Below are 55,895 nucleotides of genomic sequence, written 5' to 3' on the forward strand. Positions count from 1 at the left end.
GCGAATGACGGAGTGTGATGTTCAACTGCCCATTGCGATCCAGACATCCTGGACTTACGCTCTCTCCATCACCGCACATTCGTGCGACAATCGAACATTTTCACGGCAGTATCTGCTGCCGGAGGGAGCAAGATGCCCCGAGAAGAAGACGTCCTGACATCGCTGCCCGAGATCGTGCCGGGGCTGGAGGACCTCTACCGGGACCTGCACGCGCACCCGGAGCTGGCCTACACCGAGCACCGCACGGCCGCGATCGTCGCGGCGCGTCTGCGCGAATGCGGCTTCACGGTCACCGAGCACGTCGGCGTCACCGGCGTGGTGGGCGTGCTGCGCAACGGCGACGGCGCCACCGTGATGCTGCGCGCGGACATGGACGCCCTGCCGGTTGAGGAGAAGACCGGCCTCGACTACGCGAGCACGGCGACCACGACCAATGAGACGGGCGAGACCGTTCCGCTCATGCACGCCTGCGGCCACGACATGCACGTGACCTGCCTGCTCGGCGCGGCACATCTCATGGCCTCGTCGCAGGAGCACTGGTCCGGCACGTTGGTGGCCCTGTTCCAGCCCGCGGAGGAGGGCCGGGGCGGAGCGAAGCGGATGATCGCCGACCGGCTCTTCGAGTTCACGGGGAAGCCGGACGTGGTGCTGGGCCAGCACGTGTTCCCGTACCTGGCGGGCACGATCGGTTACCGCGCCGGCCCGATCCTGGCCGCCTCCGACGGTTACGAGGTCCGGCTGTTCGGCCGGGGGGCACACGGCTCGCGGCCGGAAACCGGGGTCGACCCGGTGGTGCTCGCGGCCTCGGTGGTGATGCGGCTCCAGACCATCGTCTCCCGCGAGGTGGCCGCGGACCAGCAAGCGGTGCTGACCGTCGGCGCGATCAATGCCGGCACCGAGGCGAACATCATCAGCGACCACGCCGACCTCAAGCTCAGTGTCCGCACCTTCGACCGGGAGGTGAGCGCGCGGGTGCTGTCCTCGGTCCGGCGCGTCATCGAGGCCGAGTGCGTCGCTTCCGGCTCCCCCAAGCCGCCGGAGTTCGCCGAGCTGTTCGGCTTCACCCCGACCGTGAACGACGAGGCCGCGACCGAGCGGGTGGTGCGCGGCCTGCGCGCGCGGCTGGGCGCGGACGCCGTACGAGAGATCGCGCCGATCATGGGCAGCGAGGACTTCGGCGAGTTCGGTGCGGCCGTCGGCGCGCCCTATGTGTTCTGGGCCCTGGGCGGCGCCGACCCGCAAGCGTACGCGGCGGCGCAGGCGGCGGGCGTGCTGGAGGAAGAGATCCCCTCCAACCACTCGCCGCTGTTCGCGCCCGTCATCCAGCCCACCCTCGGCACCGGGGTCACCGCGCTGGTGGCGGCGGCCCTGCAATGGCTGGTTGGCACGCCATGACCGGGCGAGGGTTCAGCAGCGACAACGCCGCCGGCGCGCATCCCCTGGTGCTGGCCGCGATCGCCGAGGCCAACAGGGGGCACGCACCCGCGTACGGGGGCGACGCGTGGACCGTGCGGGCGCAGGCCATGCTCGCCGAGAACTTCGGCCGGGGCAGCCAGGCATTCCTGGTGTTCAACGGCACCGGCGCCAACGTCTCCGCGCTCGCCTCGATCCTGCGGCCGCATCAGGCGGTGGTGTGCTCGTCCGACGCGCATCTCCACACCGATGAGTGCGGGGCGCCGGTCCGCTTCACCGGCAGCACCGTGCTTCCGGTTCCGGCGGAGCGCGGTCTGCTGACACCTGAGGCCGTCGAGGCCGTGATCGGGCCGGGCGGCCGTGGCGAGCACCAGGTCGTGCCCGCCGTACTGTCGCTCACCAATGCCTCCGAGCTCGGCACGGTTTACCTTCCTGACCAGGTCGCCGCGCTGGCGGAATGGGCGCACGCGCGCGGGTGGGTGGTGCACATGGACGGTGCCCGGCTGGCGAACGCGGCGGCTTCGCTGAACTGCTCACTGGCGGAGGTGAGCACTGGAGCCGGCGTCGACGTGGTCTCCTTCGGAGGCACCAAGAACGGGATGCTCTTCGGAGACGCCGTGGTGTTCGGCGCGACCCCGGCGGGAGTCGCCGCGGCCCGCGACTACCGACACGTGCGCAAGCAGTCGACGCAGCTCGCGTCCAAGATGCGGTTCCTCGGCGCACAGTTCGTAGCGCTGCTCACCGGCGATCTCTGGCGCCGTAACGCGGCGGCGGCCAACGTGGCGGCGGCGTATCTCGCCGAGCGGATCGCCCAGGTCCCGGGCGTGCGCATCGCTTATCCGGTGCAGGCCAACGCCGTGTTCGCCACGATGCCGCCGGCGATGCGCGCGCCGTTGGCCGATGAGTTCCGGTTCCACGTCTGGGACGAGCAGGCCGATCTCGTCCGGTTCGTCTGTTCGTACGACACGGAACTCACCGACATCGACTCCCTGCTGTCCCGGGCGGAACTCCTCGCGGGCGTCTAGCTCCGGCCCTCCTCGAAGGAAGTGCATCACCAATGACGGCAACCACTGTCGAACAAGACGCGCCGAAGACGTTTCTCGGCCAACCCCGCGGGCTGGCGACGCTGACCGGCGTCGGGATGTGGGAGCGGTTCTCCTTCTACGGCATGCAGGTCGTCCTGCTGTACTACCTGTACTTCTCGGTGTCCGAGGGAGGGCTCGGCCTGTCGATGGCGGCGGCCACCTCCGTCGTCGGCGCCTACGGCGGCCTGGTGTACCTGTCGACGGTCTTCGGCGGCTGGGTCGCCGACCGGCTGCTGGGCTCCGAGCGGACGCTGCTCTGCAGCGCGGTGCTGATCCTGTTCGGGCACGTGTGTCTCGCCGTCGTCCCCGGACTTACAGGGGTCTGGATCGGGCTGTGCCTGCTGGTCCTGGGCAGCGGCGGCCAGGTGGGCAACGTGACCTCGTTGGTGGGGTCGCTCTACGACGCTCAGGACCGGCGCCGTGACCGTGGTTTCATGCTCTTTTACATGGGGCTCAACGCCGGCGCCCTGGCCGGGCCGATCCTCACCGGGCTGGCCCGGACGCGGCTGGGCTTCCACTACGGGTTCGGGCTTGCCGCGATCGGAATGGCCATCGGCCTGATCATCTACGCGACCGGGCGAAAGAACCTGCACGCCCGCGGGCGCGTCGTGCCCGATCCGCTGTCGCGTGCCGGCGCGATGCGGGCTTTGGGCGTCGGCGCGCTGATCGTGGTCCTGGTCGCGGCGGGTGCGGTGTGCGGCGTGCTGTCGGCGCGCCACCTGGCGAGCGTCGTCACCGTCGTGCTGCTGGGCCTCATCGGGGGCTACTTCGTGACCATGCTGCGCAGCGGCAAGGTCACCGGCGAGGAGCGGCGGCGGGTCTACGCGCTCATCCCGATGTTCCTGGTCAACTGCGTGTTCTGGACGCTTTACCAGCAGCAGTTCACCGTCCTGCAGATCTACGCCGCGACCCGCGTCGATCTTCGGGTCTTCGGCTTCCCCATGCCTCCGGAATTTTTCAACTCCGCGGTGCCGGTCTTCGTCATTCTCTGTACGCCGCTGCTGGTGTCACTGTGGGCCAGACTCGGCCCGCGCGAACCGTCGACCCCGGTGAAATTCCTGGTCGGCATCCTCTGCATCGGCGTCTCGTTCCTGCTTTTCACGCCGATGGCCGCGAGCCACGGTGCGGTCAACCCGCCGCTCGCACTCGCCGGGATTCTGCTGGTCTTCACCCTGGCCGAGCTCTTCGTGTCGCCCGTACAGCTGTCACTGTCCACCAAGCTCGCGCCTCAGGCGTTCCGCACCCAGATGGTGGCCCTGTGGTTCTTGTCCACCGCGGCGGGCTCGGCCGCGGCCGGAGCCCTCGCCGCGCTCTATTCCCCCGCCAGTGAGACCGGATACTTCTCGATCTCCGGTATCGCCTCGATCGCGGTCGGCGCACTGTTCGCGCTGACCATTCCCTGGACCAAGAAAATGATGGCCGGCGCTCGCTGAAATCAGCGTCGGCAGGAAAAGAGGAACCGTGTTCACACGTCACGACTCGCTGTACCTCGGCGGCGATTGGGGCGCCCCCGCATCCGACGCGAGAATCGCCGTCGTCTCTCCCAATACCGGAGAGACGATCGGCGAGGTTCCCGAGGCGGTGCACGCGGATGCCGACGCCGCCGTCACGGCCGCGAGACGCGCGTTCCCCGGTTGGCGTGACCGCGACCGCGCCGCCGCGCTGCGTCGCTTCGCCGATGCGATCGAAGCCCGCAAGGACGGCTTCGCCCACCTCGTCTCGGCCCAGAACGGGATGCCGATAGCGTTCGCGTCCCAACTGGAGGCCAACTTCCCGGCCACATTGCTGCGCTACTACGCCGATCTGATCGCGGACGATCAGGAAGAGGCCAGACCTGGACTGCTCGGGGGAACCGTCCGGGTCCGCAGGGAGCCGCTCGGTGTCGTCGCGGCGATCGTGCCGTGGAACTTCCCGCAGACCCTGGGCTTCATGAAGATCGCGCCCGCGCTGGCCGCCGGGTGCACGGTGGTGGTCAAGCCATCGCCCGAGACCGTGCTGGACAGCTTCCTGCTGGCCCAGGCCGCGATCGACGCGGAACTACCCGCCGGTGTGCTCAACATCGTGCCCGGTGGACGGGACCTGGGCGCCTACCTCGTGACCCATCCGGGCATCGACAAGGTGGGGTTCACCGGTTCGACCGCGGCCGGGCGGGAGATCGCCGAAAGGTGCGGGCGGCTGCTGCGCCCGGTCACCCTCGAACTCGGCGGCAAGTCGGCCGCGATCGTCCTCGACGACGCCGACCTGGACCTCGGCGCGATCGGACAGGATCTGTTCCTGGCGACATTGGCCAACAACGGGCAGACCTGCTACCTCGGCACCCGGGTGCTCGCCCCGCGTGCCCGGTACACGGAGGTCGTCGACACTCTCACCGAGTTCGCCGCCTCGCTGAACGTCGCCGACTCGCTCGACCCCGGCGCCCAGATCGGGCCAATGGTCAGCGCCCGGCACCGCGAGCGCGTGGAGGGCTACATCGCCAAGGGGCGCGCGGAAGGCGGCCGCGTCACCACAGGCGGAGGCCGGCCGGCGGGCCGCGACCAGGGCTGGTTCGTCGAGCCCACCGTGTTCGCCGACGTGGACAACGACGCCACCATCTGCCAGGAGGAGATCTTCGGCCCGGTGCTCGCCGTGATCCCCTACCGTGACGAGGAGGAGGCCGTCCGCATCGCCAACGACTCGGATTTCGGCTTGGGCGGCACGGTCTGGTCCGCTGACCCGGAGCGCGCGCTGAGACTGGCCCGAAGGATCGAGACAGGGACGATCGGTGTCAACCGCTATCTCCCCGACCCGGCGGCGCCCTTCGGCGGCGTCAAGGCCAGCGGCATCGGCCGCGAACTCGGCCCCGAGGGGCTGGCCGCCTACCAGCAGCTCAAGTCCATCTACTGCTGAGGTCGGCTCCCCCGGGAGCAAACCGCTGACACCCACGAGACGCACCGCAAAGGATAGTTCGTCCATGACCGAGTTCAACCCCGCCGACATCCGCGTGATCGCCTGCGACATCTTCGGCACCACCTTCGACTGGCGTACCGGCGTCGCCGATCAGGTATCCCAGGTCGCCGCCGAGCAGGACGTAGCGATCGACGGTGGTGAGTTCGCCGACGCCTGGCGAGACCGATACCTCCCTGTGACTTGGATCGCTTGAGGTCGTGATTCTTGGATCGGTATTTGTCGTGGTCGGATTGGCTGCGGTGGTTGGTCCTGAGTGTTCTGAACAGGCCGCTGCCTGGCCCGGAAGCGGGGGCCAGGCAGCGGCTCAGTTCATGATCGTTGGTGGCGGATCTCTGTTGGTGGTTGGTGTGATCTCACATCGAGCCGATGACGAGGTTCTGGCGGGCGGCGTCGACGATCTCCTTGGTGATGACCGACATGTTGTTGATCTTCATGATTCGCTCGATCTGCCCGATGAGGCGCACGGTGAGCCGGAAGTTGCCGCTGGTGATGCGGGTGATGGCGGCGACGGCTTCAGTGGTGGCGTAGTCGTCGCTGTCGCCGAGGCGTAGATGGGGCCATGATCGGGCCAGGACGAAGGCCTGCTCGTTCGCGGACATGGGCTTGTAATGGTGGACGAACCCGACCCGGGAGTAGAGCTGGGGGTAGCGCGAGAGCCGCTTTTCTATGCCCGGCATCCCGATCAGGATCAGCCCGATGCCGGTCCGGTCGTGGTGGTCGCGTAGTTGCTCCAGTGCCGCGACCCGGAGCCTGTCGGCTTCGTCCACGATGAGGAGTTCGGCATGAGTACTGGCGTTGAGCATGCCGTGCTCGTCGACGCCGCGGCCGGAGTTGAGCATGATCTCTACGTTCCAGCCGAGCCGGTCGCACAGGAAGGAGATCTCTTTGTCGAGGTGGTGTGGGGTGTTGTGGACCTTGGGTGTGTACATGACGGCGCGGGCGGCCAGGAGGTGCGCGGCTGAGGTGTCGCCGTCGTCGGAACCGGCGGGGCGAGTGCCGTCAAGGTGGTGGGCGAGCCGATCCCATTGGGAGTAGTGGCGGGCCGATTGTGTCTTTCCGACGCCCGGGGCCCCGAAGCAGAGACCGACGTAGCGTTCGCGACGTACGGCGTCGGCGAATTCGACGAAGAGCCGGTGTTCTTTGGTGATCATGATGGGGGCGGCGGCCCCTGTTGTCGCGTACCCGTTGGCGTCCGGGCCGGGCCGGTGAGGCGGTGGCGGCCGGTCGCTGATGTCCAGGCGGGGAGCGTGGCCGCCGGGTGCTGGCTCACCGGGCAGTTGGCCGGGCGGAAGGTCTGCGTCTGCGGGGTCGGGCTGGTCCAGGGGATCGGGGGGTGGGTCGGGGGTTTCGCCTGGGTCGCTGTCATCTGTTAAGTCCACGCGTGGTGTGTGTCCGGGCGGGGAACGGATCACTCATTCCAGTAGCGTTTGAGTCGCGGACTGTCACGGCGGGTAGGGGTGGTGTCCGCCCCTGGCGGCGGCTCGGGGCAGGGATCGCCGCGCTGGGCGGCGGTTGCGGTGTCGGGCGCTGCGGGCTGGGTCAGGCTGTGCCAGTTGGCCGGCGCTGGCGTGGGGTAGGCGGCGGGCAGCGGTTCGGCGTGGGCGGCCAGGAGCCGGTCGACAACGGCGGCTCGGCTGGTCAGGTGGCCGCGCAGCTCCTTTCGGCGGGCGTTGCGGGCGGCGGTGATCTCTTTGAGGCTGATGGTGGTCTCAGCGAGTTCGGGGCAGATCGCCCGGCACAGGAACTCTTCGCTGCCGTCGCCGCCGCGCAGGTAGACGCGGATCTCGGTGATGTCGCGCGGGTCGTAGCGGATCGTGGTCTGCTCGCCTGTGTAGAAGGCCAATACCGGGTCGAGGTAGCGCAATGACAGGAAGTGGATCCCATCAGTGTGGATCTTGCGGGGCTTGGCGACCGTGAGCAGCAGCAGGTCCAGCTGCTCGAGTGAGTCGGGCATGCGCGGGATGAACGCGCCGGCCTCCCAGCGTGCCTGCGGCGCTGTCTTGGTCTCGGAATGGGGCCGCTGGTTGTAGACCTGATGGAAGAACCGGCCGATCGCGGTGTCCAGTTCGGGCAGGGTCAGCGTGGCTTGCCCGGCCCGGTCGCAGGTGCCGCGCGGTGCGTAGCCGGGCAGGTGGGCCAGGCACATCTGGTTGACGGTGCCGATGAGCCGCTCGATCTTGCCGTGGCCGTGCGGCTGGCCCTTCTTGGTGTAGACGGGTGTGACCTTCAGGTCGGCCATCACCTGCTGCAGGTGGGCGGAGGTGAAGTCGGCGCCGTGGTCGAGGTGCAGGACCGACGGGACGCCGCACACGTGCCAGGACGGTTCGTTCTTGCGCCAGATCGCGTGCCGCAAGGCCAGTGCGGTGCTCAGCGCCGAGGGCGCTTCCAGATTGACGGCGTATCCGGCGATCGCGCGGGAGTGGTCATCCTCGATCACGGTCAGCCACGGCCGGGCGGGGCTGTCGTTGTCGTCGATCACCCAGATGTCCAGCTCGGTGTGGTCGGCCTGCCAGATCTCGTTGGGTTTGGCGGCCTCGCGCCGGTAGACCAGCTCAAAGGTCTCGCGGTACTTCTTGGTCCCCTGCACGCCGAGGGTGACCAGCGCCGGGTCCAGCGAGCTGACGATCTTATGCACCGTCCAGTACGTGGGGATCGGCCAGTCGCGGGCGGCGGCGACGGAAGCGCTCTGCCGGTGGATCGTGGCCACGCTCGGCCGCGGCGTACGCAGCGCCATTCCCTCGATGAAGGCCACCAGCTCCTCGGGGAATCGGCGCAGCCCCTTGTCCTTTCGGCCGGCCCGGGCCAGCGCCTCCAGTCCACCCTGCCGGTAGGCCGCCAGCCAGCGCTGCAACGTCCGGTAGGTGACACCGCTCTCGCCCTGCCCCGCCGCCAGCCGGGCCAGGGGCACTCCCTCGTGCAGATGCGGGGCCAGCAGCTCGTAGCGGGCCATCGCCGACCCACGGCCCGTCCCGGCGGCCCGCCCGGATCGGGCCGGGGTGCTCGCGGCCCCGACTCCTGGCGGCTCCTCACTCGCGGTGCTCACCATGTCATCGTCGGCCCCGCGCGCCGCACAGACCACCTGCCTCGAAGCCACACTCATGCCACAGCCGGCGCAACCACGGTCAAGCCAGTCCTGATCGCGCCACCAGGCGCAGGCGGAGCCGAGCGCGTCCAGGCGGGCGTTGATGGTGCCTGCGGCGCGTCTGGGCGCGTTTCCATGGGCTTATGTTCTGCCCCCCCCGTGAGGGTGTACCTGCAGCGGGAGCGCAGGCTGGTCGATGGTCGCCCAGATGCCCGGGAGGGCGGCCAGACGGGCGGCGTGGTGGCGGCCCTTGGCCTGCAGTTTCGGGCACGGTGCGGCGCGCGTGCTCGTCGGCCGCGCTGGAGGAGACGAAGGTGATCGCGGAACGTAGTGGAGTCGAAGGCCGGGGCCTGGTCGAGGTCTTCTGCCGGAGCGACCTCGACCAGATTGGGGTGGGTCAGGCGTCGATGGCCTGGTAGAGGGTGGTCCAGAAGTCGTGGATGGCCCGCGCCGAGTCCGGGGTGGACATCCCGGACTGGGTGAGCAGGATGCCGACGAGGCCGTTCTCGGGGTCGGCGTAGGTGGTGGTGCCGGCTCCGCCGTCCCAGCCGAACTGGCCGATGGGCGCGTAGTCGCCGCGGTAGGTGCGCACCGCCATGCCGAAGCCCCAGCCGCCGTGCTGCCCCAGGCCGTACCCCGTATGGAGGACGTTGCGGGCATAGACCTCTCGGGCGGCTTGCTGCTCGGGCGTGAGGCGGTTGGTGGTCATCAGCTCGACGGCGGCCCGGGACAGGATGCGTCGGCCGTCGTGCATGCCGCCGTTGAGGAGCATGCGGAAGTAGGCGTGGTAGTCGTCGGCGGTGGAGTCGAGTCCGCCGCCGCTGGACGGGAACGCCGGAGGCTTGCTGTGGTGTCCGCCTTCGGCCGGGTCTTCCACGTTGAACTCTCCGGTCTGCCAGTCGGGGGCGTACAGGGGCGGCAGCCGGTGGATCTTGTCGGCGGGCACGTGGAAGGCGGTGTCGGTCATGCCGAGGGGGTCGAAGATGCGCTCGCGCAGGAACGTCTCGAACGGCTGGCCGGTGACCCTGGCCACCAGCACGCCGAGCAGGTCGTCGCTGAGGTTGTACTGCCAGCGCTGTCCGGGCTGGTAGGCCAGCGGGAGCGTGCCGAGGCGGCGCATCCACTCATCCGGGTCCGAGCCCGGCAGCAGCCATCCGTCCTCCTGGCCGTAGACCCCCCGCTCGAAGAGCGCGCCCATGATCGGGGCGGTCTTCGCCGTCAGATCCAATCCGAGCCCGCAGGTGGAGGTGAGCAGGTCGCGTACGGTGATCGGCCGCCGCGCCGGCACGGTGTCGTCCAGCGGGCCGTCGGGCCGCTTCAGGACCTGCCGGTCGGCGAGTTCGGGCAGCCACGGATCCACCGGGTCGTCCAGCCGCAGCCGGCACTCATCCAGCAGGACCATCGTCGCCGACACCGCGACCGGCTTGGACGTGGAGGCCATCCGGAAGATGGTGTCGCGGCTCATCGGCGCGCCCCCGTCATGGCGCATCGTCCCGATCGTTTCGACGTGTGTCTCCTCGCCCCGGCTGACCAGGGCGACGAGTCCGGGAATCTTCCCGGACTCGACATGCCCGGCCAGCACCTCGCGCAGTCTGTCCAGCCCGGTCTTGGAGAAGCCGCTGTTGCTGTGTCCCATCACAAATTTCCTTACATACAAGTGTTCGATACACAACGTTGATCTTGCGTGACCCGTCCCGTCCCGTCCCGGCGTGGCGCTCGGCCTCGGGCGCGATGTGCTGGGTCGTCGTCAGACGGTCTTGTCGTGTTTCCTTAACCGGCGGCGCGCTCGATGGCGTCGGTCAGTTGCTTCCGCGCACGGGCGGGGACGTAGCCGCCGTCGGTGTAGTTCCGGGCGAACGCCTCGGCGAATTTCACCGGGTCCTGCCCGACGATCTCGCGGATCGGCGTTCCGGCCGCCGCGGCCTGTTCGAACAGGGCGGCGAGGTCTTCGAACCTCGACGCGTCGCTGTCGGCGTCAGTCGGCACGAAGTGCATCATGTGCCGCTGAATAGCTTCGACCGCTGTGCGGTAGTTCGGCGGAAGCTGTCGTACGCGCGCCTGGTATTGCCGCCACCGCCGCTTGGGGCCGATCATCATCGCGACGAAACCGCCGAATTTGGTGTCGGACATGGTGATCCGTCTCCTTTGTGGAGCTGTTCGAGCCGTTGTGTGGGGGAAGCTCCAGATCCTCCACCAGGCCGGTTGTTCATGCATCGCTGAACGTCTGCGACAGTACATTGCATTCATAGATGAGTCAACATATTGGAAAAGCCGATAAGCCTGTTAAAGCTCAGTCTGTGGACGAATACTGCAATGAGTATGACGCTGATTGCAATAGATGATCAAGATCTGTGTTGCAATGGACTGCGAGTGATTGCATACTGTGCGGCGGGAGTGCGGGCGCCGAGGCGCGCACGCCGGCAGATGGAGACGAGCACCGATGCCCGGAGACAGACTCACCGACGAGGACCGTCGGCACATCGCTACAGGGCTGGCCGAGGGGCTCGGATACACCGAGATCGGCCGGCGTCTCGGGCGGCCCGGCTCAACCATCATGCGGGAGGTCACCCGCAACGGCGGACCCGACGATTACCGGGCGCAGCGGGCGCAGGAAGCCACCCAGCAGCGTGCGCGCCGCCACCGGCAGGCCAAACCTCCGGCGCCGCCGATCGGCGACAGCAGCCACGGGCGCGACCCCCAGGCGGTCCAGAACGTCACCGAATCCTTCGCCACGCTCCTTGAGCAGCAAGGGATGCCCCGGATGGCGGCCAGGGTGCTGGCCTGCCTGCATGTCACCGACTCCGGCAACCTCACCGCCGCCGACCTGGTCCAGCGGCTTCACGTCAGCCCCGCGTCGATCTCGCAGACCGTCGCCCTCCTGGAACAGCAGGGACTCCTCAAGCGGGAACGAACTCCCGGCGGGCGCCGCGAACGCTACGTCGTCGACGACGAGCTCTGGGTCCGCTCCACCCTCGCGGCTCTGCAGATGAACGAGACCCTGGCCGCCACCTCGCAGCGCGCGGCGGAGGTCCTCGGGGCCGCGACCCCGGCTGGCGCCCGCTTCTGCTCCTCTGCCGAGTTCCTGCTCCTCGTGAACGCGAGCCTCGGACAGGTCATGGAGCAGTGGCAGCAGAACCAGGACGAACGGAACGCCAGGCACCGGTCATGATCTCTCGCGGCTTTCGGCGGGGCCCAGGAAGGGATCCCCTATGAAGACGCACTCCCACCATCGCTCGCTCCTGCGCGGCATGCCATGTACGCGATAACGGCTTATTATCACGTACATGAGCGATCATGGCGGCGCCCCTACCAGGAGAACCCTTCACCAGAGTGGTGCGCGACTCTGGCACGTTATCCGGTACATCACCGGGACCGGTGCAGCGCTCGCCGCCAGGCGGCTGGTATGAGCGCGGCGCCGAAGGTCGCCGCCCTGCGCGGCGGGAACGTCACCCTCGCTGCGGCCGCCGACGCCTACTTGGCCACCCCGCGCACGGCCAACCCCAACACCCACCGCGCCTACGCCTCAGCCGTCGACCGCGTCATCACCCGGCTCGGCCGCGATCGGCCGCTGGCTGAGGTCGCCGACGCCGAGATCGGCACCGCGCTCGCCGAACTGTGGGGGGCGAGCGCGCCGGCGACCTGGAACCGCAACCGCGCCGCCATCACCTCCTGGCTGCTCTGGTGCCAGGCCAAGAAGCACTGGGCCGCGCCGTCGGTCCCGGCTGAGGCCGAACGCCGTAAGGAGAGCGCGGACGAGACCCGCGCCGTGGCCAAGACCGCGATCCACCGGCTGCTGTCACGGCGCGACATCCCGCTGCGTGAGCGGGCGCTGTGGAGGATGCTCTATGAAACGGCGGCCAGAGCGGCGGAAATTCTCGCGCTGAACGTCGAGGACCTCGACCTGGAGCACCGCCGCGCACCCGTCCGGTCCAAGGGCGGCGCCATCGAATGGGTGTTCTGGGAGACGGGCACCGCCCACCTCCTGCCCCGGCTCCTGCGTCTCCCGGACGGCAGCACTCGCGCCCGCGGCCCGCTGTTCCTGTCCGAACGCCGCCCCGTCCCCGCCCGCCACCCGGCCCCCGCCGACATCTGCCCGCACACCGGCCGCGCCCGCCTCGGCTACGACCGCGCCCGCGTCCTGCTGGACAAGTACGCCGGCCTCGACCTGCACCAGCTGCGCCACAGCGCCGCCACCCACCTCGGCGAAGCCGAAGTCCCGCTCCAGCTCATCATGGGCAAGACCCGCCACAAGAACCCCCGCACCGCCATGCGCTACGTCAAACCCGGCCCCGAAGCCATCGCCAAGGTCACCGAGCACCTCGCCCCACCCCGCCGCCGACACTAGGCCCCGTCACAAGGCCGGGCACCTGGACGCCATCCCACGCAGCTCAAACAGGTAGTCGCTCATACCCCGCCCCCGGCTCGAGGCGATCACTACGGGGACCCCGACGACAAATACCGATCCAAGAATCACGACCTCAAACGATCCAAGTCACAACCTCCCGTCCATCCAATGCGTCAATCGCGGCGAACGCGACTGGGCCCACCTTGACACACTGCACCGCGAATCCTTGGACGACCTGCTGGAGAACCGCGGTATGGCCGGCGCGTTCGACGAGGCCGCCCGCCAGCGCATGGTCCGCGCGTGGCACCGGCTGCCCGCCTGGCCCGACGCGGCTTCCGGGCTGGCACGGCTGCGCGGACGTTACGTCGTGGCGGCACTGTCGAACGGCGGTTTCGCGCTGCTGACCAACCTCATCAACAGTACGCACCTGCCCTTCGACTGCGTCCTGTCGGCCGAACTCGCCCGCATGTACAAGCCCGCTCCGGCCCCCTACATGACCGCCGCCGACCTGCTCGACATCGAGCAGGACCGGATCCTCATGGTCGCCGCCCACACCTGGGACCTCGACGGAGCCCGCCAGGCCGGGCTGCGCACCGCGTTCCTGGAACGGCCCCTGGAGAAAGGACCTGACCGCCCCGCCGACCGCGCCGCCAACACCACCAGCGACCTCGCCGCCACCAGCTTCGACGAGCTCGCCGACAAGCTCGGCTGCTGAAGCGTGATCAAGGCTCGACTAGGCGGGATCACACGGTGACAGGCTCTTCATGTTGGGTACGAGCCGCGCCCACTCCTGCGGCTCGGGCACGGAGGCGATGTCGCAGGCACGGCGTAGCGACGCGCCTTCGTCCAGGTCCCACCAGCGCAGCGTGCCGTGCGCTCCGATGACGGCCAGGCGGCCGGAGGCGAAACCCAGCGCCCGGACGGAGCCCTGGCGGGTGGACAGCGCGAACAGCTCGCGCCGCCCCTGGACCTGCCAGAGCCGTACCGTGCCGTCGTCGGAGCCGATCGCCAGCACGGTGCCGTCCGCGTTGTAGGCGAGCGCCGTGATCGGTGAGGTGCCGGCCGTGAGGAGCTGCCGCGACGCGGGATCGCCGAGCCGCCGCAGGTAGACGGCCCGGTCCTCGCCGGTCGTCAGCGTCCGGACCCCGGGGTCGAACGCGAGCGCGCCCACGGTCCCGGACGCCGTCCAGGTGTCCGTCCTGATGGCTGGACCTGTGGCGATGCGCCACACCAGGATCCCGTCGCCATAGCCGCCCGCCACGAGGTCGCCGGCGGGGTTGATGGCGACCCGGCTCCGGTCCGCGGCTCCGGGGTCGGGGTGGTCGAGCCGGTAGAGCTCGGTGCGGTGCCGGAGATCCCAGAGGCGGATCCGTCCTGTGTCCGCGCCGACCGCCAGCAGGTCGCCGTCCTTCCCGCCCCTGGCCAGGCCGCTGATCGGTGGGTACGGCACAGGCAACTGTCCGCACGGTCCTGTGGCGGCGGCCGGTCCGCCATAGCGGACGACGCCGTCGACGGCGCCGGTCACCAGCCCCCAGGGTCCCCATGCCGCCGCGATCGATTCCGGCTCGGGGCAGCCGCGGACCTCCCAGCCCGCGCTGTCCCAGATGGCCCCGGTCGTGTCGGCGGCGGCGCTGACCAGCAGCGTGCCCCGGCGCGGGAAGGCGACCGCGTGCACGGGGGCGCTGTGGCCGGTCAGCTCGGCGAGCCGGCGGCCCGCCGCCACGTCCCACAGCAGGATCCGCTGATCCTCCCCCGCTGTGGCGAGCAGCCGGCCGTCGCCGCGGAAGTCTAGGTCCCACACGGTGCCGCGGTGCCCGGTCAGTACGCCCGACGGGTGCCAGTCGGACGTGCGCCAGAGTCGTACGGCGCCGTCGTCACCCGCGGCGGCCAGCCGGGTGCCGTCCGGGCTGAAGGCGACGTCGCGCACCGCGTGCGCGCCCGCTTTGAGGGTCACCGGTGGCCCGCCCTTGCCGTCGGTGCGCCAGAGCCGCAGCCGCCCGTCGCGGCCCGCGGCGGCCAGCAGGGTGCCGTCGGGGCTGAACGCGGTCCCTTCGATGGGGTCGGCCCCCCACGGCGGAGGCGGCAGCGCCCGCAGGTCGCCGGCCCGCCACAACGCCACTCCGGTCCCGGCCACGGCCAGGATCGCGCCCTTCTGATCGAACGACAGCCCGCCCATCGCCGCACCGCCCGGCAGCGGGCGGGTCGCCAGCACCCGGCCCGTCCCGGCGTCCCACATCCGCAGCCGTCTGTCGTCTCCCGCCCCGGCGACCAGACGGCCGTCCGGGCTGATGGCGATGGCGGTGAGGCGTGCGGAGAGGTCCTCCAGCGTATGGATCACGGTCCGCCGGCGGGCGTCCCACAGCAGGGCGCGGCCGCCGTGGTCGACGGTTGCCAGGGTCGAGCCGTCAGCGCTGAAGGACGCTCCCCAAAGGGGAGCCTTGTGTCCGGCCAGGCGCGCCACGAACCCTCCTGCCTGGGTGCTCATGAGCGCGCCGAGCGACTGCGGTGTGCGGTCCTGCTCGACGGCCGCCGCGGCGAGCAGCGCCGACACCTCCGGCCGGGATGCGGCCAGCCTGGCCGCCTCGACGGACAGCCGCCCGGCCAGGGAACTCCGTTGCGCCTGTCCCGTCTGCTCGACCACCACGACCGCGCCGGCCACGGTCAGCGCCAGCGTGACCGCCAGGCAGCCGACCAGGCGGCGCAGCCTGCGGTTACGCCTCAGCGTCTCCAGCCGCTCGGACTCCTGCCCCTGCCAGCTGGCGGTCAGGAAGGCGCGCTCGACCGGGGTGAGGGCGCCGGCGGGCGCTATGTCGGCCCATTCGCGCAGCGTGGTCAGGTGGGGGCCGCGCAGCAGGAGGTAGTCGTCACGTTCCGCGTGCTCCCACGCCTCGGCGGCGTCGGTGAGCCGCTGCCTGATCCGGAGCCCCGCCCGGTCGGTGTCGATCCAGCCTTTCAGCCGGGGCCAGGCGTCGAGCAGCACTTCGTGGCTGATCTCGATCCACTCGGCGTCGGCCGTCAGCAGGCGGTCCCGGATAAACGTCTCGACGACGGCCTGCGCGGCCTCGTCCCCGGTCAGCGTGTGGCGGGCGAGCCGGCGGCGGCTGTCGGCCACCCCGTCGCCGATCTGGACCAGGCGCAGCAGGGTGTTCCTGGCCACCTGCTGCCGCGCCGCGTCGAGCTGCTCGTACGCCTGCTCGGCGGTGATCTCGATGGCGGCCCGGATGCCGCCGGTGCGTTCGTAGCCGGCGACCGTGAGCAGGGCGCCGGTCCGCTGCTGCCAGGTGGCGCGCAGGGCGTGGGACAGCAGCGGCAGCGCCCCGGCCTCGCAGGCGCCGCTGGTCCTGGCGCCGACGTCGCGTAGCAGCAGCTCGACCAGGCCGGGTTCGAGAGCCAGCCGTGCCACCGCGGCGGGTTCGCTGATCGCCTGCCGGAGCTGCCCGGCCGCCATCGGGCCAAGCGGCAGGCAGCGCGCCCGCAGCGCCGCCAGCAGCGGCGGGTGGGCCAGGCAGTGGCCGTAGAAGTCGGCGCGCACGCCCAGGACCACCGCGAGCCCGGCCGCCGACCGGTGGCACAACTCGGCGATGAACGCCTGCCGGGCGGCCTCGTCCTCGCAGAGCGTGAACAGCTCCTCGAACTGGTCGACGATCACCAGCGTGCGGGAGTCGACGCCGCCCAGCTCGCGCATCGGCCGGGCCGTAGGCGTCAGGTACGCCACACTCGGCTGCCCGGGCCGGCGGCCGGGAAGCGCCCCTCGCAGCACGGCCGGGGCCAGACCGGCTCGCAGCAGCGAGGACTTGCCCACTCCCGAGGGGCCGATCACGATCGCCGGATGGCCTGCCGTATCGGGATCGGCCAGCAGGTCCACCAGGTCGGCCACGGCCCGGTCGCGGCCGAAGAACCAGCGCGCGTCCTCCGTGCGGAAGGACATCAGCCCCGGATAGGGGCAGCCGGCGGCGGGATCGGCGAAACGCCGCCGCCGCTCGGCTCCGATCCCGGCCTCGCGAAAATCCGCTCCGTTCGCCACACGGGAAATCTACCGTCACCCAACGTCATCGGAGATGGACTCTTCGCACATGGGCTCGTGCGGACGGTCTCAGCCCACGGTGATGGCGAGCTTGCCGATGGCGCCCGCGCCGAAGTCGTCGAACGCCTGGGCCGCCTCCGCCAGCGGGTAGGAGCGGGTGACGGGCACCCGGATGGCGCCGCCCGCGGCGTCGGCGGCCAACCGGTCCAGGACGGCGACCGTGGGGTCGGCCATGACCGCGGTCGCGGCGAGCCGATCGCCTTCGGGCGCGAAGCCCAGGGTGGAGGCGAACCGCCCGCCGTCGGTCACCAGGTCGGCCACCAGGGCGCCGTCACCGGCGAGGTGCAGGCCCGCGGTCACCCCTCCGGGCGCGAGGGCGCGGACCTGGGCCGCCAGGTCGCCGCTGTGGTCCACCACGTCGATGCCGTCCCCGGCCAGGTCGCGGACGAAGTCGGTCTCGGCGCCCGGTCGCGCGGTGGCGATCACCTGGGCGCCGCGGGCCCGGGCGTACTGGAGCGCGAGCGCGCCGACCCCACCGGTCGCACCCACGATCAGCACGCTCTCCCCCTCCCGGAGGTCGAGGGCCTCGACGGCGGTCAGCGCCGCCGTGCCGGCCAGGCCCAGCGCGCCCGCCTCGGCGACGCCGAGCTTGCCGGGAACGCGCGTGACGCCGTAGCCGGCCGTGACGGTGACGTACTCGCCGAGCGAGCCGGTGCCCAGGAACGGCTTCATCACCACCCCGAACACCACGTCACCGGCCGTGAAACCGGTCACGTCCGAGCCGACGGCCTCGACGGTGCCGGCGAAGTCCTTGCCGAGCACCAGCGGGAAGCGGTGCTCCATCATCCCCTGCAGCATTCCGGCGGCGGTGGCCGCGTCGAAGCCGTTGACGGAGGTGGCGGCGACGCGCACCAGCAGCTCACCGGCCTCGGGGGCCGGGGCGGGCACCTCGGTCAGCGCGGGGCTGCCGGGAACGGCGGTAACGACCAGAGCGCGCATGGCGGTCCTTCCTAGAGGTAAATGAAGGGTTCCCTCCATTTGTGAGTCAGCGTAACAGCATAACTGGAGGTCTTACTCCACTTGTATGCTGGAGAGGTGACTACCCCGCCATCGCTGCGCGCGGACGCGGCCCGCAACCGTGAGCGCATCATCGCCGCCGCCCGCCGCGTCTTCGCCGAGCAGGGGCTGGACGCGCCCATCGAGGAGGTCGCCCGCCAGGCCGGGGTCGGCATCGCCACCCTCTACCGGCGCTTCCCCACCCGGGACGAGCTGATCGCGGCCGCGTTCGACAACAAGATGGCCGCCTACGCCGACGCGGTCAGCGTCGCCCTGGCCGACCCGGACGCCTGGCACGGCTTCTGCGGCTACCTGGAGACGGTGTGCGCCATGCAGGCCACCGATCGCGGCTTCGCCGACCTGCTGACGTTGAGCCTGCCGACGGCCAAGGAGTTCGAGGCCGAACGCGCCCGCGCCTATCACGGCTTCGTCGAGCTGATCGACCGGGCCAAGGCGACCGGACGGCTACGCGCCGACTTCGTGCCCGAGGATCTCGTGATGTTGCTGATGGCCTGCGCGGGCGTCATCACCGCAACGGCCGACGCGGCGCCCGGCACCTACCGGCGCCTGCTGGCGTACCTGCTCCAGGCCTTCGCCGGGCCGGGGGCGGAGCCGCTCCCCGACCCGCCGACGCCTACCGCGATGTATCGGGCGCTGCTCCGGCTGCAGGGCCGGTGACGGGACGCGCCCTAGTCCTTCAGGCCCGCGCCGAGGTCGGCGTTCATCACGTACTTCTGGAAGATCAGGTAGATCGCGACAAGGGCGATCATGGACAGGACCGACGCCACTGGAACGACATGATGGCGAGGGTCATGATGATCGGCCGGGACAGCGGGAGCATGATCCGGATGAAGTCGTAGCGGAAGTGCGAGACCATCCACATCGTCCAGCCGGTGGCCGCCGCCTCGACGCTCCCGTCGAGAGTACGGCGTTCGCCCGCGCCTTCCGCGACGGCGGTGACCCGGTGGATGGAGCCCTCCGGCGAGGGCGCGGCGATGAGCACCCCCACCTTGGCCTCCCCGTCACCGGTGACCGTCACAGGCTCGGGCGTGGTGCCGACGGGTGGGAAAGCGCTTTCGCGGATCCTATAGAGCCCTGGTTCGGCTCTGCTACCCGGTATGCCCAGATTCGTCCGGTTGACTGCTCGCATGACGCCCGCCGAGGGGTTCCCGGCGCGCGATGATCTTGCGGTAGCTCAGCCGCCACCCCTGGTCGCCGTACGAGATGACGTCGTCGTAGGTCACGCTTCCGCAGGTGCCGCCCGCCATGATGCTGATCCCCTTGGATCGGGCGCGGACCTGACCGTCGGCGATCTCGGTGAGCACGACGTTCGTGACGTGATGGCCGACGGGGTTCGCCGCACCCAGCGTGAGCGCGGCCGCCCTGATCGCCGCCACCCCTTCCAGCGATCCGGCGCCGAAGTCCGAGGCGTCGTAAACGACGTCGGCGGTGAACAGCTCGTCCAGCCGGTCCAACTCGCCGTCGTCGAACAGGTGCCCGTGCAGGGAGATCAGCTCTGTGATGGCCGCGCGATCGTCGGCGCCCAGTGTCATGCGGGACAGACTAAGTGGGGAACTCCCCATTTAGCAACCAGTCCACTCATTTGATATGTTGCAAATGCAGCATAGCTATTGCAACATGTGCAACGAAAGGCGGCCGATGAGACCAGCAGACGTGCTCGCGATCGGGGAGACCATGGTGATGGTCACCCCGGTCGACGGGCGGCTCGACGCCGACAGCACGTACATCCTGCGGCCGGGCGGCGCGGAGTCGAACGTGGCGGCACTGCTCGCCCAGCTCGGCCACAGCACGGCGTGGGCGAGCGCGGTCGGCCGCGATCCGCTGGGTGACGTCATCGTCGACTCACTGCGCGCGCACGGGGTGAACGTCGAGCTCGTACGCCGTGACGCCGAGCGGCCCACAGCCGTGTACTTCAAGGACCCGACCTCGTCGGGCACCTCGGTCTACTACTACCGGCGGGGTTCGGCGGCCTCGGCGATGAGCGCCGCCGAGGTCGCCGGCTGGGCGGCGCCGCCGCCCCGGGTGACGCACATCTCCGGCATCACCGCGGCGCTCTCCGAGCCGTGCCTGGACCTGACCCGGCACATCGTGTTCGACCGCCCGTTGCGTCCGTCCGTGGTCAGCTTCGACGTCAACCACCGTCCCGGCCTGTGGTCGGGCGACGGGCCCGACGTGCTCCTGGAGCTCGCGCGCCGAGCCGACGTGGTCTTCGTCGGGCGGGACGAGGCGGCGGCGCTGTGGGGGACGTCGGACGCGGAGAGCGTGCGCGAGCTGCTCGACGGCCTGCCGTACCTGATCGTGAAGGACGCCGCGATCGAGGCGGTCAGCTTCACCCCCACGGGCGTGCACCGCGAGCCGTCGATGCCGGTCGAGGTCCTGGACGCGGTCGGCGCGGGCGACGCCTTCGCCGCCGGCTGGCTGAGCGGGTTCCTGGACGGCCGCGACGAGGCGACCCGGCTGCGGCTGGGGCACTACGCGGCTTCCCGGGTCCTGATGACTCCGGCCGACCTGGCCGATCTTCCTCCCGCTGACGAGATCGTCACGCTGCTCACCGAAGGAGCGCACGCCTATGTCGCAGACCGTCGCCCGGGCCATTGACATCATCGGTTTCGTCTCCGTACGACACCGCACGCTCGGTCAGATCGCCGAGCACCTGGGCGTGCACAAGTCGACCGCGCTGAGGCTGCTGCAGACCCTGGAGGAGGGCGGGTTCGTCCGGCGGGTGCCCGGCGGCGCGTACGGCATGGGCTTCCAGCTCATCGCGCTCGGCCAGCTGGCTCTCGACCAGGTCGAGGCCCGTTCACTCGCGCACCCGATCCTGCATGAGCTGGGCGAGAAGTACGGCCACACGGTCCACCTCGGCGAGCTGGCCGGAGACCAGGTCGTCTACGTCGACAAGATCGACGGCCGGGGCACCGTGGCCATGGGCTCCCGTATCGGGCTGCCCGCCCAGACGCACACCGCGGCCGTCGCGAAGGTCATCTTCGCCTACCAGGACGAGAAGACCCGGGCGCGGATCCTGGAACACGCCTCCTTCACCCGCTTCACGCCCACGACCATCACCGACGCCGACGCGCTCGAAGCGGACCTCGCGCTCACCCGGGAACGAGGATGGGCCGAGGACGACGGCGAGCACGAGGACTACATCAACTGCCTGGCGCTGCCGGTGTTCGACGCCCGCGGCCAGGTCACCCACGCCATCTCCGTCACCGCTCTGCGAGCGGTCGCGCCACTGGCGGAGCTGCGCGTACACATCGACGATTTCCGCGAAGCGGCCCACCAGATCTCGAAGAACCTGGGCTGGGGAGGAGACGCATATGGACGCCGCTGAGTTCTTCGGCCGGCACCTCGACCGTAACCCGATTCTCGGCATCTTCCGCAACCTCGATCCCGAGGCGACCGTGGAGATGTGCGAGCGCGCCTGGGCGTTCGGCGTCGAGCTGATCGAGGTGCCCGTACAGACGCCCGACGCCCTGCCGTCCCTGCGCGCGGCGCTCGACGCGGCGCGGGGGCACGGCAGGAGCATCGGCGCGGGGACCGTGACCACCGCCGAACAGCTCGCGGAGGTCAGCCGTCTGGGCGCGGCGTTCACGGTCGCGCCCGGCCTGCACCCCGAGGTCGTCGCCGAGTCGCGGCGGCTCGGACTCCCCCACCTGCCCGGCGTGGCCACCTCCACGGAGATCGCGACGGCTCTGGCGCAGGGCTTCACCTGGCTCAAGGCGTTTCCCGCCGAACAGCTCGGCCCCGGCTGGATCACCGCGCAGCTCGCGCCGTTCCCCGCCGTCCGTTTCGTCGCGACCGGCGGGATCAACGCCCACAACGCGGCCGACTTCCTCGCCGCCGGGTGCCGGGGGGTCGCGGTCGGATCCGCGTTGAACGATCCGGACGCGCTGGTACGGCTGCGGGACGCGGTTTCCCGGTAACCGTTCATCCGCCATCGATGATCGATCCCGGCCCGTTGGCCGCGTGCCGGGCGATCCCCTCCCACCGTTCCATGAGCCCCGTGTACCAATCCTGCCTGCCTCTGGCCGTGAAGTGCGACTCCAGTTCGCGCAGCCGCGTCCCGATCCGCGCCACATCAGCGGCACTGAGCTCGTTGTTTCTCCACTCGAACGCGAACCGAGCCCCCTCAGGCCCTTCCACGATCTCGAACCGGTCGAAGAACGGCCTGGCCCACTGCGACAGCCCGCGCATCTGGTGCAGATCAGCCGGATCGATGAAGCAGAACTCGTGATCGATGCCCGCCATCCGGCCATCCTCGGCGACCATGAAGTTGGTCCGCCACCTGTCCGCGTTGAGCGTCAGCGCGTCACCGAGCCCGATCAACAGGACATCTCCGGGCTTGCCCAGCGCCCTCGGCAACCCGAACCCGTGGAGAAACTCGATCAGCAGCCGATCCGGCCCCATCCGGTAAACCCGTGGAACCCGCGCCCCGACCGCCTCGTAGACGAGCGACCCCAGTTCCTCGGAATCGGCGCGACGTCTCGGATGTTTCGCCTCGATGTCGACGACCCCGGGCCTCTGCAGCACCTTCTCGACCGCGCTACTGCCGTCATGGAAGTCCAGCCTTGCGACATGTCCTGCGTTGACCATCCCGCCACTGAGCAGGATGCGGTCCTTGATCCCTGACAGCAGCCCGCGCACCAGTTCGCCGGGGAAGGTCCAGTGACCGATGCGTGACGGCTCACGGAAACCCTCCTGCGCGTACCACGGTTGCCTGACCTGCGCCACAGGCGTCTCCGGTGCCCGTGCCGCCGAGGTGTCCGCCACCTGGCTGGTCTCTGTCGTCCTGCTCCGGTCCGACACGCTGCCCGCGTCCACGGCTTGCCCCGCGTCCCGCGTCCCGTTCGCGTCGGCCGTCCTGCCCGGCTCGGGCGCGCCTTCCCGCAGCCGTACGGTCGGCGCGTCCTCAATGCGGCGCGTCACCGCCTCGCCCGGTCGCGGCCCGGCCGAATCGGCGGGCTTCCCGCCGTCGCCCTGCCGCAGCCTGATCGTCGGCGTATCCTCGATCCGCCCACCAGGACCGTTCTCGCCCCGTCCCGCTCCGCTCTCCCTCAGCCGCACCGTCGGCGCGTCCTCAATCCGCCCGGTGACGGCGTCACGGGCGCGCACACCAGACGGATCACCATTGTTCTGCCGCAGCCCGGCCGTCGGTGCATCTTCCCGCCCCAACCGCAGAGTTGGGGGGTCAACGTCCGCGTGCGGATCCCGGTTGATCAACTGGTCGATGCGTCCGGTATGCGACGCCGGGTGACCCGCACCAGGCTCCTCCCGTACGCCGCTCAGGTCCGTACGCCTCCCAGCGGCCGCCGCCCCTGACTCGTCTCCGTTCTGTACGCCCCGTACCGGCCCGTCCGCCTCAGCCGGGGAGGAGACTCCACGCTCCTGCCCTCTCGGCGAAGGCATGGGCCCGCCACCATCGGACGCCCCTCGCGGCGAACGCCCGTCTGTCCCTCCGAGCACAGGCCCGGCATCCCCGGCCGACGAATGGCCCGGCACCGCGTCGCCACCATGTCCCGTGGCCCGGCCCGGCGTCCAACTGGCCCAGTGGGCGTCCACGCCGCCCACCATCCCCGAGGTGAACGCCTTGGCCATCACCGTCCAATCGAGCGGCTGCCCGCTCATCAGCGAACTCGCCACCGTCGCCCCCGCCGACGCCACCCCCGAATGCCCCATCAACATCCACAGCGACCGCGTGGGCAACGCCCACGCCAATCCCGTCAGCAGCCCGCCGGTCATCATGCCCATCCCCGCGGAGGTCGCCACCTGCTTGAGGTCGATGTGGTCGCGCCGCGTCTGGGTGGCCTGTACGTACAGGTCCATCCCGCCCATCAGCGCCCCGAAGAGTGCGACGTTCACCATCAGCCGCTGCCTGAACTGCCTGACCGTCCACCGCGCGGCCTCAGCCCGCACCTTGAACAGCCCCTGCGCCGTCAACCGCCCGGCCGGGTGCAACAGCGCCCACGTCAGCCACAGCATCTGAACCACGAACAGCAACACGGCCAGCTTGATCATCCGCTTGGTGTACTGGACCTGCACGCCAAGCTCGTTCAGCTCGATCGCGAACGACACGAGCTCCTTCACCAGCCGGGCTTTCCGCCCTCCGACGGTCTCGTCGACCCGCTTCACGAACGCCTTGAGCGCGTCCCCATCCCACTCCCCCTGCCTCCGGCCGGCCAGCCACTCCGCCAACCCGTCGACTCCGGCCACTACCTTCCGCGCGGCAGCCACGAGCGCATCGGCCAACCGGAACAAGCTCCGCTCGTCTCCCTGCGGCCAATCCGTCCCCACGACCCACCCGACCCACGGCCGCAGCCACGCGGGAACCGGAAGCCCGTCAAGCCACATGGCACTCAGCTCTCAGCGCTCTCGCCCGCCACTTCGCCTGACACCCTCTCCCACCTCACCGACACCACCAGTAACTCCTGTCCACTATGCCCACCTTTTTGGGGTTTTGGCACGTCATCGCACCCAAAGCCCCGCCACCATGCGCCTGCCGGTCTTTCGGCCGCATGGCTTCACCTGGCTCGCGCCGTTCCCCGCCGTCCGTTCCGTCGCGACCGGCGGGATCAACGCCCGCGACGCGGCCGCCTTCCTCGCCGTCGGCCGCCCGGGGGGTCGGGACGCGCTGGTAGGGCCGCGGGACGCGGTTTCCCGGTCACCCGAGATGGTAGTTCGTCCTACGAATTTGTTACTCTGTCCCAGTGAGTAGAAATGTCGACGGCCAGATCGGGACGGTGGCGGCGCTGGTGCGGTCCACGTTCCTGGTGAATGCCGTGTACGCAGAATCCGCCCGCGAATACGGCCTCACCCAGCAGCAGGGCCAGTTGCTGTGCGTCCTGATGGCGCAGCCGTACGGCATGAGCGAGCTGGGGACGGTGCTCGGCCTGGCCAAGTCGAGCCTGACCGGCCTGGTCGATCGCACCGAGCGCAACGGCCTGGTCGAGCGCAAACCCGACCCCCAGGACTCCCGCGCGGTAAGAGTGGCGCTCACCAGGAAGGGCGCCAAGCTCGTCGACGAGTTCTACGCCGAGACCTGCCGCCGCGTCGAGGAACTCACCTCAGGGTTCGCCCCGGCGGAGCGGGACACGCTCGCCGCCCTGCTCGGCCGCGTCGTGACGGACAACAAGGTTCCCACCGTCTTCGTGGAGCCAGATTTCCCGCGCTGAACCCGAGGAGGAGTTGCAGTTCGCCCTACGAACTAATATTGTTCGTGGTGCGAACTCAAGTCCTTTCTTGTGGTGGAGCGTGAATGATGAGTAGTACAGTCGTGGTCGTCGGCGGAGGTTACGGTGGCTCTGCGGTCGCCAAGGCGCTGGACTCGGAGGCCGATGTCGTCCTCATCGACCCGCGGGACGCGTTCATCAACTCGGCCGGCTCCCTGCGGGCGCTGACCCAGCCCGACTGGGCGCACAACATGTTCTTCCCCTACCACCAGTGGCTCAGGCGCGGCACGGTGGTGCGCGACCGCGCGGTCTCGGTGGACCCCGGCGGCGTCACCCTGGCCTCAGGCCGGCGGGTCGAGGCCGATTACCTGGTCCTGGCCACCGGTTCCAGCTACGCCTACCCCGCCAAGCCCACCTCTGATGCCACGGACGAGGTCCTGGACGACCTGCTCCGGACCCACAAGGAACTGGCGGGTGCCGAGCGGGTGCTGATCCTCGGTGCCGGGCCGGTCGGCCTGGAACTGGCCGGGGAGATCAAGGATGTCTGGCCGCACAAGCACGTGACCATCGTCGACCCGGCCGAACGACTGCTGGCCGCCTTCCCCGCGGAGATGCACGAGGAGCTGCGCCGCCAGCTCGACGAGCGGGGGATCCACCTGCGGCTGGACACCGGCCTGACCGCACCTCCGGCGACCGAGCCCGGCCGGGCGGCGACGTTCACCGCCACCACGACAGGCGGCGAGGAGATCACCGCCGACATCTGGTTCCGCGCGCACGGCGTGCGCGTCAACAGCGACTACCTCGCCGACGATCGGCTGACGACTCGTACGCCGCAGGGGCAGGTGCCTGTCACCGAGACCCTCAACGTGCACGGGTACGACCACGTCTACGCCATCGGCGACATCACCGACGTCGCCGAAGCCAAGATGGCGGGGTACGCGATGCAGCACGCGGAGGTGGTGGCCCAGAACATCATCGCCCAGCTGCGCGGCGAGCAGCCCACGGCCACCTACCAGCCGCTGCCCCACCCCATGATCCTGTTGCCCCTCGGCCCGCGAGGGGGTGTCGGCCAGCTGCCCACCCCCGACGGCCCGGCTGTCGTCCCGATTGAGACCGTCTCTGCGTACAAGGGGGCCGACCTGTTCACCGGCCGCTTCACCCAGCAGTTCGGCCCCGCCTGATAGCCATCTCTCTTTGCCCAGAAAGGCAGAACATTGTCCGCACATAACGTCGTCTTCGGTTTTGGCGCGCATTCCAACATCGACGACACACCCGAGCTGCTGCGCATGACCCAGCAGGCCGACCGGGACGGGCTCGACATCTTCACCTTGTCCGACCATCCCTACCTAGGCGAGCGCCTGGACGCTTACGCCGCGCTCGGCTTCATTCTCGGGCGTACGCAGCGCATCGCCGGTTTCGCCAACGTCACCAACCTGCCGACCAGGCCCGCTCCCATGCTGGCCAGGACGGTGACATCGTTGTCGGCCCTGTCGGGCGGCCGGATCGTGCTCGGCATGGGCGCGGGCGGGCTGTGGGATCGCATCGCCGACATGGGGGTGCCGCGGCTGACGCCCGGCGACGCCGTGGACGCCTTCGAGGAGGCGATCGTCCTGGTCAAGCTGCTGTCGGGCGGCGGCCCTCCGGTCACCTACCAGGGCCGCCACTACCAGGTGAAGCAGATCGAGCCCGCTCCCGTGGCCGCGCCGCCCGTGTGGACCGGGTCGGTCGGCCCGAAATCCCTGGCCGCCACCGGTCGGGTGGCCGACGGCTGGATCCCCGGCCACGCGGCCGACTGGCTCAGCGAGCGCTATCGGGCCTCGCGGCCCATCATCGACGAGGCGGCAGCGTCCGTGGGTCGCGATCCGAGCGAGATCCGCACGATCTTCAACTTCCCCGGCCGCATCACCGACCAGCCGCTGCCCGCCACCCGCGACCACGGCGGCCGCTGGCTCGGCGGCTCCGTCGACCAGTGGGTCGAGGAACTGACCGGCGCCGTGCTGGAGCACGGCGCGTCGGGCTTCACGCTCTTCTCCGCCGATCACGGCGCCCAGGACCTCACCATCCTGGCCCGCTGGGCCCAGGAGATCGTCCCGGCCGTACGTGAGGCGATCGCGAAGTAGCTTGTCCAGGAAAATCGAATCCAGTACGAAATCAGACTGATTGCATAATCGTAGTCACTATGGTTTTCTGAGTCGCGAGCCGGACTCCCCCGGCCTCCACCGACGACAGAAGGAACCTGTCATGACCTCTCCCCGTGACCTCCGCATCGCGATCGTGGGCGCCGGCGTCGGCGGTCTCGCCTGTGCCCGCGGCCTGCGGACACACGGCATCCCGGCAGCCGTGTTCGAACGGGAGGCCTCCCGCGATGCCCGCTGGCAGGGCGGCATGCTGGACCTGCACGTCCCGACCGGTCAGGCCGCGCTGCGGGCGGTCGGCCTGTTCGAGCAGTTCGCCGCCCTGGCTCGGGCGCAGGGGCAGGAGTTGCGGGGGCTGGATCCGTTCACGGCCACGCTGGTCCACCACGAGCGGCCCACCGACAGCCGTGACGAGAGTTACGCGCCGGAGATCGATCGGGGTCAGTTGCGGGGCCTGCTCCTGGACTCCCTCATCTCGGGCACCGTCCGCTGGGGGCACGGGGTGGACGGGGTCGACCCACTGGAGGGCGGCGCTCGCCTGCGCTTCGCCGATGGCACTACCGCGGACTTCGACCTCGTCGTCGGCGCCGACGGCGCCTGGTCCCGGCTCCGCCCGGCCGTCTCGGACGCCATCCCCCGCTACACGGGCTCCACGATCGTCGAGGCGTTCCTCGACGATGTCGACCTCCGCCACCCCGACCTCGCCCGCTGGGTGGGGCCGGGCACGCTGGCGGCGCGAGCCGACGGGAAAATGATCTCGGCCCAGCGCAACAGCGGCGCCCACATCCGCCTCTACGCCGCCTTCGACGCACCCGCGGACTGGCATGTCACCGCCGGCCTCGACCTCGGCGACACCGCGGCGGTGTGCGATCACCTGCGCGGCGTGTTCACCGGCTGGGACCCTCGGTTCCTCGACCTGTTCCGCGACAACGACAGTGGGTTCGTCAACCGGCCCCTGCACGTGCTGCCCGTTGGGCACACCTGGGACCACGTTCCCGGCATCACCCTGCTCGGCGACGCCGCCCACCTCATGCCGCCCTTCGGCATCGGCGCCAACCTGGCCCTGATCGACGGCAGCGACCTGGCCACGGCCATCGCCACCCATTCCGACCTCGACCGGGCCATCGCCGCCTACGAAGAGGTCATGCTGCCCCGGTCGGCGGCCGCCGCTGAGGCCTGCGCGGAGCTGATGGACAACCTGTCGGAGAACTTCACCGGTGACGTCGACAGCGTGCGACGCGACCTCAACGACCGCATGCGCCAAGCCCAGCCCGGGCTGGTCGGCAGGGTGGGCGCGCGACCGCCGAGATGACGGCACCTACCGCCGCTGATCAACGGTGGGTCGTGAGGGCGATCTTGCCGTGTCGCGGTCCTCGCGTGGCGGCCGCGTGCGCCTGCGCCGCCCGTTCGATGGGGAACACCTCCCGCAGGGGAACGTGGAAGCGCCCCTCCTCTGACAGCGTGGCCGCGAGAGCCAGGCCATGCCGTCCGTCCGGTTCACCGGCCAGTTCGCCACGTGAGAGGCGGACCCCGAGCGACGGGCCGGTGAAGTCGGCGAGGGTGAGCACCGACGCCGCCGCACCGGTGATCGCGACCAGCTCGGGCAGCGAGCCGGCGCCCGCGACGTCGAGCGCCAGGTCGATCCGCCCCAGGGCCCGGACTCGTTCGGGCAGCCCGGGCCCGTACGGGACGGGGATCGCGCCGAGCCCGGCGAGGAAATCCCGGCTCTCGAGACGGCCCGTCCCGACCACCCGGGCACCGCGCGCGACCGCCAGCTGAACCGCGACGCTCCCGACGCCGCCCGCCGCGCCGTCGATCAGCAGCGTCGCCCCCTCGTCCACGCCGAGCACGTCCAGCGCGCGGGTCGCCGTCTCGACGCCGCTGCCCGCCGCGCCGGCCTCCTCCCAGGACATCGACCCCGGCTTGGCGGCCCAGAACCGCAGCACGACGAACTCCGCGCTCGCACCGCCCAGCCGCGCCACGTCCACCGCACCGAACACCTCGTCGCCGGCCGACCAGCCGGTGACGTCCGTACCGACTTCGTCGATCACCCCGGCGGCGTCCACACCCGGGATGTGCGGCAACTGGAGCCGGTCGCGTGACGGCGAGAGGCCGGCGCGAAGCGCGAGGTCGACGGGCGCCACGCCGGCGGCGGCCGCCCTGACGCGGATCTCGCCGGGACCCGCGTGCGGCTCGGGAAACGGGCCGACGGCGAGCACCTCGGGACCACCGAAACGGTCAAACTGGACAGCGAACATCATGCCCCTCCGGGGGTTCAGGTGAGGAATGCGCATTACGGTAGCCATGGATGTGGGACCGCTGTTCCGGCTGGTGGCGAAGTGAGAGGCGCGCGAACGACAATGACTCGGAAACCCCGCTCGGACGCGGCGCACAACCGGCGGCGCATCGTGACGGCCGCGCGGGCCGCGTTCGCCGCCGACGGGCTGGACCTGCCCATGCGGGAGATCGCCGGGCGCGCGGGCCTCGGCGTCGCGACCGTCTACCGGCACTTCCCGTCGCGTACGGACCTTGTCTCCGCCGTCCTCGTCGAGCACGTCGCCGTCTGCCGCTCGGAGATGCGGGCCGCGCTCGACGACCCCGACCCTTGGCGGGCGCTGGGCGGGACCATCCGCCGCTTCGCCGAGCGGCAGGTCCGGGACCGGCGGCTGAACGAGGCGGTGCTCGGCTCCCGGCCGGTGGTGTTCGCCGAGGAGCGCGGCGCGCAGGCCGCGGGCCTGGCGCGGCTCGTCGAACGTGCCCGCGGGAGCGGCGTCGTCCGTGCCGAAGTGTCGGTCGAGGACGTACGCGTCGGCCTGTCGGCGATCGCGTCCTTCCGGGCGCTTCCCCCCGAACGGGCGGCCGTCGCGGTTGGGAGGCTGACGAACCTGCTCCTGGCCGGTATCTCAGGCCTCCCGTCGGGCGACGGAGATCCCGGCAGCGGCCTGGGCGAGCGCGAGTACGGCGGCCAATGACGCGATGACGTCCCGGGCGGGAATGGCCGCCGCCTGGGCGAGCAGCCCGATCAGCGCCGATTGCCGTCGCGCGGACCTGGTCTCGCTATCGGCTGCCGGTGTCAGGGCGGGCGGTCGGAGTGCGGTCCAGGTCGGCCCAGCCGTTGCGCAGCCGGGCGAACAGGATGCGCAGCGTGTGTGCGGGATCGGGGCTCTCCTCGGCGAGGGCGCCGACGTCCAGGGCGAAGCGGGCCAGCGCGCGAGCCTGGAGGTCATCGTCGGGCAGCCCGGCCTCCTCGGCGATGGCCTGGGCGAGAGTGGTCTCCCAGGTGCGTTGCGTGCGCATGAAGTGGTCGCGCAGCGCGGGGGTGGCGTGGACCAGGTCCAGGAACTCCTCGCGGGAAGGTTCGCCGGGCCGGCGCGGCTTGGGCGCGGCGAGATGGGCCTCCAGCGCGTCCAGGATCGTCGCTCCTGCCGCACGGTCGCGCACCACGGAGTCCAGCCGCTGTTCGTGCGCGGCCTCCTGGTCGAAGACCAGCGACTCCTTGCTGGGGAAGTAGGCGAACAGCGTGCTGACCGCGATGTCGCACGCGTCGGCGATCTCGGCCACGGTCACCGCGTCGAAGCCGCGCTCGCGGAACATCGCGAAGGCCGTGTCGGCCAGCCGCTTGCGTGTCTGGGCCTTCTTACGCTCCCGCAGTCCTCCGCGTGTCATGCCGTCACTGTAACATCGAATCAAGAGTGACTAGTTTTTCATAGTTACTTCGATTATCCGAGGACGAATGGGAGTTTCGCGGCCAGCTCGCCCAGTTCGGCCTTCTCCGTGTCGGTCGGGCTACGCCGCCCGGTGCCGACCAGCAGCGCGTCCTGGTCGGAGAACGGCACGGGGAACGCGGTCCCGGCGATCTTCTCCAGCATCTCGCGGGACCGGGCCAGCCCCTCGGCCGGCGGTTCCGCCACGTCCGGGAGGTGCGCGACCAGGTCGAGGTGGTGCAGCGTCCACTCCAGGACGTACGCGGCGAGGTAGTCGCCCGCGGTGATGACCTCGCCGCGGGTGCCGACCCGGAGGCCCGGGTCGGCGAGTTCGGCGGCGCGACCGGCGGCGGAGCCGACGTCGTCGAGGTGGAACTTGAGCAGCCGAGGCTCCTCGTACGCGGCGGCCAGCCGGACGGTCAACGCGTCGAGCGGGTCGTCGCCGGTCGGCGGCGTCGCGGCGACGTCCCAGTAGGTCACCGCGTCGCGGGTCGGCTCCGTTTCGGCAGGGGTCACGAGGGTGATCAGGACGTCCTGGGCGTCGATGACCAGATGGCACACCAGGTCCCGAACGAGCCAGCCGGCGCAGCCGGACGGCCGCGCGAAGTCCTCGTCCGGGAGTTCGGCGACCGCCGTGCGCAACGCCGTCCAGGCGCGTACGAAAAGATCCACATCGGCAAGGTAGTGCGGTGCCGCGAGGGCGGACAAGCGCCAGCTGTACGCCGACACCCCACCCTCGACCCGCGTCATAGTCCTGACCACCTTCGACATCGATTCCAACGTGTACGAAGCGCTGCGGGCGGGGGCGAGCGGCTTCCTGCTCAAGAACGCGTCTCCCGAAGACCTTGTCGACGCCATCCGCATCGTCGCCGGCGCGGGGCTGCTCGACCTGGCCGTCACTCGGCGGGTGATCGAACCTCGGCCTCCGCGACCGCGTTCAAGCCGTCGTGTGCGCCTACGAACACGGCCTCATCCGTGCCGGCGGCTGATTCGGTTCGCGCCGGAGTCACGAAACTCAAGCCATTCAATTTTGTACCTGCATATCCTGCGGAGGCTACGTTCGCGATCAGCGGGCGTCCCGTATGATCCGGATTTCCTGGACGCTGTCATGCCAAATCCGTTCTCCTCGTGAAACGCTGCGTGAGAATTTCGGTCATATTGGCAAATAATTGTGCCTTGCGGGCTTGACCTGGTGTTATGGCTGTCGTCGCGGCTTGGCAGGGGGTTGGTGCACGCGGTGGTGACGCCTGGGACATAGGGATTTGGTCGGAAGTTGGCACATCTGCCGCCAAGGGTGTATGCATAGAGCGAGTCTTACAAATTACGGGCGGTAAGGCACGCGTTCGAACTCGGCCTCGGGAACCCATCGGCCTCACGGGTGCGATAGGTCCCAGAGTCAGGCAGATCCCGATGATCTGCCGATTCATTCAACTGGCTCGGCTCTTTGATGGAATCGCCATGCGGCCTTTGATCAAGAACGGTCGCCTCGACCAATGGTTATTCTGAGCGCCCTGCCGGCAGGTGAGAAACGAGGCTCGACGCTCCAGCCCGAGGAGGCCGGCTATGGCCACGGATGTGAAGATCGTACGACTCTATGTCTCCAGCGTCGCCAACGGCACGATGGACGACACCCCCAACGAGGTCGGTGGGAACCCCCGTCCCCGGTTCCACCTGATGCTGCAGGCTGACGCGAGCGACTCGGCAGGCGACAACAAGTTCAGCTACAGGCTCATCATCAGCGCTCGTTCCACCTCCGGCAACACCACCACCTTCGCTGCCAGAGTCCTCAACGAACGGGCCGGCGTCCCAGGCGAAGGCTGGAGCTCGGTGGGCCCGCAGGCGGGCAACAACGGCTATGTCAAGCAGTCGACCTACGCGATCGACGCCGCCGACTTCCAGGCCAACGGTCTGTACGAGTTCGTCGGCGTGCTTCGCATGGGCGACGGCAGCGTATCCACCGCACGCAGCAACGAATTCTTCATCAGCTGATCCGGCACGCGGCGGCGGGCCCTCCCGGGCCCGCCGCTCGCTGCGGACAACCTCCGGCCCTTCCGGTGGCGCTGCCCCGTTTCGTGAGGTCAGCCCTGCTGGGGCCGGTCGCCTGGCGGAGTGCAGACCAATCGGCACCAAGCGCCGATTCGCAAGACGTCACTGCGGGCGCCAGCACCCATTGCCCCTTTCTTCGGTACCTGCGCCAACTCCACTCGTGTGTACTTGGTGACGGCTTCCTTAACGACAGGTCGGCTGGTACGGCAGGCTGAGGGCGATGCAGCCGGAGCTGGAGCCGAATGGCGAAGACTGCTGGGGTGGGAAAGGGGCGGGAGTAAACAACGAACACTCTCCCGATGATCAGTTTCGCGAAGACCCCTTGATTAAACTTGATTTCCGCCTCTTGGTACGTGCCGTTAATAGTCGCGAGCGTCTGCCCCGGCTTCATTGTCCAAGAATTATTGGCCGTCCAATGGCATGGCTTAATCAGCCGGAATACGGTCTGAGGCGGAGAAGCCAGCTGGAATGAGACCGGCCCACCACGCGGAAGGTGGAAAGTTTCGAAAACACTCCTGCCTTCCGCCCATTGCCATTCAAAGCGGAGCGGCCCGAAATGGAGCGGCACCCTCCTTGTCGGTCACGCTGGCACCCCACGCTCCGAGCTCTGCGAACTTATCCGCATTGAACTCGGTCTGGACGGGGTCCTGCTCCTTGGAGAGGCCAGCAGCAAGGTGATCCACACCATCGCAGAGGGTCGTCGCCATCGTCCCTGTCGGTGCGGGTGGAGGCGGCGCCGCCGACATCGTCATCGGCCAGATCCGCCCCACCCCGCCCGCGCCCCCGGGCCCAGACAGAAGGCCACCGCCCATGCCAAGGCCACTTCCCGTCCGCACGCCACCTCCACGTCCACCGTGACCGTGACCGTGAAGGTGGACATGGAGGGCCGCCACCACCAGAAGCAGATCCGCGACGACTACGCCTTCACCGTGTTCGAGGACGAACATTGGTTCGCCCTGGCGTGCTGGGTGTACCGGCGGGCGTGGAATACCAACGAACGCCCCATCGTGCTGTTCGACCTGGCCACCCACCGCCTGGTCGAGACGCGGATCCTGCTGCCCGGTGTGAGCAGGTTGGAGCGGCTGGTGTCCGACGTACGCGGCCGGGTCGCCGCCCGCCAGTACAAGATGCTCGCCGCGCTGCCCAGCCCTGCGCAGAAGCGGGTCCTGCAGGACCTGGTCGTGGTCGAGCAGGGCAAGCGGGTCTCCCGGTTGGACCAGCTCCGCAAGAGCCCCACCGACGTGTCCAGCGCCGGCGTCGGCAAGGCCCTAGACCGACACGTCGACCTGCGGGTCCTGGGCGCCAGCACGTGGGACATGTCGGACATCCCGGCCGGCAAGGTCGCCGCCCTCGCCCGGTTCGCGAACGCCGCCCGCGCCCAGGCCGTCGCCGACCTGGCCGGGGATCGCAAGCTCGCCACATTAGTCGCCTTCGCCGCCACCATGGACCCGCTCTCGGCCGATGAGGCGATCGAGATGTTCGACCTGGCCGTCGGCGACCTGGTGCGGACCTCGGGTTCAAGGCCAACAAGGAACGGCTGCGCACCATCAAGGACCTGGACACGGCCACGATCGTGCTCCGCGAAGTCTGGTTGAAGATCCGCGAAACCGCAGCCGACCCCGAAGGCGACCTGCGCGCCGCCCTGGACGAGATGGACGTGGCCGCCATCCACGCGGCCGCCGACACCATCGGGGAGATCGCCCGCGAACCGGATGAGGACTTCCAGAACAAGCTGATGGACCGCTATGTCAGCGTCCGCCGCTTCCTGACCAAGCTACTGAAGACCATCGACTTCCACGCCGGCGCGGCCGACACCTGCGGCAAGGGCAGCAAACGCGGCTTCGAACTCCTGAAAGGAATCGACTTCCTCAAGAGCCTGGAGCGCCGCAAGAGCCCGGACTTGCCCGAGGAGGTCCCCAAGGCGTTCCTCACCTCCGCCTGGCACCGCCGGGTCTTCCCGAAGAAGGGCGAGAACGCCGGCGGGTTCGACAAACTCGCCTACACCATCGCCACCGTCGAACGGCTCCGGGACTCCCTGCGCCGCCACGAGGTGTTCGTGCCCGGCCTCAACAAGTGGGGCGACCCCACCGCAGGGCTGCTGTCCGGCGAGGCGTGGGAGAAGGCCCGCACAAAGATCTGCCGAGACCTGAACCTGTCCGCCGAACCCGGGCAGCCGAGTGGGTGGCCCAGTGCGATGGCGCCGCCGTCGGGGTTGACCTGGTCGGGGTCGATGCGCAGGTCCTGGAGGCAGGCGAGGGCCTGGGCGGCGAACGCCTCGTTGATCTCGGCTGTGTCGAGGTCGTCGATCGCCCCGCCGGCCTGGGTCAACGCCTTGCGGGTGGCCGGGATCGGGCCGAGGCCCATGACGTCGGGGTGCACGCCGGCGGTCGCCCCTGCAACGTAGCGGCCCAGCGGTTCGAGGTCGAGGTCGGCGAGTGCCTGCTCGCTCACCAGCAGGAGTGCGGCGGCGCCGTCGTTCATGGGGGAGGCGTTGCCTGCGGTGACGGTACCGTCCGCGCGGAAGACGGGTTTGAGTGAGGCCAGGCGCTGGAGGCTGGTGTTCTCGCGGATGCATTCGTCGGCCGTCACCGTGACGCCGTCGGCGCGTTCGACCGGCAGGAGTTCGGCGTCGAAGGCGCCGGCACGGTGGGCGGCGGCGCGCTGGTGGCTGCGCAGGGCGAAGGTGTCCTGCTGGTCACGGGGGATGCCATGCCGCGTGGCGACATCTTCGGCGGTCTCCCCCATGGACAGGACGCCGTGCAGGTCGGCCATCCGGGGGTTGGTGAGTCGCCAGCCGAGGCGTGTGTCGTGGGTATCGAGCGTTCGCGGGAAGGGTTCGTCGGGGCGCGGCTCATGGAATCGGAACCGCCGGCGACGACGACGTCCGCCTCGTCGGCGGCGATGGTGCGAGCGGCGATGATCACTGCTTCCATTCCTGAGCCGCACAACCGGTTGAACGTGGCTCCGGGGACGGTGTCCGGGAGGCCGGCGAGCAGGACGCTCATCCGCGCGACGTTGCGGTTGTCCTCTCCGGACTGGTTGGCGGCGCCCCAGTAGACGTCGTCGATCCGGGCCGGGTCGAGTGCCTGCACGTCGGCGAGCAGGCCGCGCAGGACCGTGGCCGCCAAGTCGTCCGGACGGACGTTCGACAGCGAGCCGTGCAGTTTGCCGATGGGAGTTCGGCGGGCAGCGGCGAAGTAGACGGGACGCATCAGGAGTTCCCTTTCACTGGCTCAGGTGAAGGCGGCGACGCCCGTCAGGGCCCGGCCGATCAGTAGCTTGTGGACCTGGCTGGTGCCTTCGTAGAGGGTCATCACGCGGGCGTCTCGCAGGTACTTGGAGACCGGGTATTCGTCGATGTAGCCATAGCCGCCGAAGACCTGGAGAGCGTCGTTCGTGGCGCGCACGGCCGCCTCGCTGGCGTACAGCTTCGCCATCGACGATTCCGTGGCGAACGGCAGGCCGCGGTCGATGTGGTCGGCGACCCGCCACACCAGCAGCCGGGCCGCGTCGACGTCCAGGGCGATGCCCGCGATCAGGTCCTGCACCAGTTGGTGGGCGGCGATGGGCTTGCCGAACTGCTCACGTTCCTTGGCGTACGCGACGGCGGCGTCCAGGCAGGCCTGCGCCAGGCCCACGCATCCGGCGGCGACGGACATCCGGCCCTTGGCCAGCGCCGCCATGGCGATGGAGAAGCCCTTGCTCTCCAGGCCCAGGACGGCCTGCCCCGGTACCCGCACGGCGTCGAAGATCAGCTCGGCGGTGGGCTGTCCGCGCAGGCCGAGCTTGCCGTGCAGTTCCCGGCGTTCGAGGCCGGGGGTGTCGGTGGGGACGAGGAAGGCGGTGATGCCCCGGTGGCCGGGCTCCCCGGTGCGGGCGAAGACCAGGGCGAGGTCCGCCCAGGTGCCGTTGGTGATGAACATCTTGGAGCCGTTGATCACCCAGTCCGTGCCGTCGCGCTCGGCTCTGGTGGTGAGCGCGGCCGCGTCGGATCCGCTGCCGGGCTCGGTCAGTGCGAAGCATCCCAGTGCCTGGCCGCTGGTGAGGGCGGGCAGCCATCGGTTCTTCTGGGCCTCATCGCCGTAGGTGTTGATCGACTTGGCGACGAGGCCCAGGGAGACGGACACGATTCCGCGGACCGCGGAGTCGCCCCGGCCGAGTTCCTCCAGCACCAGGGCATAGGCCAGATGATCGCCCCCTGAGCCGCCATACTCCTCGGGGATTGTCAGGCCGAGAAACCCGAGGTCGCCGAGCCGGCCCACGATCGTCCGGTCGACGGATTCCGCGCAGTCCCAGTCACCGGCGTGGGGAGCGATCTCGCGGGCGACGAATTCGGCGGCGAGTTGTCGTACGGCGATCTGTTCCTCGGACAGTTCGAGGTTCATCCCGTCCTCCAAAACTAGCAGTGCAAGTTTTGATTGCATCGTAATCCAGGTAAACTAGCGGTGCAAGTTTTCAAGGATGGCTTCCAGGTGCAGGGAGAACGTCGTGGCGCGACCTCGTCAGCCGTTGCTGAGCCGGGAACGCATCGTGACCGCGGCTCTCGCCCTGGCCGACACCGAAGGGCTCGACGCCGTCTCCACGCGGCGGCTGGCCACCGAACTCGGGGTCAGCGGGCCGTCGCTCTACAACCACGTAGCCACCAAGGAAGAGCTGGTCGATTCCGTCGTGGACGCGGTGCTCAGCGAGGTCGACACGTCGATGTTCGCCCGGCTCGGCGGCGATGACCGTGACTGGCGTGCGGCCTTGGCGGCATGGGCGGAGTCCTACCGGGCTACGCTGGCCGCGCATCCCAACATCGTCCCGGTGGTGGCTAAGGGGCCTGGACGGCGTCCTCATGCGCTGCAGATCGCTGACGCCGTCTTCGGGGGGCTGGTCGCGGCCGGGTGGCCGCGCCGTGAAGCCACCCGGGTGGGAGCGCTCATGCGGTATTTCGTCACGGGTTCGGCGCTCGGCTCCTTCGCCGGCGGGTTTCCCGATGACGCGAGCGTGTACGAGGGGAACTACGCGCACCTGGGGCAGGCGCATCTCCTCGCCGAGCGGCAGCAGGAGATCAACGAGAGCGCCTTCGCGGTCGGTCTTGAGTCCCTTCTAGACGGGCTTGAGCTGCGGTATCGGATGGTGACAGCAGGCGGTGACAAGTCGGAGCGGGTCACCTGAGTCACTCCCCCATCCACGCCGGCGCCCGTTTCTCGGCGAAGGCGCGGGCGCCCTCCTGGGCGTCGTGCGAGGTGAAGATCGGGGCGATCAGCTCCCGCTGCCGGTCGAAGGCGACCTCCGCTGGCCACTCCCGTGACTCGACGAGCACCTGCTTGGTGACGCGGATCGCCAGCGGCCCGTTCGCGGCGATCGCGGCGGCGAGCCGCCGGGCCTGGGCCAGTGCTTCTCCCGGCGAGGTCAGCCGGTTGACGAGGCCGAGCGCGTGGGCCCGTTCCGCGGACAGGAAGTCGCCGGTCAGCGCCAGTTCCATGGCGACCTGGTACGGGATGCGTTCGGGGAGGCGCAGCAGGCCGCCGCCGGCCGCGACCAGCCCTCGACGTACCTCGGGGAGGCCGAACTGGGCGTTCTGGGCGGCCACCACGAGATCACTCGCCAGCACCAGCTCGCATCCGCCCGCCACGGCGTAGCCTTCGACGGCGGCGATGAGCGGTTTGCGCGGAGGTGCCTCGACCAGGCCCGCGAACCCACGTCCTGGCACGTAGGGGCGTTCTCCGCGCAGGAATGCCTTGAGGTCCATGCCAGCGCAGAAGATGTCTCCCACGCCGGTGATGATGCCGACTTTCAGGTCCTGGCGGGCATCGAGCTCGTCCATCGCGGCGGCGATGCCTTCGGCGACGGAGCTGTTGATGGCGTTGCGTGCCTTCGGGCGGTTGATGGTGATGACGGCGAGGCCGTCGGCGTACTCGGTGATCACTTCATCGCACATGGGTCCCCCATTCGGTTGGCGGCGGGTCATCGGCCGTTGGCTGCGCGGCTCGTCCAGGTGTAGAAGCCCTGTCCCGTTTTGCGGCCCAGGAGGCCGGCGGCGACCTTCTCGCGCAGCAGTCGCGGTGGCGCGAACCGGTCGCCCAACTCACCGGAGAGGTATTCGGCGATGGCGAGCCGCACGTCGAGTCCCACCAGGTCCGTCAGGCGTAGCGGGCCGATGGGGTGCCGGTAGCCCAGGACCATGGCGGTGTCGATGTCGTGCGGCTCCGCCACGCCCTCCTCCACCATGCGGATCGCCTCCAGGCCGAGCAGCACCCCGAGGCGGCTGGTGGCGAACCCGGGACTGTCGCGGACGACGACGGGGTGGCGTTGCCACGTCCGGCTCCAGCTCTTCGCCAGCTCCACGGTCCGCGGCGCCGTCCGCTCACCGGTGACGATCTCGACCAGGGCCGACTTGGCCACCGGGTTGAAGAAGTGCAGCCCGAGGAACCTGTCCGGGTCCTGGACGGCCTGTGCCAGTCGGCCGATGGCGATGGAGCTGGTGTTGGTGGCGAGGATCGCATGGGGCGCCACCCTGCCGGCTGCGGCGAGCACGTCCGCCTTCAGCTTCGCGTCCTCCGCCACGGCCTCGATGACAAGGTCCGCTTCCGGCGGGGTGCGCGAGAGGTTCGTGGTCGTTTCCAGCCGGGCGAGCGCGTCGGCGTCGTCCGGCCACTCTCGGCGGACCCGGTCGACCACCCGGCCTACGGCCGCCTGGTCGACCTCGACCACGGTCACGGTGCTGCCTGTGGCGGCCATGAGGCCGGCGATGCCGCACCCCATGGTGCCCCCGCCGATGATCGTCACGTGACGCGGGTGATTCGTCATGTCTCCTTCAAGTGTTTGGCTGAAACCACTGGTCACTGCGCCTCATCGGGCGTGAGGACGGACGCGGCCCCGGGCCGGAACAGCCGCCGGACGAGGTAGATCACCGCGATCGCGGCGGGCGCGACCAGTCCGAGACCGAGCTGGCCACGCGTTTCGGGCAGGACGACCATACTGACGGCGACCGCCACCAGGAGCCCCAGCGTGAACCAGCTCAGATACGGATGACCCCACATCCTGACGCGCAGTTCTCCGCCCTCCTGCTCGACCAGCCTGCGCAGCCGTAGCTGAGAGATCGCGATCATGGCGTAGATGAGCAAGGCGACACTGCCTACGGCGTTGAGCAGGAACGCGAACACCGCCTCGGGGGCGAGGTAGGCCACCGCGACCGCCAGCCAGCCGGCCAGCGTGCTGAGCACGATCGCGCGGATCGGCGTGCCGCGGGCCGTGGTCCTGGCCATGGAGCGCGGCGCCTCACCTTGAGCAGTGAGGGCGAACAGCATGCGGGACGCGGTGTAGATGCCGGCGTTGAGCACCGACAGCACGGCGGTCAGCACGACGAGCTGCATGGCGACGGCCGCCCCTGGAACGCCGAGCCGCTCCAGGAGGGCGACGAACGGGCTCTCGCCTGGCTTGATCTCGGCATGTGGGATCAGCAACACGATGAGGCCGATCGAACCGACGTAGAAGATGATGACCCGCCACATCACGGTGGTGGCTGCCCTGGCGACTGCCCTGACCGGGTCGGTGGCCTCCGCGGCGGCGATGGTGACGATCTCCGCGCCGAAGTAGGAGAAGACCACCACGGTGATGGCGCTCAACACCCCGGCGGCGCCCGTCGGGGCAAGCGGGCCGTCGCCGATGGCCAGAATGTGCGCCGGCTGTCCGGGCAGCACGCCTAACAGCGCGGCGACCCCGATCGCCAGGAAGACCATGATCGCCGCCGCCTTGACGGCGGCGAACCAGAACTCGGCCTCCGCGAATCCGCGCGCGGACAGCAGGTTGACCACGCTCATCACGCCCATGACGGCGGCGGAGATGGCCCAGAGCGGAATGTGCGGAAGGAACTCGCCGATGATCTCCGCTCCGGCCACGGCCTCGAAGGCCACGACGACGACCCAGAAGTACCAGTACGTCCAGCCGATGATGAACCCGGCCCCGCTCCCCAAGGCGAGCCGGGCGTAGTCCGAGAACGAGCCGACCGAGGGCCGTGCGGCGGCCATCTCGGCGAGCATGCGCATCACCAGGAGGAGGATCACTCCGCCCGCCGCGTAGGCAAGCGGAGCCAGCACGCCCGCCGTGTGGATGACGGCGCCGGAACCGACGAACAGCCCTGCCCCGATGACGCCCCCCAGCGCGATCATGGAGAGATGTCGAGGTCGCAGGGATCGCCGCAGCGCCTGTGGGGGATTCGAGTCGTTGTGGTGCGGCAAGGGTTCGCCTCCGGTACGGCCGACTGCAGATGGGGAAAACGCGGGCGTGGGGAGCCTCGGCGCGCGATGAGAGGGCCGCAGCTGCCCGGTGCTTGAGGCGGCAGCCTAATTGATTCGATCGATCGATACAATAGTGACGTGCATGCTCGCTGGAGGATGGTCGCGGGTTCGGGGTGCGGACGCACCCGAAGGGGCGGAGTTGTCGCGCGAGGTGGGGATTTTGTCTTTGATGTCACATTCTATTCAATGTTTCGATCGATCGATACAATACATTGCCAAGATCCGGACATAGGAGTGTGTTCATGGCCGTCCCAAACTCCGAGGAATTGGCCCGCTGCGTCGAACAGATCGATCGCGACCGACTGACGAAGACCCTCTGCGAGCTCATCGAACAACCGAGTGTGAACCCCTTCGGCGAAGCGCCGAAGGGCGCAGAGGAGGGGGAGCAGCGAGTAGCGGCCTACCTTCGCGATCGGCTCGCCGAACTTGGTTGGACGTGCGACGTCGACGAGTACGCCCCCGGCCGCTACAACGCGCTGGCACGGTTTCCCGGCGCCTCGGCGGGCAGAGCGCTGATGTTCGCCGGCCATATGGACACGGTGGAGACGACGGGTTACCCGCAGGCGCTCACCGGTGTCGTCCGCGATGGCAGGGTTCACGGCCGGGGGGCGTGCGACATGAAGGCCGCGCTCGCCTGCTATCTGGAGGTCGCCGAGGTCCTGGCCGAGCGGTCGATCAGTCTCGCCGGAGATCTGCTGATCGCGGGCGTGGGCGATGAGGAGTACCGCCAGGAAGGCGCCAAGGCGCCAAGGCGCTCGGCGCGACCAGGCCCAGGGCCGACGCGGTGATCATCGGTGAGCCGACGGAGCTGACGCTCTGCCTGGCCACCAAGGGGCTCGCGGCCTACGACCTGCAGGTCACGGGGCTAGCCACGCACGGGAGTGTCCCCCAGCACGGCGCCAACGCCATCCTCACGGCGGCCCGGCTGCTGGGTGGCTTCGACGACTACCAGCGCACGCTCGACCGGCGACGGCATCCGCTGCTGGGCCCCGCGACGGTGAACGTCGGCGTCATCGAGGGCGGCACGAAGCCGAACATCGTGCCCTCCGGATGCCGCGTCCAGTTCAGTCGTCGCCTGCTTCCGGGTGAGAGCCCCGCTGACGTCTCTGTCGAGCTGGCCGCGGTCCTGGAGCCGGGCACGTGGTCGATCGGCGAGGCGTGGTGGACGGTCGACGCCTACGAACTGCCCGACGGCCACTGGCTGGGCGAGGCGCTGCACACGGCGGCCCGGCTCAGCGGCGTCCCCGACTGCGAGCCGCACGGGTTCCCCGCCAGTTCCGATGCGGCGTACTTCGGCTCGCCGGTGGCGTTGTTCGGCCCCGGCTCGCTGGCCCAGGCGCACAGCCTCGACGAGTGGGTGTCCGTCGACGACATGGTCACGGCCACGGCCGTCTACCTCCGTACCGCCTTCCTGGCCGCTGGATGAGGAGAGAACCATGTGGTTGCGCTTCATCCTGGCCGCAGTGCCGTTCGTGCTCATCCTGGGCGTCGTCCCGTGGGCCAACCGCGTCGAGCCGTACGTGCTCGGGCTGCCGTTCCTACTGTTCTGGTTGAGCCTGTCCATCGTCGTCACCTCGGTCTGCATGGCGGCGGTGTACCGGCTCGACCCGGCCAACCGGCAGGAGGCCGACCAGTGATCGCTTCGCTCGCCCTGATGGCGCTGACCCTGGCCGTGGCCGTCTACCTCGGCATACGCGCACGCGGACGCAGCGCCATGAGTCTGGAGAGATGGGCTGTCGGCGACCGCTCGCTCGGTGGCGTCTTCGTGTTCCTGCTGATGGCCGGGGAGATCTACACGACAACGACTTTTCTCGGCATCAGCGGGTTCGTCTACGCCAACGGCGGCGCGGCGTACTACATCCTCGCGTACGTGACCCTCGCCTACGTGGTCTCGTACTGGCTGCTGCCCGCACTGTGGCGGTACGCCAAGGAGCACAACCTGGTGTCGCAGGCCGACTTCTTCATCAAGAAGTACAACAGCCGGGGCCTCGGCGTCGTCGTCACGGTCATCGGCGTGGCCGCCATGGTGCCGTTCCTCGTGCTGCAGCTGAAGGGGCTCGGGATCATCGTCGCCGAGGCATCGTACAGCGCGGTGTCGTCCTCGGCCGCGATCGTGATCGGCGGGGTCCTGCTCACCGGCTACGTCACGCTGTCCGGGCTCTTCGCCGCAGCCTGGACCTCGGTCGTCAAGGACATCCTGATCGTGGTCGTGGTCGGGTTCCTCGGCATCTACCTGCCGCTGCACTACTTCGGCAGCATCGGTGACCTGTTCGCGGCGGTCGAGGCGGCGCGTCCCCAATTCGCCACACTGCACACGGACAACCTGGGCGTCTCCTGGTACATCTCGACGGTGGTGATCTCCACCCTCGGCTTCTACATGTGGCCGCACCTGTTCGCTGCCACGTTCTCGGCGCGCAAGGAGTCGACGTTCAAGAAGAACGCCGTCGTCTTCCCGCTGTACCAGCTGTTCCTGCTGTTCGTGTTCTTCGTCGGCTTCGCGGCCGTGCTGGCCGTGCCCGGACTGCCGGCCGGACAGGCCGACCTGTCGCTGCTGCGGCTGGCCAAGGAGTCGCTATCTCCCGTGGTCATCGGCCTGGTGGGCGGGGGCGGGCTGCTGGCGGCGCTGGTGCCCGGCGCGATGCTGCTGAACACCACGTCCGCGTTGATCGCCAACAACGTGTACAAGCCGCTTCGGCCAGGAGCCGACATCCGCAGGGCGGCTCAGCTCGCGGTGCCCTGCGTGGGAGCGGTGACGATCTACCTCGCGCTGAACGACGGTGCGGCGATCGTGAACCTGCTGCTGCTGGCGTACGCGCTGGTCACCCAGCTCACCCCCGCGCTCCTGCTCAGCCTGCTGCGCAGGAACCCGGTCAACCACTGGGGCGCCGGCGCCGGGATGCTGGCCGGGACCGGAGCCATCGCCTACCTGACCGTGAACGGCCTGACCGCGGCCGACGTGGCGCCGTTCCTGCCGCCCGTGCTGCAACAGCTGAACGTGGGGGTGCTGGCGCTGGTCATCAACCTCGCCGTGCTCGCCCTGGTCACCCTCGCCACCAACCGGCGTGCTCCCGCGATCAGCTCACCAGGAACCGCGTAGGTTCGCCGATCTCCAGGTCCACGCGCCGCACGGGGCGACCCCCGCGTGCGGCGCGAACCATGGCCAGGCCCCCGTCGGCGTAACTGTGGCACAGCTCCGGCAGGGTGAGGTCGCCGCTGGGCTGGAACCAGTGGGACACCGCGGTGCACATCTCCAGCAGGCCGATGGTCAGCGCCTTGGGATGCGAGACGGTGAACACACCCTCGGCGACGCCTTCTTCCACCGTGGTCCGCCACACGTTCTCGTAGGAGTCACGCAGGCCCACCACACGGTCGCGACGCTCACCGGACAGCGCCCGGATCTCGGTGTCGCTGACGATCTTCGCCAGCCGGTCGGTGACGTGCTCCCACACATGCTGCTCGATCAGCATCGCCAGGCGCCGGCAGGGTGTCTCCATCGCCTGATATGCCTGGTCGGCGGCTTGTTTGAGCGGGGCGGTGCTGGTGAACATGATGTCCACCAGCAGGTCGTCCTTGCTGCCGAAGTGGTGGTAGAGCGAGGACAGGGTGACGCCGGCCTGTGTGGCGATGTCACGGATGCCCGTGCCGTGGAACCCTCGCTCGGCGAAGAGGCTGATGGCTGCCGAGCGGATACGACGGGGCGTTTCCGCTGCATCGGCGGCGCGCGGGCGCGGCATCGTTCGGCTCCTACCTGACGAGACCATCTCGTGTGACCGAACCTACCGGATTGCGATCACTGCTGCCGTCACCCGGCCATCGTCAGGCCGCCGCTGACGGACAGGATCTGGCCGGTGACATGTGCCGGGGATGCGGCGAAGAAGGTGACCGCCTCGGCGATCTCCTCAGGCTGGGCGAGGCGCCTGTCGGGGGTGGCGCGGACGATCGCGTCCATGGTGGCCGCAGCGCGCTCGTCCTGCTTGATCTCTTCGAGCAGGGGGGTGTCGGTGGGGCCCGGGCACACGCAGTTGACGGCGATGCCGTGGCGGGCGGTCTCCCTGGCGATGGACTTGGTGAAGGCGATCGTGCCGCCCTTGCACGCGGCGTACACCGCCTCGCTGGAGGAGCCGACGCGTCCGGCGTCACTGGCCACGTTGACGATGCGGCCGCCGCCGCGTGCGACGAGCCGTGGAAGGGCCAGGTGGGTGGCGTTGAACACGCCCTTCAAGTTGATGTGGATGAGCTTGTCCCACAGCGGCGGCTCGGTGTCGGCGAATCGCTTCACGTGATCCCAGCCGGCGTTGTTGACCAGGATGTCCAGGCCGTTCAGCCGTGTGCAGGCCTCCTCCACGGCCTCGTTCATGGACGCGTGGTCGCCGACGTCGGCGGTCAGCGCGAAAACGTTGGGCACCTCGTCGGCGAGCGCCTGCGCGGCTGCGGCGTCGAGGTCGATGACGGCGACGGCGGCGCCCGAAGCGGCCAGTCTGCGAACGATCGCAGCGCCGATGCCCTTCGCGCCGCCGGTCACGATCGCCGTGGCGTTGCCGAGAGCAGGGGGGTTGAGAGGAGAGGTGTTGGTCATCATGGAAGCCTTGTCGTTGGTGGTGGAAAGCGGTGGTCAGTCGTGCGTTTCGCGGTCGAAGGTGTGGGGGCCGGTTCCGCGTGACTTGAGCACGCGCTTTTCGATCTTCTCGGTCGGTGTCTTGGGCAGCGGGCCGGTGAACTCGACGTAGCGCGGCAGCATGTGGTGGGGTAGCCGGTCGCCGCAGTAGGAGAGCAGGGTCCGGGTGTCCAGGCTCTCGCCCGGCCGAAGGGACACGACCGCCATCACGTCCTCTTCTGTGAGATCGCTCGGCACGCCGAACGCCGCCACTTCCAGTACGGCGGGATGCCGGCTGATCACCGCCTCGATGTCCAGGGCGGAGATGTTCTCCCCGCGTCGGCGGATCACGTCCGCGCCCCGGCCGACGAAGTAGAAGTAGCCGTCGTCGTCCCGGCGGGCGAGATCTCCGGTGTGGAACCACAGGTCGCGCCACGCCTGGACGGTGACCTCGGGCATGCCGAGGTACTCGTTCAGGATCACGTGCGACTCAAGGGGCCGGATGCAGATCTCCCCCACCTCGCCGGTCGGCAGCTCGAATCCGTCGGGATCCAGAACCTTGACGTCGAACGGGTGGACGGGACGTCCGCACGCCCCAGGGCGACGTGCCTCACCTGGGCGGTTGTACAGCACGATCCCGGTGTCGCTGAGGCCGTACACCTCGACGAGCTCGACGCCGAACCTGCGCTCGAAGTCACCTGCCCACTCCGGGAGCGGGACGCCCCAGCCGAGCCGGGCGGGGTTGTCCGCGTCATCGGGTGCGGGCTCCTGCTTGTCCAGCATGGTCAGCGTCGCGCCCATGAAGTCGAAGACGGTCGCCTGGAAGCGGCGCACCTGGTCCCAGAACCGCCGCACCGAGAACCGCTCCACCAGTGCCGCGGTCGCGCCGAGCAGGAACGCGGGGGCGACGGTGAAGATCGCGGCATCGGCGTGGAACAGCGGGAAGGGGCAGAACAGCACGTCGTCGGCGGTCAGACCGAGCTGCTCGGAGAAGACCTCCGCCTGCCGGAGCACGTACCGGTGCGGCAGCACACAGGCCTTCGAGCGGCCGGTGCTGCCGGAGGTGAACAGCAGAATGCTGGGGTCTCCCGGACGGGTGTCGTGACGGGGTGCAGAGGACGCGGGCGCCGTCAGGTCCTCCCAGCGCCGGAAGGAAGCGGCATCAGCGTAAGCATCGGCCTGGCCGCGGACGAAGACCGCGCGCAGGTTCACCTCGCTCAGCAGCGCTTCCCTCAGCGCCGGCAGGAACTGCTCATCGACGATCGCGACCTCGGCCCTGGACGTCCGCAGGGCGGCCGCGATCCCATCGCCCAGCAGCGCCGTGTTCACCGGCGCCGCCACGGCCCCGATCCGGCCCAGAGCCAGCCAGGAGATGACGAACTCGACGCAGTTCGGCAGGACGAGAGCCACGGTCTGCCCCGCGCACACACCGTTGTCCGCCAAGCCGGCGGCCACCGACTGGACCCGCGCGGCCAGTTGGCGGTAGGTGAGTGCGTCGTCCTCGACCCGCAGTGCCGGATGGTCGGGCTGGGTGCGGGCGTGCTGGTCGACGAGGTCGCTGAGGGTGCGCATGCCTTCGATCATGGCCGAGCCCCCCTTCGCACCCGGCGAGCCGCGAACTCGCGCAGGTTCGTCTCGGCCACGTCGGTGCGTCGCGCCTCTCCGACCGTGACCGCCTCGCGTTCCAGCGCACGCAGCAGATCCTCATGACTGCCGTCGCTGATCAACCGCCGGGTCAGTCGGACGGCCTGGGCCCGGCTCGCCAATTCCGCACCGAGTGTGACAGCCCGGTCGAGGACCTGGTCGCCGGGCAGGACCTCGGTGACCAGGCCGGCGGCCAGGGCCCATGTCGCGTCGTAGGTCCGTCCGGTGAGCAACATGTCGCGCGCACGTCCGTGCCCGATCAGGGACGGCAGCAGCACCGACGCCCCATTCGTGCACACCAGGCCCCAGGCCACCTCCGGGCAGGCGAATACGGCGTCCCGGCCGGCCATCCGCAGGTCGCAGGCCAGGGTCAGTTCCAGGCCGCCGCCCATCGCCGCGCCGTTGATCGCGGCGATACTCGGCTTGTCGGAGGTGAGCAGCACTCTCGTGACGCGTTGCAGCCCCTCGATGGTCTCGTCGAAAGTCTCGGCGTCGGTGCTGGCCGCCTCCGACAGATCGTCGCCCGAGCAGAACGCCGAGCCCGTACCGGTGAGCACGATGGCTGCCGTCTGGTCGTGCCCGTCCGCCTCGACGAGTGCATCGATGAGGTCGCACAACATCTGGTGGGACAGCGCGTTGCGCCTTTCTGGCCGGTTCAGCGTCACCACCGACACCGGCCCTCGATGGTGGAGCAGCACTCGTCGGGCGTGGCTGTCAGCGGCTGGGGTTGGGGATTCCATTGACACGAATGTATTGTATCGATCGATCGATACTATGCAAGGAGGATCATGGACGGGTATCCGGAATACCAGCGGCTGGACCTGAGCTGGGTCTCGGAAGGTGTCCTGCGGATCACCATCAACAACCCCCGCCGCGCCAACGCTCTGGATGCGGTGAGCCACGGGGAGATCACCCGAGTCTGGCGCGACGCCGAGGCCGACCCCCGGGTGCGCGCCGTCCTGGTAACCGGGGCAGGCCGCACATTCAGCGCGGGCGGGGACCTCGACTGGGTCCGCAGCCTGGCCGAGGACCCGCAGGCCCGGACCGCCGGGCTCCGCGAAGCTCGTGAACTCGTGACCAACCTCATCGAGTTCAGCAAACCAGTGGTGTCAGCGGTACGCGGGGCGGCGGTCGGAGCGGGACTCGTCGTGGCCCTGCTCGCCGACGTCTCCGTGGTCGCCAAGAACGCCCGGCTGATCGACGGCCACACGAAACTGGGCGTCGCCGCCGGTGACCACGCGGTCCTCGTCTGGCCGCTGCTGTGCGGACTGGCCAAGGCCAAGTACTACCTGCTCACGTGTGACCCGCTGGACGGCGCGGAAGCGGAGCGCATCGGCCTGGTCTCACTCGCGGTGGACGATAGCGAGGTGCTCGACAAGGCCACCGACGTCGCCATCCGGCTCGCGGGCGGTGCTCCCACCGCGTTGCGCTGGACCAAACAGGCGCTCAATTCCTGGTTGCGAACTGCCACCCCGCATTTCGACGCTGCTTTGGCGCTCGAATTCCTCGGGTTCGCCGGGTCGGAGGTGCAGGAAGGCATCGCCGCGCTCCAGGAGAAACGTCTCCCCGTGTTCCAGCCGGGCTCTCGGTCGGCATGAGGCGGGTTCACGGTTGAGAGTGGAGAGGTGGGGTGATCGCCGTTCGGGGGCTGAAGGCGAGCAATTGCACGCGAAGGTCGCCAGCGCTGGGAGCCTCGCCGCGCCTCCACCCCACGCCGGGCGAAACGATCACAGCTAACACTACGGGCCGCTGGTGCCCCGGCCTGGCTGGCATCGGCTAAGACGTGGGTGTCCACCGTGCGGACCGACAGCACGAGCCAGTCAGCGATCTCGGCGTTGGTAAGGCCCTGAGCGAGGAGGCCGACGACCTCCACCGGGTGTCCACGGGCATCAGCAACGAGAACTGGGTCCCCCTCCCTTCTCCGGCTTCGAGTCGATCGTCTCGCTGGTCGGAGACACACGCGCGAAGCACCGCTCGTGCGATCGCGCTGAGGGCCTGTCAGCGTAAATGGCGGTGGTAGGCCAGCCATCGGGTTGGGTGAGCTGCTTGCGGCAGTCATCAACAATGCTGGCCGTCATGCCGTCATGATCAAGGATCTGGCGGGGGGGCTAGGGGCACCAGCCGTTGTGTTGGCAAGTCGGCTCGGAGAACAGGTCCGGGGTCTGCTCTTCTTCGAGCAGCCGGGCCAGCACGAAATCGGCGAGGGCACCGGCGCTCATGGGTCTAGATCCAAAGCCCCCTGAGCCGTGCTACCGGACGGAACATCTACCAACAACCGTCGTACCTGCTCGTGCGACATCCCCGCATGCTGACCGATCCGACGCAACCCCCAGCCTTCCCCCCGCGCGTCCGCCATCGCTGCCCTCGACGCCTCGCGACCACGCTGTCCAGCATCACCCGCAACTCCGCGAGCCGCCGCAACCTGATCGCCGGAGCCAACCCAACCAGCTCGGCACAGAACCGCTCAACATCCGACCGGATGAACGCGACACCCTCGAACTCCGCCATCCAGCAAGACTGACCTGGTCAACCCACTGGCGGCTGATCAACAAATGTGACAGTAACCCCGGTTCACCGGACGTTTCCTACTCGAGGGCCGTGTTCGAGCCGGAACCTCGGACAGCACGACGTCTGGACCGCTGACCTGGGCTTACACGGACAGCGTGTACCTAATCGCAGCTTCGTTAACGACGGGCCTATTTGGACGGTCGGCGCGCGTACCCAGACGGTCGGCTCGTGTCAGAGGACCGTCGGCTGTCAGCTCGGCAGGGAGAAGCGGACCGGCATGTGCTTGATCCCGTTGATGAAATCGGACCGCATCCGCTTGACCGGCCCCGCGTGCTCCGCCTCGGGGAAGCGGCGCAGCAGCTCCCTGATCATGCAGGTGATCTGCAGCCGCGCCAGGTTGGCGCCCAGGCAGAAGTGCGGGCCGCCGCCACCGAACGTCAGGTGGTCGTTGGGGTTACGGCGGATGTCGAAGGTGTACGGATCGGCGAAGACGTCCTCGTCGTGGTTGGCGGACATGTAGAACGTGACCACCTTCTCCCCCTCGGCGATCTTCTGGCCGCGGAGTTCGGTGTCGCGCGTGGCCGTACGCCGGAAGTTGTGGATCGAGGAGCCCCAGCGCAGGAACTCCTCGGTGGCGCTGCGCCACAGATCCTCGTCGTCGAGACCGGCGGCCAGGTCGCGATAGCTGTCCGGGTGGGTGATGAGGGCGTTCATGGCGTGGGCGATGAGGTTGCGGGTGGTCTCGTTCCCGGCGACGCAGAGGATCACGAAGAAGGAGTCGATCTCGTCCCTGGTCAGCCTGTCGCCGTCGACCTCCGCCTGCACGAGGGCGGTGAGGATGTCGTCACGCGGGTTGCGGCGGCGGTCGTCGACCAGGCCGTCGCAGTAGGCGAAGATCTCGGCCGCGGCGTTCTCGCCATCCTCGGGCGTGGTGCGGAAGTCGGGATCCTGGAAGCCGACCATGCGGTTCGACCACTCGAAGATCAGGTGGTGATCCTCCTCGGGGACGCCGATGAGGTCGCAGATCATCTGCAGCGGCAGATATTCGGCCACGTCGGTCACGAACTCGACCTCGCCGTTCCGGTCGCGCGCGTCGTTCGCGATCTTCTCGGCGCGCCGCTGTACGGTCCCGCGCAGCCGGCCGATCGTCCTGGGCGTGAAACCCGCGCTCACCAGGCGGCGGTAGCGGGTCTGCTTGGGCGGGTCCATGTTCAGGAGCGTCATGCTGGCGATCTCGATGAACTCCGGCGTCTGCGTACGGATGAACGCGGTCCCGATCTCGGTCGACCAGGTATGCACATCCCTGCTGATCGCCCTCACATCATGATATTTCGTGACAGCCCAGAAGCCGGTGTCGTCGGGGACGTCGTGCCAGTGGACGGGCGCGTTCTGGCGCAGGTAGGCGAACTGGTCGTGCGGAACTTCGCGTTCCCACGTGTCTTCGAGCAGGTTGATCCGCATGGGCTCCCTTTCGGCGCGATGAGCTAGGAGTCGAGCAGTCAGAGCAGTTCGGGGTGGTCAGGGCCACCCCGAAGGAGGTCGGGCAGGCCGAGCAGGTCGCGCAGGCTTTCGACGACGGCCCGTTCCTCGACCGCCAAGGGATCGAGCCGGTGCTGCACCGCGCAGCCGATCAGCACCCCGAGCACGGCCGTCGCCGTCCGTTCCGGTGATCGGCGAAGCGGCACCCCTGCCGTCTCGGCCCAGTCGGACAGCCCTCCGGTGAGCCGGGCCCGGATGTCGGCGTAGCGCCGCGCCAGCGGCTCGGCGATGACGGGATCGCGCGCGCCGTGCAGCCACAGCTCCAGTTCGAGCAGGAGCCATGACGCACCGCGATCCTCGTCCGTACGGGTCAGCGCTTGGAACAGGGCGGCCAGCCGGTCGTCGAGCTCGGTGATCTCCTCGAACCCGGCGAGCAACTCGGCCGCGGCCTGGTCCTTCCACACCTCCAGCAGCGCGAGCAGGAGCCCTTCCTTGCCGCCGAAGTGGTTGTACAGCGCGCCGGTGGTGCGATCGGCCGCATCGGCCACCGCCTCGGCGGACACCGCGTGGAACCCCTTGCGGGCGAACAGGTCCGCCGCCGCGTCGATCAGCCGGGCCCGGGTCTCGGCTCGTCGCTGATCCTGGGTACGCGCCACCTGGGGCTCCGATCGGATATCGGGACGGCTACATATGTTTACCTTCCGATATATATGCTTGAACGAGCGCTTGGTCAAGCCCTCTCGTGATGCCATCCCTTGACCCTGTGCGTACGCGACCTTGACCCTTGTGGAAACAGGCGCCGCCGCACGCCTTCCTAGGCTGTGGCGCATGCGACTGCCGCGGATGATGATCATGCTGGTTGCGACCGCCATCGCCGTGGTTTCCTGCGGTCCGCCGCCCGCGCCCATGGTGGCGACCATCGAGTCCGCGCCACCGCTGAAGCCCTCGCCGCGAAAGCACGCCCGGCCGGTCGCCCGCGAAACCAACGTGTACGCCCATGACCGGCCAGGAATGCTCAGCCCACGGGTCGAGCACCTGACCCCTCGGGTGTACGTCCCCAACAGCGAGTCGAACACGGTGGACGTCATCAACCCGCGGACCTTCCGCGTCGTGCACCGCTACCGGGTCGGCGCCCTGCCCCAGCACGTCGTGCCCTCCTGGGACCTGAAGACGCTGTGGGTCAACGAGAACCAGGGCAACCGGCTCACCCCCATCAACCCGGTCACGGGCCGCCCCGGCAAACCGGTGCCCGTGGACGACCCGTACAACCTGTACTTCACCCCTGACGGCTCGTACGCGCTGGTCATGGCCGAACGCAACAACCGCCTCGACTTCCGCGACCCGCACTCGATGCGCCTGATCCGCTCCCTCGACCTGCCGTGCAGGGGCGTCAACCACGGCGACTTCACCGCCGACGGATCCGTCTTCCTGGCCAGCTGCGAGTTCTCCGGCCGGCTCGTGGCGATCAACTGGCGGCGCCCCCGCGTGAAGAAGGTGATCGGTGTCGGGGCGGGGAACATGCCGCAGGACGTCAAGCTCTCGCCCGACGGGCGGCGCTTCTACGTCGCCGACATGATGGCGGGCGGCGTGTGGATCATCGACGCCACCACCTTCCGGCGAGTGGGCTTCCTGCGCACCGGCAAGGGCGCGCACGGCCTGTACGTCAGCAGGAACGCGCGGCTGCTCTACGTCTCCAACAGGGGCGAGGGGACGGTCTCCGTCGTCTCGTTCGCCCGCCGCGAGGTGGTCGACCGGTGGCGGATCCCGGGCGGCGGCTCACCCGACATGGGTGGAGTGTCGGCGGACGGCAAGCAGCTCTGGCTCTCCGGGAGGTACCACGGGGTCGTCTACGTCTTCTCCACCGAGACCGGCAAACTGCTCCACAAGATCAAAGTCGGTCAGGGGCCGCACGGCCTGTGCTTCTTCCCGCAGCCCGGACGCTACTCCCTCGGTCACACCGGAGTGTTCCGCTGACCTGTCGCCGTCAGTAGGGAGAGGACGGCCGCTGGTCCGATGCGGTGTCGATCACTTCGTCCAGAACGTCACGGGAGCGGATCAAGTCGGTGATCATCCGGTTGATCCGGTCCCGTTCGGCGGCGAGGTCGGTGACCAGCCGCGGCGTGGCGATCTCGGAGGGGCGGCCGTCCGCGTCCCGCATGCAGGGCAGCAGTCGCGCGATCTTCTCACTGTGCAGGCCCGCCGCGAACAGCTCCTGGATGCGGATGACCCGGTCGACCGCGCTGTCCGGAAAATCCCGATGGCCGCCGGGAGTGCGCTCGGCGGTCAGCAGCCCCTGCTGCTCGTAGTAGCGCAGTGAGCGCTCGCTCACGCCGGTGCGCTGAGCCAGTTCACCGATCCGCATGCTCCGCCTCGGGTTGAATCTGACATTGATGTGAACTTCTACCGTATCGGCATGACGGATGTCTCCCCATCGCCCCGCCGCCTGGGGTGGACCCTGGCACTGCTGGCGTTCGCCCAGTTCATCATCGCTATCGACTACAACATCGTCTACGTCGCGCTGCCCGAGATCGGGCGAGAGCTGAGCTTCTCCGGTCAGAGTCTGCAATGGGTGGTCAGCGCGTACGCGGTCACGCTCGGCGGCTTCATGCTGCTGGGCGGCCGGGCCGCGGACCTGCTGGGGCGGCGGCGCGTGTTCATCATCGCCCTCGTTCTCTACGCCGGCTCATCGCTGGTCGGCGGGCTCGCCGGGAGCCCGGGACCGCTGATCGCGGTGCGCGCCGTGCAGGGGCTGGCCGCGGCGCTGCTGTTCCCGGCCACGCTGTCCCTGGTCAGCACCACCTTTGCCGAAGGCCCCGCGCGCAACCGCGCGCTCGCCGTCTGGGCCGCCACGGGCGGCGGCGGTCTCGCCGCGGGCGCGCTGCTCGGCGGAGTGCTCACCAACGTCTTCGGGTGGGAGTCGACCTTCTACATCTTCGTCCTGCTGGCCAGCGCGGCTCTCCTGGCGGCCCTCCCACTCCTTCCCACCGACCCGGCCCGCGATGGGGCCGACGTACGGGAACGCCGCTTCGATGTGCCCGGTGCGCTGACCGCGACCGCCGGGATCACGCTGCTGGTCTTCGTCCTGGCGCAGGGCCCGGAGTGGGGCTGGACCTCCCCGTCCATCCTCACCGCCTTCGGTCTCGGCCTCGCGCTGCTGGTGGTGTTCGCGGTGATCGAATCCCGTAGCCGCGATCCGCTCGTTCCTCCGCGCATGTTCGCCAATCCCAGCCTGGTCGCGGCCATGGCGGTCACCGCGGTGTTCGGGGCGGGCCTGGGCGCCCACTACTACCTGCTCACCGTCTACCTCCAGGACATCCTCGGGTACGACCCGTTGCGGGCGGGCCTGGCGTACCTGCCGCTGACGTTGCTCAACATCGTCGGCACCAAGGTCGCCGAGCGGCTGGTCACCCGTGCGGGCATGCGCGCCGCCCTGACCACCGGCCTGCTGATCGGTACGGCCGGCATGATCCTGCTCGCCCTTGCCGTCTCTCCCCACTCCCCCTTCATCGCCGTGCTGCCCGGCATCATGGTGGCCGGTCTGGGGATGGGCATCGTCTGGACCTCGATGTGGATCGCGGCGGGCAACGGTGTCGCGGCGAGCGAGCAGGGTGTCGCCTCCGGGATGGCGTCCGTGACCCACCAGACCGGGCTGGCGATCGGCACCGCCCTGATGGTGGCCGTCGCCAACGCCGGAATCGGCGGCCTGGCCGGCGACGCGCTGCGACGGGAGCTCACGAACGGCCTGACCATGGCGTACTACTTGGCCGCCGGCGTGACCTTCCTCGGCGTCCTGATCGCCGGCCTCACCCTCGGCCACCGGCACCTCGGTCGGCGCCACGGAAGCCTCGCTCAGCCCGCCGACGCAACAGTGGTCACGCGGGCCGGCGACGCCCCCTGCCTCGGACCGCCCGCGCGTTCGGTCTGATCAGAGCCGATCGGCGGCGCCGCCGTCAGGCCGGGCTGTGCGAGCGGAGGGCGAACCGCTCGGCGAACGCGGACATCTCATCGCGCTGCTGGTCCAGTTCGGGGGCGCTGGGGTTCACGACGATGCGGGTCACGCCTTGTGCGGCAAGTGCCTCGACCTGCTCGGCGGGCATGTCGATCGACCCCCATCGCGTGTACTCCAGCGCTTCCGGGCTGCGGCCGGCCTCGACGGCGGTCGAGCGGGCGAGGTCGAGCTGGATGGCGCGCTCGTTCAGATCGAGCGCGCCGCCGGGGAAGTAGCCGTCGCCCCGGCGTCCGGCGCGGCGGGCGGCCGCCCGGCTCGATCCGCCGATGTGGATCGGCAGGTGGGTGACCCCGTAGGGCTTGGGGAACTGGCACAGGTCCTCGAAGGCGAAGAACTCCCCGGCGAAGCTGACG

The 55,895-nt window shown here is 69.4% G+C and carries 52 protein-coding genes and 3 pseudogenes (1 of these 55 running past the window's edge); 28 read left to right on the forward strand and 27 right to left on the reverse strand.

Annotated features, from left to right (window positions below):
* Positions 1-132 precede the first annotated feature (132 nt).
* From AB0B91_RS43105 to AB0B91_RS43125, 5 genes are all read left to right on the forward strand, one after another.
* Positions 133-1,395: an amidohydrolase gene (locus tag AB0B91_RS43105; RefSeq protein WP_358333256.1), complete on the forward strand. Its 1,263-nt coding sequence runs from the start codon at positions 133-135 to the stop codon at positions 1,393-1,395.
* Entirely contained in the window at positions 1,392-2,438 is a 1,047-nt protein-coding gene (locus AB0B91_RS43110; protein ID WP_358333258.1) for a beta-eliminating lyase-related protein, read from the forward strand. Before AB0B91_RS43105 ends, AB0B91_RS43110 begins: the two co-directional genes overlap by 4 nt.
* 32 nt (positions 2,439-2,470) lie before the next feature.
* Complete coding sequence (locus AB0B91_RS43115) at positions 2,471-3,931, forward strand: oligopeptide:H+ symporter (protein ID WP_358333261.1); 1,461 nt, start codon at positions 2,471-2,473, stop codon at positions 3,929-3,931.
* Between the two features lie 28 nt (positions 3,932-3,959).
* On the forward strand, positions 3,960-5,384 hold the full coding sequence (locus tag AB0B91_RS43120) for an aldehyde dehydrogenase (protein ID WP_358333263.1): 1,425 nt from the start codon (positions 3,960-3,962) through the stop codon (positions 5,382-5,384).
* Between the two features lie 64 nt (positions 5,385-5,448).
* A complete protein-coding gene (locus AB0B91_RS43125; RefSeq protein WP_358333266.1) occupies positions 5,449-5,637 on the forward strand; it encodes a hypothetical protein in 189 nt (62 codons plus the stop codon).
* Positions 5,638-5,797: 160 nt separating this feature from the next.
* On the opposite strand, the gene AB0B91_RS43130 is transcribed toward AB0B91_RS43125, so the two are convergent.
* From AB0B91_RS43130 to AB0B91_RS43145, 4 genes are all read right to left on the reverse strand, one after another.
* Complete coding sequence (locus AB0B91_RS43130; RefSeq protein WP_358333269.1) at positions 5,798-6,823, reverse strand: AAA family ATPase; 1,026 nt, start codon at positions 6,821-6,823, stop codon at positions 5,798-5,800.
* A gap of 29 nt (positions 6,824-6,852) precedes the next feature.
* Positions 6,853-8,487, reverse strand: coding sequence for a Mu transposase C-terminal domain-containing protein (locus tag AB0B91_RS43135; protein WP_358333272.1), 1,635 nt, complete (start codon positions 8,485-8,487; stop codon positions 6,853-6,855).
* 436 nt (positions 8,488-8,923) lie between these two features.
* The gene (locus AB0B91_RS43140; protein WP_358333275.1) at positions 8,924-10,162 is read right to left on the reverse strand and encodes a serine hydrolase domain-containing protein; all 1,239 of its coding nucleotides are present in this window, start codon (positions 10,160-10,162) and stop codon (positions 8,924-8,926) included.
* Positions 10,163-10,296: 134 nt separating this feature from the next.
* On the reverse strand, positions 10,297-10,656 hold the full coding sequence (locus AB0B91_RS43145; RefSeq protein ID WP_358333278.1) for a DUF1048 domain-containing protein: 360 nt from the start codon (positions 10,654-10,656) through the stop codon (positions 10,297-10,299).
* Between the two features lie 310 nt (positions 10,657-10,966).
* Here AB0B91_RS43145 and AB0B91_RS43150 point away from each other — a divergent pair, with 310 nt between their 5' ends.
* The 3 genes from AB0B91_RS43150 (at position 10,967) to AB0B91_RS43160 (ending at position 13,586) form a co-directional block, all read left to right on the forward strand.
* A complete protein-coding gene (locus AB0B91_RS43150) occupies positions 10,967-11,695 on the forward strand; it encodes a MarR family transcriptional regulator (protein WP_225303134.1) in 729 nt (242 codons plus the stop codon).
* A 234-nt stretch (positions 11,696-11,929) separates the two neighbouring features.
* A complete protein-coding gene (locus tag AB0B91_RS43155) occupies positions 11,930-12,871 on the forward strand; it encodes a site-specific integrase (RefSeq protein WP_358333282.1) in 942 nt (313 codons plus the stop codon).
* Positions 12,872-13,034: 163 nt separating this feature from the next.
* Positions 13,035-13,586, forward strand: a complete 552-nt coding sequence (locus tag AB0B91_RS43160; RefSeq protein ID WP_358333619.1) for a haloacid dehalogenase type II — start codon at positions 13,035-13,037, stop codon at positions 13,584-13,586.
* An 18-nt stretch (positions 13,587-13,604) separates the two neighbouring features.
* Here the strand turns inward: AB0B91_RS43160 and AB0B91_RS43165 are convergent, their stop codons facing one another.
* A complete protein-coding gene (locus tag AB0B91_RS43165) occupies positions 13,605-16,895 on the reverse strand; it encodes a hypothetical protein (protein ID WP_358333285.1) in 3,291 nt (1,096 codons plus the stop codon).
* 69 nt (positions 16,896-16,964) lie between these two features.
* Positions 16,965-17,894: an NADP-dependent oxidoreductase gene (locus AB0B91_RS43170; protein ID WP_358333288.1), complete on the reverse strand. Its 930-nt coding sequence runs from the start codon at positions 17,892-17,894 to the stop codon at positions 16,965-16,967.
* Positions 17,895-17,990: 96 nt separating this feature from the next.
* On the opposite strand from AB0B91_RS43170, the gene AB0B91_RS43175 reads away from it, so the two are divergent.
* Positions 17,991-18,629, forward strand: coding sequence for a helix-turn-helix domain-containing protein (locus AB0B91_RS43175; RefSeq protein ID WP_358333291.1), 639 nt, complete (start codon positions 17,991-17,993; stop codon positions 18,627-18,629).
* An 88-nt stretch (positions 18,630-18,717) separates the two neighbouring features.
* Here AB0B91_RS43175 and AB0B91_RS43180 read toward each other — a convergent pair whose 3' ends face one another.
* Positions 18,718-18,990: a hypothetical protein gene (locus AB0B91_RS43180; RefSeq protein WP_358333294.1), complete on the reverse strand. Its 273-nt coding sequence runs from the start codon at positions 18,988-18,990 to the stop codon at positions 18,718-18,720.
* A 70-nt stretch (positions 18,991-19,060) separates the two neighbouring features.
* Positions 19,061-19,504 (reverse strand): nuclear transport factor 2 family protein, encoded by a 444-nt coding sequence (locus tag AB0B91_RS43185; protein WP_358333297.1) that lies wholly within the window; start codon positions 19,502-19,504, stop codon positions 19,061-19,063.
* Positions 19,505-19,610: 106 nt separating this feature from the next.
* Between AB0B91_RS43185 and AB0B91_RS43190 the strand changes: the two genes are divergently transcribed.
* From AB0B91_RS43190 to AB0B91_RS43200, 3 genes are read left to right on the forward strand one after another with little or no spacing between them, the layout of a single operon-like run.
* Positions 19,611-20,570 (forward strand): sugar kinase, encoded by a 960-nt coding sequence (locus tag AB0B91_RS43190; RefSeq protein ID WP_358333300.1) that lies wholly within the window; start codon positions 19,611-19,613, stop codon positions 20,568-20,570.
* Positions 20,542-21,303 (forward strand): IclR family transcriptional regulator, encoded by a 762-nt coding sequence (locus AB0B91_RS43195; RefSeq protein ID WP_358333303.1) that lies wholly within the window; start codon positions 20,542-20,544, stop codon positions 21,301-21,303. The genes AB0B91_RS43190 and AB0B91_RS43195 overlap by 29 nt, the downstream gene beginning before the upstream one ends.
* The gene (locus tag AB0B91_RS43200; RefSeq protein ID WP_358333306.1) at positions 21,290-21,895 is read left to right on the forward strand and encodes a bifunctional 4-hydroxy-2-oxoglutarate aldolase/2-dehydro-3-deoxy-phosphogluconate aldolase; all 606 of its coding nucleotides are present in this window, start codon (positions 21,290-21,292) and stop codon (positions 21,893-21,895) included. Before AB0B91_RS43195 ends, AB0B91_RS43200 begins: the two co-directional genes overlap by 14 nt.
* 4 nt (positions 21,896-21,899) lie before the next feature.
* Here AB0B91_RS43200 and AB0B91_RS43205 read toward each other — a convergent pair whose 3' ends face one another.
* Positions 21,900-24,203 carry a hypothetical protein gene (locus AB0B91_RS43205; RefSeq protein WP_358333309.1) on the reverse strand — a complete coding sequence of 768 codons (2,304 nt, stop codon included), beginning with the start codon at positions 24,201-24,203 and terminating at the stop codon, positions 21,900-21,902.
* A 473-nt stretch (positions 24,204-24,676) separates the two neighbouring features.
* On the opposite strand from AB0B91_RS43205, the gene AB0B91_RS43210 reads away from it, so the two are divergent.
* The 4 genes from AB0B91_RS43210 to AB0B91_RS43225 all read left to right on the forward strand — a co-directional run bounded on the left by AB0B91_RS43210 (position 24,677) and on the right by AB0B91_RS43225 (position 28,585).
* Positions 24,677-25,141 carry a MarR family transcriptional regulator gene (locus AB0B91_RS43210; protein ID WP_358333311.1) on the forward strand — a complete coding sequence of 155 codons (465 nt, stop codon included), beginning with the start codon at positions 24,677-24,679 and terminating at the stop codon, positions 25,139-25,141.
* Between the two features lie 83 nt (positions 25,142-25,224).
* Positions 25,225-26,319: an FAD-dependent oxidoreductase gene (locus tag AB0B91_RS43215; RefSeq protein WP_358333314.1), complete on the forward strand. Its 1,095-nt coding sequence runs from the start codon at positions 25,225-25,227 to the stop codon at positions 26,317-26,319.
* Positions 26,320-26,352: 33 nt separating this feature from the next.
* Complete coding sequence (locus AB0B91_RS43220; RefSeq protein WP_358333318.1) at positions 26,353-27,258, forward strand: LLM class flavin-dependent oxidoreductase; 906 nt, start codon at positions 26,353-26,355, stop codon at positions 27,256-27,258.
* Positions 27,259-27,379: 121 nt separating this feature from the next.
* Entirely contained in the window at positions 27,380-28,585 is a 1,206-nt protein-coding gene (locus tag AB0B91_RS43225; protein ID WP_358333321.1) for an NAD(P)/FAD-dependent oxidoreductase, read from the forward strand.
* A 19-nt stretch (positions 28,586-28,604) separates the two neighbouring features.
* Here the strand turns inward: AB0B91_RS43225 and AB0B91_RS43230 are convergent, their stop codons facing one another.
* Positions 28,605-29,531, reverse strand: coding sequence for an NADP-dependent oxidoreductase (locus AB0B91_RS43230; RefSeq protein ID WP_358333622.1), 927 nt, complete (start codon positions 29,529-29,531; stop codon positions 28,605-28,607).
* A 102-nt stretch (positions 29,532-29,633) separates the two neighbouring features.
* On the opposite strand from AB0B91_RS43230, the gene AB0B91_RS43235 reads away from it, so the two are divergent.
* Positions 29,634-30,245 carry a TetR/AcrR family transcriptional regulator gene (locus AB0B91_RS43235; protein ID WP_358333324.1) on the forward strand — a complete coding sequence of 204 codons (612 nt, stop codon included), beginning with the start codon at positions 29,634-29,636 and terminating at the stop codon, positions 30,243-30,245.
* Between the two features lie 85 nt (positions 30,246-30,330).
* On the opposite strand, the gene AB0B91_RS43240 is transcribed toward AB0B91_RS43235, so the two are convergent.
* Both AB0B91_RS43240 and AB0B91_RS43245 read right to left on the reverse strand, forming a co-directional pair.
* Positions 30,331-30,939 carry a TetR family transcriptional regulator gene (locus AB0B91_RS43240; RefSeq protein WP_358333327.1) on the reverse strand — a complete coding sequence of 203 codons (609 nt, stop codon included), beginning with the start codon at positions 30,937-30,939 and terminating at the stop codon, positions 30,331-30,333.
* A 53-nt stretch (positions 30,940-30,992) separates the two neighbouring features.
* Positions 30,993-31,649, reverse strand: a complete 657-nt coding sequence (locus AB0B91_RS43245) for a maleylpyruvate isomerase N-terminal domain-containing protein (protein WP_358333625.1) — start codon at positions 31,647-31,649, stop codon at positions 30,993-30,995.
* 64 nt (positions 31,650-31,713) lie between these two features.
* On the opposite strand from AB0B91_RS43245, the pseudogene AB0B91_RS43250 reads away from it, so the two are divergent.
* From AB0B91_RS43250 to AB0B91_RS43260, 3 genes and pseudogenes are all read left to right on the forward strand, one after another.
* Positions 31,714-31,890, forward strand: a pseudogene (locus AB0B91_RS43250) (DNA-binding response regulator); the annotation flags it as partial.
* Positions 31,891-32,540: 650 nt separating this feature from the next.
* Positions 32,541-32,966, forward strand: a complete 426-nt coding sequence (locus AB0B91_RS43255) for a hypothetical protein (protein ID WP_358333330.1) — start codon at positions 32,541-32,543, stop codon at positions 32,964-32,966.
* 911 nt (positions 32,967-33,877) lie between these two features.
* Positions 33,878-34,618 carry a DUF4158 domain-containing protein gene (locus tag AB0B91_RS43260; RefSeq protein ID WP_358333333.1) on the forward strand — a complete coding sequence of 247 codons (741 nt, stop codon included), beginning with the start codon at positions 33,878-33,880 and terminating at the stop codon, positions 34,616-34,618.
* Positions 34,619-35,021: 403 nt separating this feature from the next.
* On the opposite strand, the gene AB0B91_RS43265 is transcribed toward AB0B91_RS43260, so the two are convergent.
* From AB0B91_RS43265 to AB0B91_RS43275, 3 genes and pseudogenes are all read right to left on the reverse strand, one after another.
* On the reverse strand, positions 35,022-35,795 hold the full coding sequence (locus AB0B91_RS43265) for a thiolase family protein (RefSeq protein ID WP_358333335.1): 774 nt from the start codon (positions 35,793-35,795) through the stop codon (positions 35,022-35,024).
* Between the two features lie 59 nt (positions 35,796-35,854).
* Positions 35,855-36,235, reverse strand: a pseudogene (locus AB0B91_RS43270) (3-oxoadipyl-CoA thiolase); the annotation flags it as partial.
* Between the two features lie 21 nt (positions 36,236-36,256).
* Entirely contained in the window at positions 36,257-37,408 is a 1,152-nt protein-coding gene (locus AB0B91_RS43275) for an acyl-CoA dehydrogenase family protein (protein ID WP_358333337.1), read from the reverse strand.
* Positions 37,409-37,511: 103 nt separating this feature from the next.
* On the opposite strand from AB0B91_RS43275, the gene AB0B91_RS43280 reads away from it, so the two are divergent.
* Positions 37,512-38,183, forward strand: a complete 672-nt coding sequence (locus AB0B91_RS43280) for a TetR/AcrR family transcriptional regulator (RefSeq protein ID WP_358333339.1) — start codon at positions 37,512-37,514, stop codon at positions 38,181-38,183.
* A gap of 1 nt (position 38,184) precedes the next feature.
* Here AB0B91_RS43280 and AB0B91_RS43285 read toward each other — a convergent pair whose 3' ends face one another.
* From AB0B91_RS43285 to AB0B91_RS43295, 3 genes are read right to left on the reverse strand one after another with little or no spacing between them, the layout of a single operon-like run.
* The gene (locus tag AB0B91_RS43285; protein WP_358333341.1) at positions 38,185-38,949 is read right to left on the reverse strand and encodes a crotonase/enoyl-CoA hydratase family protein; all 765 of its coding nucleotides are present in this window, start codon (positions 38,947-38,949) and stop codon (positions 38,185-38,187) included.
* Positions 38,950-38,975: 26 nt separating this feature from the next.
* Entirely contained in the window at positions 38,976-39,818 is an 843-nt protein-coding gene (locus AB0B91_RS43290; protein ID WP_358333343.1) for a 3-hydroxyacyl-CoA dehydrogenase family protein, read from the reverse strand.
* Positions 39,819-39,850: 32 nt separating this feature from the next.
* The gene (locus tag AB0B91_RS43295) at positions 39,851-41,179 is read right to left on the reverse strand and encodes an amino acid permease (protein WP_358333345.1); all 1,329 of its coding nucleotides are present in this window, start codon (positions 41,177-41,179) and stop codon (positions 39,851-39,853) included.
* Positions 41,180-41,550: 371 nt separating this feature from the next.
* On the opposite strand from AB0B91_RS43295, the gene AB0B91_RS43300 reads away from it, so the two are divergent.
* From AB0B91_RS43300 to AB0B91_RS43315, 4 genes are read left to right on the forward strand one after another with little or no spacing between them, the layout of a single operon-like run.
* Positions 41,551-42,096: a M20/M25/M40 family metallo-hydrolase gene (locus tag AB0B91_RS43300; protein ID WP_358333347.1), complete on the forward strand. Its 546-nt coding sequence runs from the start codon at positions 41,551-41,553 to the stop codon at positions 42,094-42,096.
* A complete protein-coding gene (locus AB0B91_RS43305; RefSeq protein WP_358333349.1) occupies positions 42,093-42,734 on the forward strand; it encodes a M20/M25/M40 family metallo-hydrolase in 642 nt (213 codons plus the stop codon). Before AB0B91_RS43300 ends, AB0B91_RS43305 begins: the two co-directional genes overlap by 4 nt.
* A gap of 10 nt (positions 42,735-42,744) precedes the next feature.
* Entirely contained in the window at positions 42,745-42,945 is a 201-nt protein-coding gene (locus AB0B91_RS43310; protein ID WP_358333351.1) for a DUF3311 domain-containing protein, read from the forward strand.
* The gene (locus AB0B91_RS43315; protein ID WP_358333352.1) at positions 42,942-44,405 is read left to right on the forward strand and encodes a sodium:solute symporter family protein; all 1,464 of its coding nucleotides are present in this window, start codon (positions 42,942-42,944) and stop codon (positions 44,403-44,405) included. The genes AB0B91_RS43310 and AB0B91_RS43315 overlap by 4 nt, the downstream gene beginning before the upstream one ends.
* Here AB0B91_RS43315 and AB0B91_RS43320 read toward each other — a convergent pair.
* From AB0B91_RS43320 to AB0B91_RS43335, 4 genes are all read right to left on the reverse strand, one after another.
* Positions 44,383-45,042 (reverse strand): TetR/AcrR family transcriptional regulator, encoded by a 660-nt coding sequence (locus AB0B91_RS43320; protein ID WP_358333354.1) that lies wholly within the window; start codon positions 45,040-45,042, stop codon positions 44,383-44,385. The two genes, AB0B91_RS43315 and AB0B91_RS43320, sit on opposite strands and share 23 nt — an antisense overlap.
* Positions 45,043-45,110: 68 nt before the next feature.
* Positions 45,111-45,887, reverse strand: a complete 777-nt coding sequence (locus tag AB0B91_RS43325) for an SDR family NAD(P)-dependent oxidoreductase (protein WP_358333357.1) — start codon at positions 45,885-45,887, stop codon at positions 45,111-45,113.
* 33 nt (positions 45,888-45,920) lie between these two features.
* A complete protein-coding gene (locus AB0B91_RS43330; protein WP_358333360.1) occupies positions 45,921-47,474 on the reverse strand; it encodes an AMP-binding protein in 1,554 nt (517 codons plus the stop codon).
* An 8-nt stretch (positions 47,475-47,482) separates the two neighbouring features.
* On the reverse strand, positions 47,483-48,286 hold the full coding sequence (locus AB0B91_RS43335) for an enoyl-CoA hydratase/isomerase family protein (RefSeq protein ID WP_358333363.1): 804 nt from the start codon (positions 48,284-48,286) through the stop codon (positions 47,483-47,485).
* A 48-nt stretch (positions 48,287-48,334) separates the two neighbouring features.
* Between AB0B91_RS43335 and AB0B91_RS43340 the strand changes: the two genes are divergently transcribed.
* A complete protein-coding gene (locus AB0B91_RS43340) occupies positions 48,335-49,144 on the forward strand; it encodes an enoyl-CoA hydratase/isomerase family protein (RefSeq protein ID WP_358333365.1) in 810 nt (269 codons plus the stop codon).
* Between the two features lie 194 nt (positions 49,145-49,338).
* On the opposite strand, the pseudogene AB0B91_RS43345 reads toward AB0B91_RS43340, so the two are convergent.
* From AB0B91_RS43345 to AB0B91_RS43355, 3 genes and pseudogenes are all read right to left on the reverse strand, one after another.
* A pseudogene (locus tag AB0B91_RS43345) lies at positions 49,339-49,605 on the reverse strand (hypothetical protein); the annotation flags it as partial.
* A gap of 698 nt (positions 49,606-50,303) precedes the next feature.
* Positions 50,304-51,515 carry a cytochrome P450 gene (locus tag AB0B91_RS43350; RefSeq protein WP_358333368.1) on the reverse strand — a complete coding sequence of 404 codons (1,212 nt, stop codon included), beginning with the start codon at positions 51,513-51,515 and terminating at the stop codon, positions 50,304-50,306.
* Between the two features lie 38 nt (positions 51,516-51,553).
* The gene (locus AB0B91_RS43355) at positions 51,554-52,189 is read right to left on the reverse strand and encodes a TetR/AcrR family transcriptional regulator (RefSeq protein WP_358333371.1); all 636 of its coding nucleotides are present in this window, start codon (positions 52,187-52,189) and stop codon (positions 51,554-51,556) included.
* A 172-nt stretch (positions 52,190-52,361) separates the two neighbouring features.
* On the opposite strand from AB0B91_RS43355, the gene AB0B91_RS43360 reads away from it, so the two are divergent.
* The gene (locus tag AB0B91_RS43360; protein WP_358333374.1) at positions 52,362-53,507 is read left to right on the forward strand and encodes a YncE family protein; all 1,146 of its coding nucleotides are present in this window, start codon (positions 52,362-52,364) and stop codon (positions 53,505-53,507) included.
* A 10-nt stretch (positions 53,508-53,517) separates the two neighbouring features.
* Here AB0B91_RS43360 and AB0B91_RS43365 read toward each other — a convergent pair whose 3' ends face one another.
* A complete protein-coding gene (locus AB0B91_RS43365) occupies positions 53,518-53,895 on the reverse strand; it encodes a MerR family transcriptional regulator (protein ID WP_358333377.1) in 378 nt (125 codons plus the stop codon).
* 51 nt (positions 53,896-53,946) lie between these two features.
* On the opposite strand from AB0B91_RS43365, the gene AB0B91_RS43370 reads away from it, so the two are divergent.
* A complete protein-coding gene (locus AB0B91_RS43370; protein WP_358333380.1) occupies positions 53,947-55,458 on the forward strand; it encodes an MFS transporter in 1,512 nt (503 codons plus the stop codon).
* A 25-nt stretch (positions 55,459-55,483) separates the two neighbouring features.
* Here AB0B91_RS43370 and AB0B91_RS43375 read toward each other — a convergent pair whose 3' ends face one another.
* Positions 55,484-55,895: the final stretch of a TIGR03619 family F420-dependent LLM class oxidoreductase gene (locus tag AB0B91_RS43375; protein WP_358333383.1), read on the reverse strand. 458 nt of this gene lie beyond the right edge of the window; 412 of the gene's 870 nt are visible here — the last part of the coding sequence; its start codon lies off the right edge, out of view — the gene reads right to left on this strand; it ends in the stop codon at positions 55,484-55,486.

It is taken from the genome of Nonomuraea sp. NPDC049141, from assembly GCF_040648415.1.
GTDB lineage: Bacteria > Actinomycetota > Actinomycetes > Streptosporangiales > Streptosporangiaceae > Nonomuraea.

Bases quoted from the DNA above. Each gene is read 5' to 3' on its own strand.
- AB0B91_RS43300 (WP_358333347.1), top strand. From the start codon at position 41,551: ATGGCCGTCCCAAACTCCGAGGAATTGGCCCGCTGCGTCGAACAGATC.
- AB0B91_RS43340 (WP_358333365.1), top strand. From the start codon at position 48,335: ATGGACGGGTATCCGGAATACCAGCGGCTGGACCTGAGCTGGGTCTCG.
- AB0B91_RS43225 (WP_358333321.1), top strand. From the start codon at position 27,380: ATGACCTCTCCCCGTGACCTCCGCATCGCGATCGTGGGCGCCGGCGTC.
- AB0B91_RS43320 (WP_358333354.1), bottom strand. From the start codon at position 45,042: ATGCCGCGCCCGCGCGCCGCCGATGCAGCGGAAACGCCCCGTCGTATC.
- AB0B91_RS43170 (WP_358333288.1), bottom strand. From the start codon at position 17,894: ATGCGCGCTCTGGTCGTTACCGCCGTTCCCGGCAGCCCCGCGCTGACC.
- AB0B91_RS43275 (WP_358333337.1), bottom strand. From the start codon at position 37,408: ATGAACCTCGAACTGTCCGAGGAACAGATCGCCGTACGACAACTCGCC.
- AB0B91_RS43290 (WP_358333343.1), bottom strand. From the start codon at position 39,818: ATGACGAATCACCCGCGTCACGTGACGATCATCGGCGGGGGCACCATG.
- AB0B91_RS43365 (WP_358333377.1), bottom strand. From the start codon at position 53,895: ATGCGGATCGGTGAACTGGCTCAGCGCACCGGCGTGAGCGAGCGCTCA.
- AB0B91_RS43190 (WP_358333300.1), top strand. From the start codon at position 19,611: ATGAGACCAGCAGACGTGCTCGCGATCGGGGAGACCATGGTGATGGTC.
- AB0B91_RS43145 (WP_358333278.1), bottom strand. From the start codon at position 10,656: ATGTCCGACACCAAATTCGGCGGTTTCGTCGCGATGATGATCGGCCCC.
- AB0B91_RS43360 (WP_358333374.1), top strand. From the start codon at position 52,362: ATGCGACTGCCGCGGATGATGATCATGCTGGTTGCGACCGCCATCGCC.
- AB0B91_RS43230 (WP_358333622.1), bottom strand. From the start codon at position 29,531: ATGTTCGCTGTCCAGTTTGACCGTTTCGGTGGTCCCGAGGTGCTCGCC.
- AB0B91_RS43185 (WP_358333297.1), bottom strand. From the start codon at position 19,504: ATGACACTGGGCGCCGACGATCGCGCGGCCATCACAGAGCTGATCTCC.
- AB0B91_RS43370 (WP_358333380.1), top strand. From the start codon at position 53,947: ATGACGGATGTCTCCCCATCGCCCCGCCGCCTGGGGTGGACCCTGGCA.
- AB0B91_RS43155 (WP_358333282.1), top strand. From the start codon at position 11,930: ATGAGCGCGGCGCCGAAGGTCGCCGCCCTGCGCGGCGGGAACGTCACC.
- AB0B91_RS43325 (WP_358333357.1), bottom strand. From the start codon at position 45,887: ATGATGACCAACACCTCTCCTCTCAACCCCCCTGCTCTCGGCAACGCC.
- AB0B91_RS43265 (WP_358333335.1), bottom strand. From the start codon at position 35,795: ATGGCCGACCTGCACGGCGTCCTGTCCATGGGGGAGACCGCCGAAGAT.
- AB0B91_RS43105 (WP_358333256.1), top strand. From the start codon at position 133: ATGCCCCGAGAAGAAGACGTCCTGACATCGCTGCCCGAGATCGTGCCG.
- AB0B91_RS43330 (WP_358333360.1), bottom strand. From the start codon at position 47,474: ATGCGCACCCTCAGCGACCTCGTCGACCAGCACGCCCGCACCCAGCCC.
- AB0B91_RS43150 (WP_225303134.1), top strand. From the start codon at position 10,967: ATGCCCGGAGACAGACTCACCGACGAGGACCGTCGGCACATCGCTACA.
- AB0B91_RS43235 (WP_358333324.1), top strand. From the start codon at position 29,634: ATGACTCGGAAACCCCGCTCGGACGCGGCGCACAACCGGCGGCGCATC.
- AB0B91_RS43140 (WP_358333275.1), bottom strand. From the start codon at position 10,162: ATGGGACACAGCAACAGCGGCTTCTCCAAGACCGGGCTGGACAGACTG.
- AB0B91_RS43240 (WP_358333327.1), bottom strand. From the start codon at position 30,939: ATGACACGCGGAGGACTGCGGGAGCGTAAGAAGGCCCAGACACGCAAG.
- AB0B91_RS43285 (WP_358333341.1), bottom strand. From the start codon at position 38,949: ATGTGCGATGAAGTGATCACCGAGTACGCCGACGGCCTCGCCGTCATC.
- AB0B91_RS43295 (WP_358333345.1), bottom strand. From the start codon at position 41,179: ATGATCGCGCTGGGGGGCGTCATCGGGGCAGGGCTGTTCGTCGGTTCC.
- AB0B91_RS43350 (WP_358333368.1), bottom strand. From the start codon at position 51,515: ATGCGGATCAACCTGCTCGAAGACACGTGGGAACGCGAAGTTCCGCAC.
- AB0B91_RS43200 (WP_358333306.1), top strand. From the start codon at position 21,290: ATGGACGCCGCTGAGTTCTTCGGCCGGCACCTCGACCGTAACCCGATT.
- AB0B91_RS43335 (WP_358333363.1), bottom strand. From the start codon at position 48,286: ATGGAATCCCCAACCCCAGCCGCTGACAGCCACGCCCGACGAGTGCTG.
- AB0B91_RS43195 (WP_358333303.1), top strand. From the start codon at position 20,542: ATGTCGCAGACCGTCGCCCGGGCCATTGACATCATCGGTTTCGTCTCC.
- AB0B91_RS43215 (WP_358333314.1), top strand. From the start codon at position 25,225: ATGATGAGTAGTACAGTCGTGGTCGTCGGCGGAGGTTACGGTGGCTCT.
- AB0B91_RS43255 (WP_358333330.1), top strand. From the start codon at position 32,541: ATGGCCACGGATGTGAAGATCGTACGACTCTATGTCTCCAGCGTCGCC.
- AB0B91_RS43125 (WP_358333266.1), top strand. From the start codon at position 5,449: ATGACCGAGTTCAACCCCGCCGACATCCGCGTGATCGCCTGCGACATC.
- AB0B91_RS43310 (WP_358333351.1), top strand. From the start codon at position 42,745: ATGTGGTTGCGCTTCATCCTGGCCGCAGTGCCGTTCGTGCTCATCCTG.
- AB0B91_RS43110 (WP_358333258.1), top strand. From the start codon at position 1,392: ATGACCGGGCGAGGGTTCAGCAGCGACAACGCCGCCGGCGCGCATCCC.
- AB0B91_RS43115 (WP_358333261.1), top strand. From the start codon at position 2,471: ATGACGGCAACCACTGTCGAACAAGACGCGCCGAAGACGTTTCTCGGC.